The sequence below is a fragment of the Paracoccus sp. J56 genome (assembly GCF_019633685.1).
In the GTDB taxonomy this organism is placed as follows: Bacteria; Pseudomonadota; Alphaproteobacteria; order Rhodobacterales; family Rhodobacteraceae; genus Paracoccus; species Paracoccus kondratievae.
On record NZ_JAFL01000008.1, the window covers coordinates 1 to 55,991 of the forward strand.

56 protein-coding genes and 1 pseudogene (1 of these 57 running past the window's edge) are annotated in these 55,991 nt (G+C 62.7%); 33 read left to right on the top strand and 24 right to left on the bottom strand.

What is annotated here, in order from left to right:
* The 8 genes and pseudogenes from M511_RS07380 to urtA all read right to left on the bottom strand — a co-directional run.
* A pseudogene (locus tag M511_RS07380) lies at positions 1–290 on the bottom strand (IS701 family transposase); the annotation flags it as partial.
* Positions 291–372: 82 nt separating this feature from the next.
* Entirely contained in the window at positions 373–1,209 is an 837-nt protein-coding gene (gene pdxY / locus M511_RS07385; protein WP_010394456.1) for a pyridoxal kinase, read from the bottom strand.
* A complete protein-coding gene (locus M511_RS07390; RefSeq protein ID WP_085501812.1) occupies positions 1,206–1,958 on the bottom strand; it encodes an MOSC domain-containing protein in 753 nt (250 codons plus the stop codon). Before M511_RS07390 ends, pdxY begins: the two co-directional genes overlap by 4 nt.
* A 59-nt stretch (positions 1,959–2,017) precedes the next feature.
* On the bottom strand, positions 2,018–2,734 hold the full coding sequence (gene urtE / locus M511_RS07395; protein ID WP_010394458.1) for an urea ABC transporter ATP-binding subunit UrtE: 717 nt from the start codon (positions 2,732–2,734) through the stop codon (positions 2,018–2,020).
* Complete coding sequence (gene urtD, locus M511_RS07400) at positions 2,715–3,446, bottom strand: urea ABC transporter ATP-binding protein UrtD (protein WP_085501813.1); 732 nt, start codon at positions 3,444–3,446, stop codon at positions 2,715–2,717. The genes urtE and urtD overlap by 20 nt, the downstream gene beginning before the upstream one ends.
* A complete protein-coding gene (urtC, locus tag M511_RS07405; protein ID WP_085501814.1) occupies positions 3,443–4,519 on the bottom strand; it encodes an urea ABC transporter permease subunit UrtC in 1,077 nt (358 codons plus the stop codon). The genes urtD and urtC overlap by 4 nt, the downstream gene beginning before the upstream one ends.
* A gap of 1 nt (position 4,520) precedes the next feature.
* Positions 4,521–6,101 (bottom strand): urea ABC transporter permease subunit UrtB, encoded by a 1,581-nt coding sequence (urtB, locus tag M511_RS07410; RefSeq protein ID WP_085501815.1) that lies wholly within the window; start codon positions 6,099–6,101, stop codon positions 4,521–4,523.
* 69 nt (positions 6,102–6,170) lie between these two features.
* Positions 6,171–7,463, bottom strand: a complete 1,293-nt coding sequence (gene urtA, locus M511_RS07415) for an urea ABC transporter substrate-binding protein (protein ID WP_085501816.1) — start codon at positions 7,461–7,463, stop codon at positions 6,171–6,173.
* Between the two features lie 327 nt (positions 7,464–7,790).
* Between urtA and M511_RS07420 the strand changes: the two genes are divergently transcribed.
* From M511_RS07420 to M511_RS07450, 7 genes are all read left to right on the top strand, one after another.
* Complete coding sequence (locus M511_RS07420) at positions 7,791–8,381, top strand: ANTAR domain-containing response regulator (RefSeq protein WP_085501817.1); 591 nt, start codon at positions 7,791–7,793, stop codon at positions 8,379–8,381.
* Complete coding sequence (locus tag M511_RS07425) at positions 8,372–9,544, top strand: CmpA/NrtA family ABC transporter substrate-binding protein (protein WP_085501818.1); 1,173 nt, start codon at positions 8,372–8,374, stop codon at positions 9,542–9,544. Before M511_RS07420 ends, M511_RS07425 begins: the two co-directional genes overlap by 10 nt.
* A gap of 286 nt (positions 9,545–9,830) precedes the next feature.
* Positions 9,831–11,051, top strand: coding sequence for an MFS transporter (locus M511_RS07430; RefSeq protein ID WP_085501819.1), 1,221 nt, complete (start codon positions 9,831–9,833; stop codon positions 11,049–11,051).
* 18 nt (positions 11,052–11,069) lie between these two features.
* Complete coding sequence (gene nirB, locus M511_RS07435; RefSeq protein ID WP_010394468.1) at positions 11,070–13,502, top strand: nitrite reductase large subunit NirB; 2,433 nt, start codon at positions 11,070–11,072, stop codon at positions 13,500–13,502.
* Complete coding sequence (gene nirD / locus M511_RS07440; RefSeq protein WP_010394469.1) at positions 13,499–13,834, top strand: nitrite reductase small subunit NirD; 336 nt, start codon at positions 13,499–13,501, stop codon at positions 13,832–13,834. The genes nirB and nirD overlap by 4 nt, the downstream gene beginning before the upstream one ends.
* A 12-nt stretch (positions 13,835–13,846) precedes the next feature.
* Positions 13,847–14,689, top strand: a complete 843-nt coding sequence (locus M511_RS07445) for a formate/nitrite transporter family protein (RefSeq protein ID WP_085501820.1) — start codon at positions 13,847–13,849, stop codon at positions 14,687–14,689.
* 8 nt (positions 14,690–14,697) lie between these two features.
* Positions 14,698–17,301, top strand: coding sequence for a nitrate reductase (locus M511_RS07450; RefSeq protein WP_085501821.1), 2,604 nt, complete (start codon positions 14,698–14,700; stop codon positions 17,299–17,301).
* Between the two features lie 3 nt (positions 17,302–17,304).
* On the opposite strand, the gene M511_RS07455 is transcribed toward M511_RS07450, so the two are convergent.
* A complete protein-coding gene (locus M511_RS07455) occupies positions 17,305–18,420 on the bottom strand; it encodes an ABC transporter ATP-binding protein (RefSeq protein WP_085501822.1) in 1,116 nt (371 codons plus the stop codon).
* 92 nt (positions 18,421–18,512) lie between these two features.
* Between M511_RS07455 and M511_RS07460 the strand changes: the two genes are divergently transcribed.
* The 6 genes from M511_RS07460 to M511_RS07485 all read left to right on the top strand — a co-directional run bounded on the left by M511_RS07460 (position 18,513) and on the right by M511_RS07485 (position 24,466).
* Complete coding sequence (locus M511_RS07460; RefSeq protein WP_010394479.1) at positions 18,513–19,526, top strand: Fe(3+) ABC transporter substrate-binding protein; 1,014 nt, start codon at positions 18,513–18,515, stop codon at positions 19,524–19,526.
* A 21-nt stretch (positions 19,527–19,547) separates the two neighbouring features.
* Entirely contained in the window at positions 19,548–21,200 is a 1,653-nt protein-coding gene (locus M511_RS07465; RefSeq protein WP_085501823.1) for an ABC transporter permease, read from the top strand.
* 53 nt (positions 21,201–21,253) lie between these two features.
* Positions 21,254–21,661 carry a DUF2946 family protein gene (locus tag M511_RS07470; RefSeq protein WP_085501824.1) on the top strand — a complete coding sequence of 136 codons (408 nt, stop codon included), beginning with the start codon at positions 21,254–21,256 and terminating at the stop codon, positions 21,659–21,661.
* Between the two features lie 69 nt (positions 21,662–21,730).
* Complete coding sequence (locus M511_RS07475) at positions 21,731–22,702, top strand: DUF1775 domain-containing protein (RefSeq protein WP_010394485.1); 972 nt, start codon at positions 21,731–21,733, stop codon at positions 22,700–22,702.
* Positions 22,692–23,315, top strand: a complete 624-nt coding sequence (locus tag M511_RS07480; RefSeq protein ID WP_085501825.1) for an SCO family protein — start codon at positions 22,692–22,694, stop codon at positions 23,313–23,315. The genes M511_RS07475 and M511_RS07480 overlap by 11 nt, the downstream gene beginning before the upstream one ends.
* A 581-nt stretch (positions 23,316–23,896) precedes the next feature.
* Positions 23,897–24,466 carry a Gfo/Idh/MocA family protein gene (locus M511_RS07485; protein ID WP_085501827.1) on the top strand — a complete coding sequence of 190 codons (570 nt, stop codon included), beginning with the start codon at positions 23,897–23,899 and terminating at the stop codon, positions 24,464–24,466.
* Between the two features lie 277 nt (positions 24,467–24,743).
* Here the strand turns inward: M511_RS07485 and M511_RS07490 are convergent, their stop codons facing one another.
* A complete protein-coding gene (locus M511_RS07490; protein WP_139824553.1) occupies positions 24,744–25,175 on the bottom strand; it encodes a hypothetical protein in 432 nt (143 codons plus the stop codon).
* 752 nt (positions 25,176–25,927) lie between these two features.
* Here M511_RS07490 and M511_RS07495 point away from each other — a divergent pair.
* The 6 genes from M511_RS07495 to M511_RS07520 all read left to right on the top strand — a co-directional run bounded on the left by M511_RS07495 (position 25,928) and on the right by M511_RS07520 (position 33,114).
* Entirely contained in the window at positions 25,928–27,055 is a 1,128-nt protein-coding gene (locus tag M511_RS07495) for an aminodeoxychorismate synthase component I (protein WP_085501897.1), read from the top strand.
* On the top strand, positions 27,013–27,648 hold the full coding sequence (locus tag M511_RS07500; protein WP_085501829.1) for an aminotransferase class IV family protein: 636 nt from the start codon (positions 27,013–27,015) through the stop codon (positions 27,646–27,648). The genes M511_RS07495 and M511_RS07500 overlap by 43 nt, the downstream gene beginning before the upstream one ends.
* 187 nt (positions 27,649–27,835) lie before the next feature.
* Entirely contained in the window at positions 27,836–28,888 is a 1,053-nt protein-coding gene (nadA, locus tag M511_RS07505; protein ID WP_085501830.1) for a quinolinate synthase NadA, read from the top strand.
* A gap of 3 nt (positions 28,889–28,891) precedes the next feature.
* The gene (locus M511_RS07510; protein ID WP_010395921.1) at positions 28,892–30,457 is read left to right on the top strand and encodes an L-aspartate oxidase; all 1,566 of its coding nucleotides are present in this window, start codon (positions 28,892–28,894) and stop codon (positions 30,455–30,457) included.
* Positions 30,454–31,305, top strand: coding sequence for a carboxylating nicotinate-nucleotide diphosphorylase (nadC, locus tag M511_RS07515; RefSeq protein ID WP_010395923.1), 852 nt, complete (start codon positions 30,454–30,456; stop codon positions 31,303–31,305). The genes M511_RS07510 and nadC overlap by 4 nt, the downstream gene beginning before the upstream one ends.
* A 177-nt stretch (positions 31,306–31,482) precedes the next feature.
* Positions 31,483–33,114, top strand: a complete 1,632-nt coding sequence (locus tag M511_RS07520) for an alpha-D-glucose phosphate-specific phosphoglucomutase (RefSeq protein ID WP_010395925.1) — start codon at positions 31,483–31,485, stop codon at positions 33,112–33,114.
* 49 nt (positions 33,115–33,163) lie between these two features.
* On the opposite strand, the gene M511_RS07525 is transcribed toward M511_RS07520, so the two are convergent.
* From M511_RS07525 to M511_RS07540, 4 genes are all read right to left on the bottom strand, one after another.
* Positions 33,164–34,306 carry an alpha-D-ribose 1-methylphosphonate 5-triphosphate diphosphatase gene (locus M511_RS07525; protein ID WP_085501831.1) on the bottom strand — a complete coding sequence of 381 codons (1,143 nt, stop codon included), beginning with the start codon at positions 34,304–34,306 and terminating at the stop codon, positions 33,164–33,166.
* A 160-nt stretch (positions 34,307–34,466) separates the two neighbouring features.
* On the bottom strand, positions 34,467–35,147 hold the full coding sequence (locus tag M511_RS07530; protein ID WP_085501832.1) for an NAD-dependent deacylase: 681 nt from the start codon (positions 35,145–35,147) through the stop codon (positions 34,467–34,469).
* A gap of 7 nt (positions 35,148–35,154) precedes the next feature.
* Entirely contained in the window at positions 35,155–35,460 is a 306-nt protein-coding gene (locus M511_RS07535; protein WP_085501833.1) for a hypothetical protein, read from the bottom strand.
* Between the two features lie 167 nt (positions 35,461–35,627).
* Complete coding sequence (locus M511_RS07540) at positions 35,628–35,813, bottom strand: heavy-metal-associated domain-containing protein (protein WP_010395932.1); 186 nt, start codon at positions 35,811–35,813, stop codon at positions 35,628–35,630.
* Positions 35,814–35,917: 104 nt separating this feature from the next.
* On the opposite strand from M511_RS07540, the gene M511_RS07545 reads away from it, so the two are divergent.
* The 4 genes from M511_RS07545 to M511_RS07560 all read left to right on the top strand — a co-directional run bounded on the left by M511_RS07545 (position 35,918) and on the right by M511_RS07560 (position 39,624).
* A complete protein-coding gene (locus tag M511_RS07545; RefSeq protein ID WP_010395934.1) occupies positions 35,918–36,820 on the top strand; it encodes a DMT family transporter in 903 nt (300 codons plus the stop codon).
* Positions 36,821–36,861: 41 nt separating this feature from the next.
* Complete coding sequence (gene lepA / locus M511_RS07550) at positions 36,862–38,661, top strand: translation elongation factor 4 (RefSeq protein ID WP_010395937.1); 1,800 nt, start codon at positions 36,862–36,864, stop codon at positions 38,659–38,661.
* Positions 38,662–38,930: 269 nt separating this feature from the next.
* The gene (locus M511_RS07555; RefSeq protein WP_050804183.1) at positions 38,931–39,242 is read left to right on the top strand and encodes a TraR/DksA C4-type zinc finger protein; all 312 of its coding nucleotides are present in this window, start codon (positions 38,931–38,933) and stop codon (positions 39,240–39,242) included.
* A 79-nt stretch (positions 39,243–39,321) separates the two neighbouring features.
* The gene (locus M511_RS07560; RefSeq protein WP_085501834.1) at positions 39,322–39,624 is read left to right on the top strand and encodes a hypothetical protein; all 303 of its coding nucleotides are present in this window, start codon (positions 39,322–39,324) and stop codon (positions 39,622–39,624) included.
* Between the two features lie 32 nt (positions 39,625–39,656).
* Here the strand turns inward: M511_RS07560 and M511_RS07565 are convergent, their stop codons facing one another.
* On the bottom strand, positions 39,657–40,430 hold the full coding sequence (locus M511_RS07565; RefSeq protein WP_139824555.1) for an alpha/beta fold hydrolase: 774 nt from the start codon (positions 40,428–40,430) through the stop codon (positions 39,657–39,659).
* Positions 40,431–40,513: 83 nt separating this feature from the next.
* Here M511_RS07565 and M511_RS07570 point away from each other — a divergent pair, with 83 nt between their 5' ends.
* On the top strand, positions 40,514–40,897 hold the full coding sequence (locus tag M511_RS07570) for a hypothetical protein (RefSeq protein WP_176224524.1): 384 nt from the start codon (positions 40,514–40,516) through the stop codon (positions 40,895–40,897).
* A gap of 181 nt (positions 40,898–41,078) precedes the next feature.
* On the opposite strand, the gene glyA is transcribed toward M511_RS07570, so the two are convergent.
* Positions 41,079–42,362, bottom strand: a complete 1,284-nt coding sequence (gene glyA / locus M511_RS07575) for a serine hydroxymethyltransferase (RefSeq protein ID WP_010395948.1) — start codon at positions 42,360–42,362, stop codon at positions 41,079–41,081.
* A gap of 143 nt (positions 42,363–42,505) precedes the next feature.
* Between glyA and M511_RS07580 the strand changes: the two genes are divergently transcribed.
* Complete coding sequence (locus M511_RS07580; protein ID WP_010395950.1) at positions 42,506–43,255, top strand: NAD kinase; 750 nt, start codon at positions 42,506–42,508, stop codon at positions 43,253–43,255.
* A gap of 49 nt (positions 43,256–43,304) precedes the next feature.
* A complete protein-coding gene (locus tag M511_RS07585; RefSeq protein ID WP_010395952.1) occupies positions 43,305–44,900 on the top strand; it encodes a peptide chain release factor 3 in 1,596 nt (531 codons plus the stop codon).
* Between the two features lie 41 nt (positions 44,901–44,941).
* Here M511_RS07585 and M511_RS07590 read toward each other — a convergent pair whose 3' ends face one another.
* Together M511_RS07590 and M511_RS07595 are read right to left on the bottom strand one after the other, a co-directional pair.
* Positions 44,942–46,249: an MFS transporter gene (locus tag M511_RS07590; protein ID WP_085501836.1), complete on the bottom strand. Its 1,308-nt coding sequence runs from the start codon at positions 46,247–46,249 to the stop codon at positions 44,942–44,944.
* Positions 46,250–46,504: 255 nt separating this feature from the next.
* A complete protein-coding gene (locus M511_RS07595) occupies positions 46,505–46,927 on the bottom strand; it encodes an OsmC family protein (protein WP_085501837.1) in 423 nt (140 codons plus the stop codon).
* 105 nt (positions 46,928–47,032) lie between these two features.
* On the opposite strand from M511_RS07595, the gene M511_RS07600 reads away from it, so the two are divergent.
* Both M511_RS07600 and copM read left to right on the top strand, forming a co-directional pair.
* Complete coding sequence (locus M511_RS07600; RefSeq protein ID WP_010395960.1) at positions 47,033–47,926, top strand: DMT family transporter; 894 nt, start codon at positions 47,033–47,035, stop codon at positions 47,924–47,926.
* A 68-nt stretch (positions 47,927–47,994) separates the two neighbouring features.
* Positions 47,995–48,354 carry a CopM family metallochaperone gene (gene copM / locus M511_RS07605; RefSeq protein ID WP_085501838.1) on the top strand — a complete coding sequence of 120 codons (360 nt, stop codon included), beginning with the start codon at positions 47,995–47,997 and terminating at the stop codon, positions 48,352–48,354.
* A 90-nt stretch (positions 48,355–48,444) separates the two neighbouring features.
* Here the strand turns inward: copM and M511_RS07610 are convergent, their stop codons facing one another.
* On the bottom strand, positions 48,445–49,581 hold the full coding sequence (locus M511_RS07610) for a deoxyguanosinetriphosphate triphosphohydrolase (protein WP_085501839.1): 1,137 nt from the start codon (positions 49,579–49,581) through the stop codon (positions 48,445–48,447).
* Between the two features lie 75 nt (positions 49,582–49,656).
* Between M511_RS07610 and M511_RS07615 the strand changes: the two genes are divergently transcribed.
* Together M511_RS07615 and xth are read left to right on the top strand one after the other, a co-directional pair.
* Entirely contained in the window at positions 49,657–49,992 is a 336-nt protein-coding gene (locus M511_RS07615) for a HesB/IscA family protein (protein ID WP_010395967.1), read from the top strand.
* A 38-nt stretch (positions 49,993–50,030) separates the two neighbouring features.
* Positions 50,031–50,816: an exodeoxyribonuclease III gene (gene xth / locus M511_RS07620; protein WP_085501840.1), complete on the top strand. Its 786-nt coding sequence runs from the start codon at positions 50,031–50,033 to the stop codon at positions 50,814–50,816.
* An 80-nt stretch (positions 50,817–50,896) separates the two neighbouring features.
* On the opposite strand, the gene M511_RS07625 is transcribed toward xth, so the two are convergent.
* From M511_RS07625 to M511_RS07635, 3 genes are read right to left on the bottom strand one after another with little or no spacing between them, the layout of a single operon-like run.
* Positions 50,897–51,235, bottom strand: coding sequence for a hypothetical protein (locus tag M511_RS07625; RefSeq protein ID WP_010395971.1), 339 nt, complete (start codon positions 51,233–51,235; stop codon positions 50,897–50,899).
* Positions 51,235–51,372, bottom strand: a complete 138-nt coding sequence (locus M511_RS07630) for a hypothetical protein (protein WP_010395973.1) — start codon at positions 51,370–51,372, stop codon at positions 51,235–51,237. Before M511_RS07630 ends, M511_RS07625 begins: the two co-directional genes overlap by 1 nt.
* Complete coding sequence (locus M511_RS07635) at positions 51,373–53,226, bottom strand: extracellular solute-binding protein (RefSeq protein WP_010395975.1); 1,854 nt, start codon at positions 53,224–53,226, stop codon at positions 51,373–51,375.
* Between M511_RS07635 and M511_RS07640 the strand changes: the two genes are divergently transcribed.
* Positions 53,126–53,386, top strand: a complete 261-nt coding sequence (locus M511_RS07640) for a hypothetical protein (RefSeq protein WP_176224523.1) — start codon at positions 53,126–53,128, stop codon at positions 53,384–53,386. The two genes, M511_RS07635 and M511_RS07640, sit on opposite strands and share 101 nt — an antisense overlap.
* Before the next feature lie 125 nt (positions 53,387–53,511).
* On the top strand, positions 53,512–54,294 hold the full coding sequence (locus M511_RS07645; RefSeq protein WP_029371988.1) for a 3-hydroxybutyrate dehydrogenase: 783 nt from the start codon (positions 53,512–53,514) through the stop codon (positions 54,292–54,294).
* 47 nt (positions 54,295–54,341) lie between these two features.
* On the opposite strand, the gene thyX is transcribed toward M511_RS07645, so the two are convergent.
* Positions 54,342–55,247 carry an FAD-dependent thymidylate synthase gene (thyX, locus tag M511_RS07650; protein WP_085501841.1) on the bottom strand — a complete coding sequence of 302 codons (906 nt, stop codon included), beginning with the start codon at positions 55,245–55,247 and terminating at the stop codon, positions 54,342–54,344.
* Between the two features lie 189 nt (positions 55,248–55,436).
* Between thyX and M511_RS07655 the strand changes: the two genes are divergently transcribed.
* Positions 55,437–55,865 (top strand): VOC family protein, encoded by a 429-nt coding sequence (locus tag M511_RS07655; protein WP_010395985.1) that lies wholly within the window; start codon positions 55,437–55,439, stop codon positions 55,863–55,865.
* Positions 55,866–55,937: 72 nt separating this feature from the next.
* Here M511_RS07655 and M511_RS07660 read toward each other — a convergent pair whose 3' ends face one another.
* Positions 55,938–55,991 carry the 3' portion of a MarR family winged helix-turn-helix transcriptional regulator gene (locus tag M511_RS07660; RefSeq protein ID WP_240547564.1) on the bottom strand. Its footprint extends 459 nt past the window's final position, so only the last 54 of its 513 coding nucleotides appear in the window; its start codon lies beyond the right edge, outside the window; it ends in the stop codon at positions 55,938–55,940.

Sequence of the window (55,991 nt, forward strand, 5' to 3'; positions counted from 1 at the left end):
GGATCGGCCAGCGTTTCCAGCGCATAGTCGCGCACGATGTTGCGCAAGGCATCGGCATCCCAGTGCACCCGACCGAGGATCGCCTGCTGCCGCCAGGGACCCTTGTCGCCAGCGGCGTCTGCCCGCATCCATCCGGTCTTGCGCCGTTCGTCTCCCAGCAGGCCATCGAGAAACTGCCCTGCCGATACCGCAACCCGTTCCTGCGTGAACAGCACCCGCATCCGCAACTTCACGTCCCGAAGCGACGAAGCCCACAGCTCAAGCGTTTCCTCGACAGCTAATCCCGACATCCATGACCCCATTCAAATCATGGTAGCCCAGTGATTCAGAAATGAGATGAAAACGCAACTGTAATGATAGGCGGAGCGCGGGTCAGGCCCTCAGCAGGGCGGCGCGGAACTCTGGGTCCGACAGCACGACCTCTTTGGTGCCCAGTTCGGCTGCCCGTGCCAGTGCGCGCGAAGTCTGGACCTGCGCAAACTCGACCGCTTGGGCAAGACTGCGGCCTTGCCCAAGCGCGGCAGTGATCAGCCCGGCGAACAGATCTCCGGTCCCGGCCATGGCCACGGGCAGGTGGGGCGTCGGATGGCGTGTCAGCCCGTCAGGGCCGCGAATGACGCTTTCCAGCATACCGGGCGCGGTCTCGCGCAGCTTGCAGCCGGTGACGATCAGCTGTGCCTCAGGCGCCATGTGCAGCGCCTCTGCTGCGTGATGGACATCCGCCAGCTCTGCGATAGGCTGCCCGGTCAGCCATGCAATCTCGAACGGATTGGGCGAGGCGATATCGGCCATAGGCAACAGCCGGTCGCGAAAGATGTCCGCGATCTCTTTGGGCACATACAGCCCCGGCTGCTCATCGCCCAGAACCGGATCGCAGTAATAGCGCAGGCGCGGGTTGACCGCTTTGGCTTTGGCGACGAAATCAGCGATCAGCCGCGCCACCTCGATTGAGCCGATATAGCCGGTCAGCACGAAATCCGCCCGTTCGGGCAAACCGCGATCCCAGGCCCCCTGCAACAGCTCGGCAAAGAAATCGCCGGGCAGTGGTCTGCCGCGCAGACTTGGGTAGTCGGGGGTATTCGAAAAGATCACTGTCGGGATCGGCGTCACCTCCAGTCCGGCGGCAAGCATCGGAAACACTGCTGCCGAATTGCCGACATGGCCCAGAACCACCTGGCTCTGAATTGAGATCACAAGCGGGCGGATCATGGGCTTCCCTCCAGTCGCTTCGTCCAGTCCTCGACCCGGCCGCTTTCCAGCCGGCGCATGGCATAGCGCCGCCAGCCTTCGGCCAGAACCTCCAGCGCGGCAATGCCCTGCAACTCGGTCATGTTCAGCCGGTCCACATAAAGCGCATGCCAAAGCCGGCGCAGGGTCCAATCGGGCGCGACGCGGTCAATCAGCTCCAGCCGGTCGCCCGGCGCGACGGTGCCTGGTTGCAGGACACGGTAATACCAGCCGGTGCGCCCGCTTTGCTGGACGCGGCGGGCCATGTCCCCGACCCCGAACCGGTGGTTCAGCTTCCAGCAGGGCTGCCGTCCCTGACTGACCTGAACAAGGGCCGACCCCAGACGAAAGATGTCACCGACCGCCACCTTTCCCTCATCCAGCCCAAGGGTCGAGATATTCTCGCCAAAGGCCCCCGCGGTCTCCAGCAACCTAAAAGCTTCTTTCGTGTCCAAATATCCCGCGGGGGTCCGGGGGTGCGAAACCCCCGGCTGCCCCGAGGGCGCCAGAGAGGCCAGTTCATCCCGCCAGGCCGCATAGTGATCGAACGGATAATGATGCACAGCCTTTTCCGGCCCGCCATGCACGCGCCGGTCGGCCTGTTCATCGCCCGCAAAGCCCTCCGGTCCCAGCGCCAGCGGGTGGTCAACCGGGTGCTTGTCGATACCGCTCGACTGATCGCTGCCCGGCAGCGGCGCGGCCTTGCCGGTCAGCAGGATGATCTCGGCCATGGCGTCCTCTGTTCACTGCCGTGGCCAGATTAGCCAAAGCCGGGGCAGGCTCAAGATGGCTAGACCGCAATCGCACGGCGCAGGGCGTCATGGTCCATGGCAGCGGCTTCGCCCTGCATCACTACCGTGCCACGATCCAGGACGATGATGCGGTCCGCAAGTTCCAGCGCGAAGTCGACATATTGCTCGACCAGTACGATAGCCATGCGGCCCTGATCGCGCAGATAGCGGATGGCGCGGCCGATGTCCTTGATGACCGAAGGCTGGATGCCTTCGGTCGGCTCGTCGAGGACCAATAGTTTTGGCCGTGTCACCAGCGCCCGGCCGATGGCAAGCTGTTGCTGTTGTCCGCCTGACAGGTCGCCGCCGCGCCGCTGCGCCATCTCACCCAGTATCGGAAACAGTTCATCGACCTCGGGCGGGACGTGACGCTCGGCGCGGGGCAGGCCTGCAAAGCCGGTCTCAAGATTCTCGCGCACGGTCAGCAAGGGAAATATCTCGCGCCCCTGCGGACATGAGGCAACACCCGCCCGCGCCCGCGCGTGGGGCGGCAGATGGGTCAGGTCGCGGCCGGCAAGCGATATCCGTCCGGCCGAGACCTTTTCGCGTCCGGTGATGGCCCGCATCAGGCTGGTCTTGCCAACGCCGTTGCGGCCCATGACCGCCGTGACCTGCCCGACCGGTGCCTGTAGCGAGACCCCGCGCAGCGCCTGCGCCGCGCCGTAATGCAGGCTGACATTTTCGACGACCAGCGCGTCAGCGGCCAAGATAGACATCGATTACCTCGGGATTGCGGGAAACATGGTCAAGCGGCCCCTCGGCCAGCACATGACCCTGATGCAGGACCGTGACGCGGCAATCGAGCGCGCGGACGAAATCCATGTCATGTTCGACCACCACGATCGAATGCTCGCCCGCAAGGCTGCGCAACAGCTCTGCGGTGCGCATCGTCTCGGCGTCGGTCATGCCGGCGGCGGGCTCATCCACCAGCAAAAGGCGCGGTTTTTGCGCAAGCAACATCGCGATTTCCAGCCATTGTTTCTGGCCGTGGCTCAGCGCACCGGCAAGCAGGTCAGGGTCAGGCAGGCGCACCAGATCAAGCAGCCGGGCACGCTCTTTCGCCGCTGACTTGCCATGTGGGCCACGCAGGGCCGACCAGACGTCGCGGGGTCCAGCCAGGGCCAGGTCGATATTTTCGGCCACGGTCAGGCTTTCGATGACCGTTGGCTTTTGGAACTTGCGGCCGATGCCCAGCCGGGCGGTGCCTGCTTCGTCCAGTCGCGTCAGATCATGGGTGGTGTCAAAGAACAGCGTGCCGCGGTCAGGCCGGATACGACCGGTAATCAGGTCCATCATCGTGGTCTTGCCTGCGCCGTTCGGGCCAATGATGGCGCGCAGCTCTCCCTTGTCGATGGCAAGGTTCAGATCGTTGATTGCCCTGAAACCGTCAAAGCTTTTCGATACGCTGTCGATGTTGAGAATGGTCATGCCGGAACCTCCTTTGACTGCTTGCGGGCAGGGCGCAGATCCCCAAGCGCGCCGACGATCCCCTTGGGCAGATATAGCGTGACGAGGATGAACAGTGCCCCCAGCGCATACAGCCACGCGTCGGGCAGCCAGCCGGTCAGCAATGTGCGCGTCAGCGCAACCATGATTGCGCCAAGTGCGGCTCCGGCCAGCGTGCCCCGGCCGCCAAGCGCCACCCAGATCACCACTTCAATCGAGTTTGCGGGTGCGAATTCCCCCGGGTTCACGATCCCGACCTGAGGAACGTAAAGCGCGCCCGCCACCCCCGCCATCATGGCCGAGACGGTCCAGACGAACAGTTTGTAATGCTCGACCCGGTAGCCAAGAAAGCGGGTTCGGCTCTCGGCATCGCGGATTGCGACCAGCACCCGGCCAAGGTGACTTGCCGTGATCGCCCGGGCAAGCAGCAGCCCGCCCGCCAGCGCCAGCGCCGAAGCGATAAATAGCACAAGTCGCATTTCCGGCGAGGACAGCGATACTCCCAGCAGGTCCTTGAAGTCGGTCAGGCCGTTATTGCCGCCAAAACCCATCTCGTTGCGGAAAAACGCCAGCATCAGCGCATAGGTCATCGCCTGCGTGATGATCGACAGATAAACTCCGCTGACCCGTGCCCGAAAGGCGAACCAGCCAAAGACAAAGGCCAGGCAGCCCGGCACGAGCAGGATCAGCGCCAGCGTTGCAGCAAAACTGCCCGAGGCGAGCCAGTACCATGGCAGGCTGTCCCAGTTCAGAAAGACCATGAAATCGGGCAGTTCGGGATTGGCATAGACGCCGCGCGCGCCGATCTCGCGCATCAGATGCATGCCCATGACATAGGCGCCAAGCGCGAAGAATGCACCATGTCCCAGCGACAGGATGCCAGCATAGCCCCAGACCAGGTCCAGCGCCACGGCAAGCAGCGCGTAGCAAAGGTATTTCCCCGCAAGCTGAATAGCATAGCCGGGCAGGATATTGCCCTGCATCAGCGGGATCGCCACGGTAAGGATGAAAAGCCCGCCTAGAAAGACGGTCATGTTGCGGTCGATCAGGCGCATGTCAGCCCTCCACCGCCCGGCCACGGGTCGGGAACAGACCACGCGGGCGTTTCTGGATGAACAGGATGATAAAGATCAGGATCATCACCTTGGCGAGCATCGCCCCGGCCAAAGGCTCAGCCAGCTTGTTCACGATGCCCAGCGTGAACGCCCCGGCCAGCGTGCCCCAAAGTGAGCCTGCCCCACCAAAGACCACAACCATGAAGCTGTCGACGATATAACCCTGACCTAGGTTCGGTGAGACGTTGTCGATCTGGCTAAGCGCCACCCCCGCCAGCCCGGCGATCCCGGCACCAAGACCAAAGGTCAGCGCATCGACGCGGCCGGTGCGGATGCCCATTTCCGCCGCCATGGCGCGGTTCTGGGTGACGGCACGCATCTGCAACCCCAGTGCGGTGCGGCGCAGCACCAGCATCAGAAAGCCAAAGACGGCCAGCGCGAACAACATGATCCAGATGCGATTCCAGGTCAGCGACAGGCCCAGCACCTCGACACTGCCCGACATCCAGGAGGGGTTGCCGACCTGCCGGTTGTTTGGCCCAAAGATCGAGCGGACCGCCTGTTGCAGGATCAGGCTGACGCCCCATGTGGCAAGCAGAGTTTCAAGCGGCCGGCCGTAAAGCCTGCGTACGATGCCACGCTCAACCGCGATGCCGATGGCGGCAGTGACAAGAAAGGCAAGCGGCAGGGCAATCGCCAGCGACCAGTCAAAAAGCCCCGGCGCGTGGGTGCGGATGACCTCTTGGACCATGAAGGTCGTATAGGCGCCAAGCATCACCAGTTCGCCATGCGCCATATTGATGACGCCGCAGACGCCAAAGGTGATCGACAGGCCGATGGCCGCAAGCAGCAGAACCGAGCCGAGCGACAACCCCTGCCAAAGCGTCAACCCCCATCCACGCAGTGCCTCGGCGCGTTCGATATCTGCAAGCGCCGTCCGGGCTGCATCCTTTAGCGCCGGATCAGAGAGCAGCGGGCGGATCCGACCTTGCGCCGCCGCGCCACGCCGCTCGGCGATCAGGGCAAGGGCCTCGGCCCGTTCGTCGGGTGTGGCATCGGGCGCGACAAGCAGCACTGATGCCCGCGCAATTTCCAGCGCGTCGCGGGCTTTTGTGTCGGTTTCCCGCGATAGTGCAGCCTCCAATGCGGATAGCTGCGCGGGATCGGGCGCGGCCTCGACCTGCGCGGCGGCGCGGGTGCGGGCGGCGGGGCTTTCGGCGACAAGACCCAGCGTTCCCAAGGCGGCACGAACATGGCCACGCAGGTTGTTGTTCACCCGCACCGGGGTCACATCCCGGCGGGTGACCGAGCCTGCGGGATCGCCGCTCAGCGCATCTGTGGCGCTGCCATCGGTGACGATTACCAACCGGCCGTCGGATTTCAGCACTGCCAGATCGCCGCCGACCAGTGCGGTCAACAGCGCCTCGGCCCGGGGATCGCCGCTGCTGGCCAGTGCCGAGACACGGTCCGCGCGGTCGTCATAGCTGCCCTCGGGCAGGGCTCTGGCGATTTCCTCAAAGCTTTGCGCCAGCGCTGCGGCGGGCATGATAAGGCAAAGCAGGATCAGCCGGATCAGTCGCATATGGTCCCTCGCCTGGCCCGCGCGCGGCACTACAAGGGTGCGGCGCGCGGTCTTTCTTCATGGATGGGATCAGTTCGATGCGGTGGTTTCGGCGCCGCCGCAGGTCTTGGTCGTGGTGTTGTAATTGCCGCAGCGGATCGGATCGGTCCAATCGGCGATCAGATCCTTTGAGCCGGGCAGGTAATCGGACCAGGCGTCGCCGGGAACCTCGCCTTCGCTTTCCCAGACGATGTCGAACTGGCCCTCGGCATTGATCTCGCCCACCATGACCGGCTTGGTGATGTGGTGATCCTTGCCCATGATGGCCTTGCCACCCGTAAGGTTCGGAACCTCGATGCCGACCATGGCGTCGATGACCTTGTCGGGGTCGGTGGTGCCGGCTTTTTCGACCGCCTTCACCCACATGTTAAAGCCGATGTAATGGGCCTCCATCGGGTCGTTGGTCACGCGTTTGTCGCTGCCGGTGAACTTGTGCCAGGCGTCGATGAATTCGTAATTCGCAGGGTCGTCCACGCTTTGGAAATAGTTCCATGCGGCCATGTGACCGACCAGCGGCGCGGTGTCGATGCCCGCCAGCTCTTCCTCGCCGACGGAAAAGGCGACGACGGGGATCTGTTCGGCGGTGATGCCCTGATTGGCAAGTTCCTTATAGAAAGGCACGTTCGCATCGCCGTTGATGGTCGAGACGACTGCCGTTTTCTTGCCAGTGCTGCCAAAGGCCTTGATGTCCGAAACGATCGTCTGCCAGTCGGACTGACCAAAGGGCGTGTAGTTGATCAGGATATCCTCATCCGCGACGCCCCTGTCCTTAAGAAATTGCTCAAGGATCTTGTTCGTGGTCCGTGGATAGACATAGTCGGTGCCGGCCAGCACCCAACGTTCGACCCCCTGATCCATCAGATATTCGACTGCGGGGATCGCCTGCTGGTTTGGTGCCGCGCCAGTGTAAAAGACGTTACGCTCGGATTCCTCGCCCTCGTATTGGACGGGATAGAACAGGATGCTGTCGAGTTCGCGAAACACCGGCAGCACCGATTTGCGTGACACGCTGGTCCAGCAGCCAAAGACAGCGGCCACCTGATCACCCGCGATCAGCTCGCGCGCCTTTTCAGCAAAAAGCGGCCAGTCCGAGGCCGGGTCGACCACCACTGGTTCCAGCTTGCGGCCAAGGACGCCGCCCCTGGCATTTTGCTGCTCGATCAGCATCAGCATGGCGTCTTTAAGCGTGGTCTCGGAAATCGCCATCGTGCCCGACAGCGAATGCAGGATGCCGACCTTGATCGGCTCGGATGTGTCCTCGGCCAGCGCAGCCGTGCCGATCAAAGCGGAAAGCAGCGATGCGGTAAGGGATGGGAGTTTCATGCGGACGTTCTCCGGATAAGGACGAAGGGAACTGCGCCAAGCTAACGGCCTCGCGGCGGCGCAGAACCAGCGCGAACCGTGCCGGGGGCGGCAGAAAACCGGGCGCGCCCTGATGGCAGGCAACCCCGTGTCGCACTTGCCCGGTCAGGCGGCATTGCAATGTTCGCGCCCCGGCGGAACCCGTGTTCTGCCCGGGATGCGGGCGGCGGGCGGAATATCTGCCCGGTCCTTGCGCAGATGACGGATGGCGCGCGCGGCAAGGGCGCGATGCGTTGCGGGTGCGCCGCCAAGCTGGCACCTGCTGGGACGAAAGAGAGCAGGAACCAGATGGACAAGCGTCTTTCGATCGTGGTCATCGAGCCCGACCCGGAACGTGCCGCCCCGATCGTGGACGGGCTGCGCGAGATCGGAGACCACGACATTCGCATCATCTCGGAGGAAACCGGCCTTGCCCGCCACATCGCCGAGTTTCGGCCAGATATCGTGCTCATTGATCTTGCCAACCCTTCACGCGACGTGCTCGAAGAGCTGGCGCTGGCGTCGGGTCCGACCGAACGGCCGGTGGCCATGTTCGTCGACCGCTCGGACGAGCATCTGACCCGAGCTGCGGTCGAGGCTGGGATTTCCGCCTATGTCGTGGACGGGCTGCGCCCCGACCGGATCAAGCCGATCCTTGATGCGGCCATTGCGCGGTTTCACATGTTTCAGCGTATGCGCGCGGAACTGGCCGCGACCCGCGCCGCGCTGGAAGAGCGCAAGGTCATCGACCGCGCCAAGGCCGTACTGATGAAGGCGCGCGGCATCGACGAAGAGGCCGCCTATGCCCTGCTGCGCAAGACGGCGATGGATCAGGGCAAACGCGTGGCCGAGATCGCCCAGCAGCTTGTCCTTGCCGCGGGGTTGCTTTCATGCGGCTGACATCTGTGCGCCTTGGCTATGTGCCGCTGATCGACGCTGCGCCGCTGATCGTCGCGGCCGAATTGGGCTTTGCTGCTGAAGAGGGGCTTGAGTTCAGCCTTTTGCGCCTTGGCGCATGGGCGCAGGCCCGGGACATGCTGGGCGCGGGGCTGATCGAGGCCGCGCATATGCTGGCGCCCATGCCGGTAGCGCAGGCGATGGGGCTGGGTCCGGCCCTGCCGGATCTGGATCTGGTGATGTTTCTGTCCCAGGGCGGGCAGGCGGTGGCGGTCAGTGCTGCCTTGGCTGCGCGGATGCGTGATCTGGGCCATGACTTCGACTTTCGTGACGCGCGCAAGGCCGGCGAGGCACTGCGCCGCGCGGCGCCCGAGCGGCTGCGCGTGGGGGTGCCGTTTCATTTCTCGACCCAGCTGGAGCTGATGCAGCACTGGCTTGGCATCTGCGGTTTCGATGCGGCGCCTGAGGTCGTGACCGTGCCGCCCCCGCTGATGGCGGAATCCATGGCGGCGGGCGAGGTCGATGCATTTTGCGTTGGTGAGCCATGGGCCTCCAGCGCGGTGGATCGGGGTGTCGCGGCGCTGCTTTTGCCCGGCACGGCTGTCTGGGCCTCTCCGCCTGAAAAGGGGCTGGTGCTGCGACGGGACTTTATCGCGGCCGAGCCCGAGATGACGGGGGCGCTGATGCGCGCGATCTGGCGTGCCGGGCGCTGGCTGGATGAGCGTGAGAACCGCGATACCGCTGCCGAGATTCTGTCGCGGCGCGAATATCTGGACCTGCCCGCCGAACTGGCTGAACGCGGTCTGACCGGGCGCTTGCAGGTGACCCCTTCGGGCGAAATCCGCCACGTGCCGGGCTTTGTCGCCTTTCACGCCGGTGCCGCGACCTTTCCGTGGAAAAGCCTTGCCGCGCTTTTTGCGCAGCGCATTGCGCGGCGCTATGGGTTACAGCCCGATGCCGCAATGCGGCGGGCGATGGCGCATTTCCGTACCGATCTTTACCGTCAGCACCTGCGCGCGGCCGGGGCCGCCCTGCCCGGAGCCTCGGCCCGGCTTGAAGGTGCCCTGACCGAGGATCGCGAGGTCGGTGCCGAAAAAGGCCAGATGATTCTGCGTGCCGATGCGTTCTTTGATGGCACGGTGTTTGAGCCGCCTTTCGCGGATTGAGCGTTTTGCAGGCAGACTACTCGTTTGCCTGCCCGGCTTTCGGGCGAAGCGGTCAGGTAATGCTGCGATGCCGCATCAATCCTTGATCCAACGTTTTCCCTGATCCAGTCTGAACTCATGGCCCGACGCAACGGCGCGCCATGGGCCCGCTCGCAATGATGCGGCACGGATTCCGCAAGGGCGCGGAGATCCATCCCCCCTGAAAGCGCATGTTCCGCCGCGGCCCTTTGCCGCCCGGCCCACGCTTTCCGACAGCCTTCGCCATCAGAAACGCATCGGAGCCATCATGCCCGCCCTTACCTCTCAGACATCCCCCGCATCACCTGCCGAGGCCTGCCGCGCGTTGGGCTTCTCGACCTTTGCCTTCACCATCTGCTTTGCCGTCTGGACCATTTTTTCGATCATCGGGTTACAGATCCGCGAAGAGCTGTTGCTCGGCGAAACTCAGTTTGGCCTGCTTATCGGGCTGCCGATCCTGACCGGCTCGCTGGTGCGGATTGCATTGGGCGTACTGACCGACCGGCTGGGCGGGCGGCGCGTCTATACGCTGACCATGCTCGCAGCCGCGGTTGCGACCTTTCTTTTGTCCTGGGCATCGACCTGGCCGCAGATGCTTATTGCCGCGCTTGGCGTCGGGTTGGCCGGCGGGTCATTCGCGGTCGGCGTCGCCTATGTTTCACGCTTTTATGCAAAGGGGCGTCAGGGCACGGCGCTGGGCATCTTTGGCACCGGCAATGTCGGCGCTGCACTGACCAAATTCGTGGCGCCTTTTGTCATGCTGGCCTTTGGCTGGCAGGCGACAGCGCAGATCTGGGCTGCTGCGCTGGCGCTGACTGCGGTACTGTTCTGGATCTTTAGCAAAGAGGATCCGGTCACCGCCACCGGGGCAGGGCGCAGAACCTCGCTGCGGGCCGAGTTCGCACCGCTTGCCCAGATGCGGGTCTGGCGCTTTTCGGCCTATTACTTCTTCAGCTTTGGCGGTTTCGTGGCGCTGGCCCTGTGGCTGCCGCATTACCTGACGCAGGTTTACGGGTTCGACATCAGGACTGCCGGGATGATCGGCGCGGCCTATTCGATCCCCGGTTCGATCTTTCGCGCCTATGGAGGCGTGCTGTCGGACCGGATCGGGGCGCGGTCGGTGATGTATGCGACCTTTATCGTCTCACTTGCCGCGACCGCGATCCTGTCGCTGCCCGGGGCTGTGCCGGTTTCGGTGTTCCTGATCGTGATCTTTGTCCTTGGCTTTTTCATGAGCCTCGGCAAGGCGGCCGTCTATAAGCACATTCCCAGCTATTATCCCGCTCATGTCGGCGCGGTCGGCGGCCTTGTCGGCATGATCGGCGGGTTGGGCGGTTTCGTCCTGCCGCTGCTCTTTGGCTGGCTGCGCGATCAGACCGGGCTGTGGTCCAGCTGTTTCATCGCGCTTTTCGCGCTCGTCGCAGCCTGCACGCTGTGGATGCACGCCTCGATCCGCCAGATGGGCCGCGCGCCCCTGCAAGCCGCCTGAAAGATAAGGAGTCCTGCGATGAAGAAACTTGTCGTCATCGGAGCTGGCATGGCCTCGGGCCGTTTGCTGGAGCATCTGTTTGAGGCCGCGCCGGGCGAATGGCAGGTCACATTGTTCAACGCCGAACCGCGCGGCAATTACAACCGGCTGATGCTGTCCCCGGTCCTGTCGGGCGAAAAGACCTATGAGCAGATCGTCACCCATGACGCGGATTGGTACGCCGCACATGGTGTCGATTGCCGCTTTGGCGAGCCTGTGGTGCGCATCGACCGCGCAAACCGCAGGGTCCACTCCAATGCCAGCAGCGCCGCGTATGACGCGCTGGTGATCGCCACAGGTTCGGCGCCATTCATTATCCCGGTGTCGGGTTATGATCTGCCTGGCGTCGTGACCTATCGCGATCTGGAAGACACCAACGCGATGATCGAGGCCGGGGTTGCTGGCAAGGACGCAGTGGTGATCGGGGGCGGGCTGCTGGGGCTTGAGGCCGCAGCGGGCATGGCCGCGCGGGGGGCGAGTGTTACCGTCATTCATCTGATGGGGCACCTGATGGAGCGCCAGCTTGACCCCGCGGCCGGCTATCTGTTGCAGCGCGATCTGGAGCGGCGCGGCATCAGGGTCCACTGCAAGGGCGCGACCAAGGCGATCCTTGGCCATGGCCGGGCCGAGGCGGTGCTGCTTGAGGATGGTACCGTCTATCCTGCTGATCTGGTCTGCATGGCCGTCGGCATCCGGCCCGAGGTGCGCCTGGCCAATGATGCCCATCTTGAGGTCGAACGGGGTATCGTCGTTGATGACGCTCTGCGCACCAGCGATCCTCATATCTTTGCCTTGGGCGAATGTGTCGAGCATCGCGGCCAGCTTTTTGGCCTTGTCGCGCCGCTGTACGATCAGGCCAAGGTTCTGGCCCGGACCCTTATGGGCAAAGAGGCCCTGTTTCAGCCGGTCCAGACCGCGACCAAGCTGAAGGTGACGGGCTGCGATCTGTTCAGCGCCGGCGATTTCGCCGAGGGCGAGGGGCGCGAGGACATCGTTTTCCGCGACCCCGGACGAGGCATCTACAAGCGGCTGGTCCTGCGGGAAAACCGCATCATCGGCGTGGTGATGTATGGCGATACCGCCGACGGGAACTGGTTTTACGGGCTGATGAAGGACGCCACCGACGTCGGAGAGATGCGCGATACGCTGATTTTTGGCCCGGCCTTTCAGGGAGGGTCCAGGCTGGACCCTATGGCGGCCGTTGCAGCCTTGCCGCCTGAGGCGGAGATTTGCGGCTGTAACGGCGTTTGCAAAGGCACGATCACCGAGGCGGTGCTGAACGGTGCCACCTCCCTTGATGCGGTGCGGGCCTGCACCAAGGCCTCGGGTTCCTGCGGAACCTGTTCGGGATTGGTCGAGCAGGTGATGAAGCTGGTTCTTGGTGACGGGTTCGCCGCTTCCGCACCGGCAGGCATGTGCAAATGCACCGACCACAGCCATGAGGACGTGCGGCGGCTGATCCGCTCGATGGAGCTAAAGTCCATCCCAGCGGTCATGCAGGAACTGGGCTGGAAAACCGTGGGCGGTTGCCACTCTTGCCGGCCTGCGCTGAATTATTACCTGCTGGCCGAATGGCCGCTGGAATATCAGGACGACCGCCAGTCGCGTTTCGTCAATGAAAGAAACCACGCCAATATCCAAAAGGACGGCACCTATTCGGTGGTGCCGCGTATGTGGGGCGGCGTCACTACCCCGGCCGAGCTGCGCGCCATCGCCGATGCGGCCGAGAAATTCGCCGTGCCCATGGTCAAGGTCACCGGCGGCCAGCGCATCGATCTGCTGGGTGTCCGCAAAGAGGACCTGCCCCATATCTGGGCCGATCTGAACGCGGCGGGGCTGGTGTCGGGTCATGCCTATTCCAAGGGGCTGCGCACGGTCAAAACCTGCGTTGGCAGCGAGTTCTGCCGCTTTGGCACCCAGGATTCGACCGGGTTGGGTATCCGGCTGGAAAAGCTGCTTTGGGGGTCATGGACGCCGCATAAGGTAAAGCTGGGCGTCTCTGGCTGCCCGCGCAACTGTGCCGAGGCGACGTGCAAGGATGTGGGCGTGGTCTGCGTGGACAGTGGCTATCAGATCAGCGTCGCAGGCGCGGCCGGGATGGAGGTGAAAGAGACCGAGCATCTGGCCTCGACCCCGTCCGAAGATGAGGCGGTCGAGATCATCACCGCCTTTATTCAGCTATACCGCGAGAATGCGCGTTATCTGGACCGGCCCTACAAATGGGTGGCGAAGGCCGGGCTCGACTGGGTGAAAGCCCAGATCGAGGATCTGCCCACACGCCATGCCCTCGTGCAGCGTTTCGAGATCAGCCAGTCGGTCTATCGCAAGGACCCCTGGGCCGAACATTCAACCGCAACCGAGACGCCACGCTGGGCGCCTCTTGCCGATCTGACCCTGGAGGCCGCGGAATGACCGTCTTTGTCGATATCGGAGCTCTTGACGACATTCCCCGTCAGGGCGCGCGGGTGATCCGCACCGCTCATGGCTGTGTGGCGGTATTTCGTACCATGGACGACCGCGTTTTTGCGCTGGATGATCGCTGCCCACACAAAGGCGGCCCCCTGTCCGAAGGGATCGTCCATGGCGACCGGGTGACCTGTCCGCTGCACAACTGGGTTTTCGACATGAACTCGGGTCAGGCGCAGGGGGCCGACGAAGGTGCGGTCCGCACCTGGCCCGTGCGCGTCGAACAGGGGCGCATTCTGATCAGCGCCGAACTTGTCTTTCGCTCCAACGCTGCCTGAAGGAGGTCTGTCATGTCCTATGTAAATCCTGCCGATTTTGCCAAAAAGATGATCGACGCGGGCGAGGCCAAGGTTTTTATGTCCACCCGGGATACGCTGATCCGCGCCTATATGGCCGGTGCGATCCTTGCGCTGGCGGCGGCCTTTGCGGTCACCGTGACCGTGAACACCGGCGAGCCGCTGCTGGGGGCGCTGCTGTTTCCGGTCGGGTTTTGCATGTTGTATCTGTTGGGCTTTGACTTGTTGACCGGGGTGTTCACACTTGTGCCCCTGGCGCTGATCGACCGCCGGGCGGGCGTCACGCCGGGCGGCATGATGCGCAACTGGGGCCTGGTCTTTTGCGGCAATTTCGCCGGGGCCTTTACGGTTGCGGTTTTCATGGCGATCATCGTCACATTCGGCTTTTCCGAGGCCCCGAATGCGGTCGGCGAAAAGCTCGGCCATATCGGCGAAGGGCGTACGCTGGGCTATGCGGCCCATGGCGCGGCGGGGATGCTGACGCTGTTTATCCGCGCGGTGATGTGCAACTGGATGGTCTCGACCGGAGTGGTCGCGGCGATGATGTCCACCAGCGTTTCGGGCAAGGTGATCGCGATGTGGATGCCGATCCTTGTGTTTTTCTACATGGGGTTTGAACATTCCATCGTGAACATGTTCCTGTTCCCGGCAGGTCTGTTGCTTGGCGGCCAGTTCACCATCGGCGACTACCTGATCTGGAACGAGATACCGACGGTTCTGGGCAATCTGGTCGGCGGGCTGACCTTTGTCGGTGCCATGATCTACGCCACCCATCACCGGACCGCGCCCGCCCGGGGGGCCGAGGGGGACGACCCGCTGCCGGTGGCTGCTGAATGAGCCGCGCGATGCAGACCATCCGCACCACCTGTCCTTATTGTGGCGTCGGTTGCGGCGTGCTTGCGACGCCTGATGGCGGTGGCGGGCTTGCGGTGGCGGGCGATCCCGCGCATCCGGCGAACCGCGGTCGGCTTTGCGTCAAGGGCGCGGCCCTGGGCGAGACGGCCGGCCATCGCGGCCGGCTGCGTGCCCCGCGCATTCATGGCCGCGAGGCGGGCTGGGATGAGGCGCTGGACCTCATTGCCCGCCGCTTTTGCGAAACTATCGCTGCGCATGGCCCGGATTCGGTCGCCTTCTACGTCTCGGGTCAGCTTCTGACCGAGGATTACTATGTCGCCAACAAGCTGATGAAAGGCTATATCGGCTCGGCCAATATCGACACCAATTCGCGCCTTTGCATGGCTTCTGCGGTTGCGGGGCATCGCCGCGCCTTTGGTTCTGACACGGTGCCCGGGCTTTACGAGGATCTTGAGCTGGCCGATACGGTGGTGCTTGTCGGCTCAAACCTCGCCTGGTGCCATCCTGTCCTTTACCAGCGGCTGGTGGCCGCGCGCGAAGCACGGGGGACGCGGGTCATCGTTATCGACCCGCGCCGCACCGCGACCTGTGATGTCGCCGATCTGCATCTGCAAATCGCACCGGGTTCTGATGCCGCACTTTTCAACCTGTTACTTGCGGAAATCAGCCGCAGATCAGAGGTTTGTCCCGACGATCTTGAAAATATCCAAGAGGCGCTGACGGCTGCGCGAGCCACTTCCCCTGCTGTGACGGGGCTGGCGCATAGCCAGTTGCGGCAGTTCTTTGATCTGTGGATGCACAGCGACAAGGTGGTGACAGTCTGGTCGCAGGGCGTGAATCAATCCGACAGCGGCACCGACAAGGTGAATGCGATCCTGAACTGTCATCTGGCCAGCGGGCGGATCGGCCGGCCGGGAATGGGACCCTTCAGCGTCACAGGTCAGCCCAATGCCATGGGCGGGCGCGAGGTCGGCGGGCTGGCCAATATGCTGGCCTGTCACCTTGAGATCGGGAACCCCGACCATCGAGAGGCGGTGCGTGCCTTCTGGAACGCCCCGCGCATGGCGCAGCGCCCTGGGCTGAAGGCCGTGGATATGTTCCGCGCCGTCGAAGAGGGGCGCATCAAGGCGCTGTGGGTCATCTGCACGAACCCCGCCGTAACCCTGCCCGAGGCTGACCGCGTCGCCCGTGCCATCGCGGGCTGCGATTTTGTTGTTGTTTCGGACATCATGGCACAGACTGACACCATGCGGTTTGCGCATGTCGCCCTGCCTGCGACCGGCTGGGGTGAAAAGGACGGCACGGTCACAAATTCCGAACGCCGCATCAGTCGCCAGCGCCGCGTTCTTACCCCGCCCGGACAGGCGCGGGACGACTGGCGCATCCTTGCCGAGGTCGGGCGGCGTATGGGCTGGGGCGCATCCTTTGGCTGGCAGCACCCGGCGCAGGTCTTTGCCGAATACGCGGCCTTGTCGGGCGTGGCGGCGGGTCTCGGTAGCGATTTTGATATCTCGGCTCATGCCGAGATCAGCGTGGCGCAATATGATGCGCTTGAGCCGTTCCTTTGGCCACAATCGGCCACAAAGCAAGGCGGGCGGTTCTTTGGCGACGGGCGCTTTCACACGCCCTCGGGGCGCGGGCGGATGGTCGCGGTTACGCCGCGCCCCCCGCAGCCGGTCAGTGAGGCCTATCCGTTCCGGCTGAACACCGGTAGGGTGCGCGATCATTGGCACACGATGACCCGCACCGGCCTGTCACCACGCCTGTCCCGGCATCTGGCCGAACCTTATCTTGAGCTGCATCCGACCGACGCTGCCCAACTGGGCCTGCAACCTGCAGCCCTTGCCGAGGTGACCAATGCACATGGAAGCGCGGTGTTGCGCGTGCTGGTCAGCGACCGCGTCGCGCCGGGGCATCCTTTTGCGCCGATGCATTGGACGGGCGAGACCGCGCCCACGGGCCGGGTTGATGCGCTGGTGCCGGGCGCGACGGATCCGGTCTCGGGCCAGCCGGCGCTGAAATCGGCGGCGGTGGCGATCAGGCCGTTCGCGGCGCGCTGGTTCGGTTTTGCCGTTTCTGCCGGTGAGATACGACCCGACTGCGACTATTGGGCGCGGGCGATCCTGCCCAATGGCGTGCAGGCCGAACTGGCTGGGCGAAAGCCGCCTGCGGACTGGACCGACCATGCCCGGGCCCTGTTTGGCCTGGAGGATGAGCCGCTGGTCGTGCACGACCGCGCACGCGGCCAGGTGCGGCTGGCCTTTCTGCGCGATGGCCGCTTGCAGGCGGCGTTATTCGTTGCGGCCGGGCCGGTGGCCCTGTCGCGAAGCCATATCACGGCACTGCTTTGCGAGGGTGGAGCCGAGGTGCTGGCTGGCCGCCCCGGAGCCGGCCGCCCGGATGAGGGGGCGCTTGTCTGTGCCTGTTTCGGTATCGGCGTCAACAGTATAGTCAAAGCTATCGCCAGTCGCCGCCTGACTTCGGTCGAGGCGGTCGGGCAGGCGTTGCGCGCGGGTACCAATTGCGGTTCATGCCGGCCCGAGATCCGGGCGCTGCTTGATGCCGGTGTGGCCTGCCGTGAGGCAGCGCAATAAGGCTCAGCTGTCCTTGCTGGCAAAGACCATTGCCGCGCCGTGCTGGACGGCAAGGTGGATCAGGCTGCCTTGGGCGGGCAGGACCAGACCGGGGACGCGCGATTTCATCAGCGCGCCTCCGGGCTCAAGCCGCGTTTCGATCAGGCTTTCGCGGCCCAGATAGCGGGCACGCTCGACCCGCGCCGGTGCTCCGTCCATATGCGAGGGGATCAGGTGTTGCGGGCGAATGACAACCTCGGCCCGGCTGCCTTCGATAAGACCGGGGGCAGGGAATGCCCCCAGTGCGGTTTCAACCCGGCCGCCTGACACACGTCCTGCAAGTGTGTTAAGATCGGAAAAGAAGGCAGCAACGCCGCGATCCGCCGGGCGGTCGTAAAGATCCTGCGGCGGGCCCTCCTGGACAAGCCGTCCTTTGCGCATGACGGCAATGCGATGGCCCATCAACATCGCCTCTTCGGGGTCGTGGGTGACCATCAGTACGGTCGTCCCGGTTTCGCGAAGAAGGTCCAGCGCCGCATCGCGCACGCCGTCGCGCAGCCGGTTGTCGAGGCTGCAAAAGGGCTCATCCATCAGCATCAGGCAAGGGCGCGGCGCCAGCGCGCGGATCAGCGCGACGCGCTGCTGTTCACCCCCCGAAAGCTCATGAGGGTACTTCGTCGCATAGCCCGACAGACCCACGCGCTCCAGCAGTTCACCCACGCGGTTGCGTCTGTCTGCCGCCGGGCCTTGCAGGCCAAAGCCGACATTGGCGGCGACGTCGAGATGCGGAAACAGCGCGAAATCCTGAAACATCAGGCCAACCGGGCGCCGCTCGGGCGGGAGAACGGTGCCCGTGTCGCACATGGGGCGGCCGTCGATGCGGATGCGCCCGGAATCGGGCTGCTCGATCCCCGCGATCATACGCAGCGTCGTCGACTTGCCACAGCCCGAAGGGCCAAGCAGACAGGTCACCTGACCACGCACGACGCGAAAGCCGACATCCTGAACGGCAGGGGTGTCACCAAAGCGGCGGCAAAGCGCCTCGACCTCCAGCATGGGATCTTGCGGGGCGGCCTGCGCGGCCAGCCCCCGAACATCCACCTGGCTCGCCCATTCAGGAGGGCTGGCGAACTGGTTCATCGGGCCCCCTTCGTGACCGTAACCGGATGAGAATAGTTTACTTTAGTAATAAGTTTAGTAAACGTGTCGAGAAATCGCAAGGAGGACTGGTGATGCGTGTTGGACTATCCGGGCTGATCGGGGCACTGCTGGCAGCGCAGGCGATGGCTGCAAGTGCTGAAGAACTGAACCTTTACACCACGCGCGAGCCGAATCTGATCGAGCCGCTGCTGGCGTCCTTCACCGAATCGACCGGGGTCAAGGTCAATACGATCTTCCTTAAGGACGGGATGGCCGAGCGGGTCGAGCAAGAGGGTGCGGCCTCGCCCGCCGATGTGCTGATGACCGTCGATATCGGCAATCTGGTCGATCTGGCTGATCGCGGCCTGACCCAGCCGGTGCAATCCGAGGCCCTGAGCGCCGCGATCCCCGAAAATCTGCGCGACAAGGATGGCAACTGGTTTGCATTGTCGCAGCGGGCGCGGGTACTTTACGCCAACAAGGATCTGGATCTGACCAGCTTTACCTATGAGGATCTGGCCAAGCCCGAATGGAAGGGCAAGGTCTGCATCCGTTCCGGCCAGCATCCCTATAACGTCGCGCTGACCGCCTCTTACATCGTCCATCACGGCGAAGAGGCCGCTAAAACCTGGCTTGAAGGCGTCAAGGCTAACCTTGCCCGCAAGGCTGGCGGTGGCGACCGCGATGTGGCGCGCGACATCATGGGCGGCATTTGCGAAATCGGCATTGCGAACTCGTATTACGTTGGCCTGATGCGCAGTGGCGCCGGTGGTCCCGAACAAGAGGAATGGGTCAAGGCGATCAAGGTCATCCTGCCCACCTTTGAAAACGGCGGCACTCAGGTGAACGTCTCGGGTGCGGCTGTGGCCAAACATGCGCCGAACCGTGATCAGGCGGTCAAGCTGCTGGAATATCTGGTCTCGGACGATGCGCAGAAACTGTATGCCGAAGCGAACTTTGAATATCCGGTCAAAGCCGGTGTCGCGGTCAGCCCGGTGATCGAGGATCTGGCCGGTCTGAAAGCCGATGGCACCGATCTGACCGAGATCGCCCGTCAGCGCAAAGCTGCGAGCGAACTGGCCGAGGCGGTGGGCTTCGACAACTAAGACCCTGCAGGCACCGACCGGATGAACCCTGAACTGGTGCAAAGCCCCCGTGATCGCGCGGGGGCAGGCTGGCAGGCGGCAGCTATAGCTGTCGCCGCGCTGGTTTTATTGCCTGTGCTTGCGCTGGGGCTTTTTGCACTGCAGGGCAGTCCGGGACTGTGGACGCATCTGATCAGCAATGTGCTGCCGGTGGCGGTGCAACAGACGGTGATCCTGCTGCTGGGGGTCGGCATCATCGTCGCTACCCTTGGCACAGTAACGGCATGGCTGGTTGCCTCGTGCGATTTCCCGGGGCGGCGGTTTTTCGGCTGGGCGCTGCTTTTGCCGCTGGCTGTGCCGACCTACATCGTCGCCTATGCTTATCTGGACCTTCTGCACCCGGTTGGGCCGGTGCAGGGGGCGATCCGCCATTTGCTTGGCTATTCCAGCCCGAGGGAGTTCCGCCTGCCCGATATCCGCTCGATGCCGGGCTGCATCTTTCTGCTGGGGATGGTGCTATACCCCTATGTCTATTTGCCGGTGCGGGCGCTGTTTGCCATGCAGGCCGGCAACCTGCTGGACGCAGGTCGGACGCTGGGCGCCGGGCCGGTTGCGACCTTTCTGCGCGTTACCTTGCCCTTGGCGCGGCCAGCAGTGGCCATCGGCACCGCGCTGGCGCTGATGGAGGCGATGAACGATATTGGCGCGGCCGAGTTTCTGGGCGTGCGCACGCTGACCGTCTCGGTCTATTCGACGTGGATCAACCGCTCGGATCTGCCGGGGGCGGCGCAGATCGCACTGGCGATGCTGGCGATCATCATGGCGCTGGTGCTGCTTGAACGCCGGGGCCGCAAGCGTCAGCACTATGCAGCCGGAGCGCAGCGCAGCCAGCCCCTGCGCCGTACGCGCCTGCGAGGCTGGCGGACCTTGGGGGCGATGCTGGTCTGCGCGCTGCCGATCATGCTGGGGTTCGTTGCCCCTGCCTGCTATCTGGTGGCCGCAGCGTGGAGCCGCTACCGTTTTGCCGGCCTGTCGCCGCGCATTCTGGAAGAGGCTGCAAACACCGCCTTTTTCGCCGTTGTGGCGACGCTGGTTGCGCTGCTGCTGGGGCTGGTTGTGACGGGGGCGGCGCGGCTGCGGCCCGGCCCCTTGACCCAAAGCATGGCGCGGCTTTCGACACTGGGTTACGCAGTGCCGGGGACCATTCTGGCAATCGGCCTTTTACCGGTGATTGCGCTGGTCGACCGTCAGATCTCGGCGGTGTCGCAGACGCTGTTCGGTGCGGCACCCGGGTTGCTGCTGCTGGGCTCTGGCGCGGCGCTGATCTATGCCTATGCCGCGCGCTTTCTGGCCATCGCTACCGGAGGGATCGAGGCGGGGCTTAGCCGGGTGCCGCGTTCGCTTGACCATGTGGCACGCACGCTGGGGCGCAATCCGGTGCAGGTGTTCCGACAGGTTCATGTGCCGATCTCACGCCCGGCGCTTGCAGCCTCGGGGCTGCTGATCTTTGTCGATTGCGTCAAAGAGCTGCCCGCGACCTTGTTGCTGAGGCCGCTGAATTTCGAGACGCTTTCGACCCATCTTTACGGCGAGGCAGCGCGCGGCACTTATGAGGATGCTGCTATCGCGGCGCTGATCATCGTGGTGATCGGCATCTTGCCGGTCATGGTTCTGGCACGGACGATCAGACGGTGACTGCGGCAGATTGCCCCTTTTCCGGAACGCAGATTTCTGACAGGGCTGCCCCTATGCAGGTCGGGGACGCATATCGGTCAAGAAAGGACGCGCTGCGGCGGCTGTGCTGCTGGCTGGCGGTTCTGCCGTTCCTGCTGTTCTCGCTGATTCTGCCGGGCACCATGCTAAGCCGCGATGCGCAGGGCGGAATTACCGTCGTGCTATGTTCGGGCGTCGGGCTGGTCGAGATGGCTGTCGCCCCCGACGGCAGTCTGATCCCCAAAGAACAGGCGCCGCACGGCGATCATCACACATGCGACTGGAGCCCGCATGGCCAGCCTTTGCTTGGTTCGGGTTCGGCCCCCATGGCCCTGCCGCAGGCGGCCGAGGCGCGGCTTGCGCTTTGGCCTGCGCCTGCAGCCCTGCCGCATGGCGGGATGCTGCTTTTACCCTCGGCGCGGGGGCCGCCTGCGATCATCTGACGGAGATATTTGCTGCAAAACCCTGTGACCATGAGGTTCGGGGGCAATTCCCATCAGATGAGATATGTCATGAAAAACCATGTTTTCCGTGCGCTTTGCGCCACGCTGCTTGGCCTTGCTGCCACTCCCGCTCTTTCCCACGCCACGCTTGAGCAAAAAGAGGCTGCGGCAGGCTCGACTTATCGTGCGGTGATCCGCGTCGGTCACGGTTGTGAGGGTCAGGCAACCAATACCCTGCGCGTCGAACTGCCCGAGGGGTTCTATAATGCCAAGCCGATGCCCAAGGCGGGCTGGACGCTGGAAACCGTCAAGGGCCCCTATGCCAAACCCTTTGACAATCATGGCAAAGAGATGACCGAAGGCACACGCGAGGTGATCTGGTCGGGTGGCGATCTGCAGGATGACTGGTACGATGAATTCGTCATCCGCGGCACGGTCGGGGCTGATATCGCGCCCGAGACGGTGCTGTATTTCAAAACGGTGCAGGAATGCGCGAATGGCCGCGAGGACTGGACCGATGTCTCGGGCAGCAAAGAGGTGCCGAATCCTGCGCCAGGTGTTACCGTCACCGCTGGCAAGGGCGATCACGGGCACGGCGGCCATAATGCTGCGGCGGATGATGGCGCGATCAAGCTGGGTGATCTGACGCTGAGCAACGGCTTCAGCCGCGCCACACCTCCTGGCGCGCCGGTCGCTGGCGGGTTCGTGACCATAGCCAATGCCGGAGCCGGGGATCGGCTGATATCGGCCAGCGTCGATTTTGCCGGCCGCGCCGAGATCCATGAGATGGCGATGGAGGGCGAGGTCATGCGGATGCGCCAGCTGCCCGAGGGCCTGACTATTCCCGCCGGTGAAACGGTTGAACTTAAGCCCGGCGGTTATCACCTGATGTTCATGGAGCTGAAACAGCCGCTGGTCGAGGGCGAGACGGTCAATGTCACGCTGAAATTCGAGAAAGCGGGCGAAGTCACTCTGCCGCTGCGGGTTGGTCCCCGCAATGCCGGCACCGAAGACAAGGGGAACGCACATCATGGCCACTGAACACAAATCCGGGCTGAAACCCCTGCGCTATGTTCTTTGGGCGCTGGTGGCTCTGGCCGTGCTGGGGGTAGGCTGGTTCCAGCTTGTCTCGCCCCGGTCGGGGACTGGCTCGATCGCTGATACCGGGGCGGCCGCGCTGGGGCGCGGCGAATACAGCCTGACCACGACCGAGGGGACGGAGTTCACCCAGGCGTCGTTGAAGGGCCAGCCCTCGGCGGTGTTCTTTGGCTTTACCCATTGCCCCGATGTCTGCCCGACGACCCTGGGCGATGTGGCCAGCTGGCAGGAAGAGTTGGGCGAGGACGGCAAGGCGCTGCGGGTCTTTTTCGTCACCGTCGATCCCGAGCGTGACTCGGTCGAGACGCTGCGCGAATACGTCTCGTGGGTGCCGGGCGTGATCGGTGTCTCGGGGGCTCCGGAAGAGGTGGCCAAGGCGATCAAGGCTTTCCGCATCTATGCCCGCAAATCCCCGATGGAGAGCGGCGATTACACGATGGACCATTCCTCGACCATGCTGCTTTTCGATGCCAATGGCGATTACGCCGGGCTGATCGGCTATCAGGAAGAACGTGAGCGCGCCCTCGCAAGCCTGCGCAAGCTGCTCAACAGCTGATCTGCAAAAGCTTTTCCGGCGCCGCTATGGGATGCGGCGCCGTCTTTCTTGCACATAGACTTTGGCCGATCCTGTCTGGGTCGGCCTTTCTGTTTCCGAAATGTTTTGGCAGGCCCTCACGCTGCTGTTCCCACAGGGGTGATTGCTGGATGTTAGCGTATGATTTTCCGCTGTAGGATAGTTTGCATTCCTCCTTGCAGGAAACTGTGCGGATTCTGTCGGAGAATGCAGAGGTTTTTGCGCGTCTCATGCTGGGTGGGGTGGCCGTATGAATGACGATGTCAGAACTACTGACCGAATACGCCAGATGGTTTCGGAAATTCCCGAAAGGTTTCGGACTGGGGGTTGCGCGGGCCAGGGCCACCGAAAAATCAGGGCCATCTGCGGCTCGCGCAGAGAGATCCTGGAGAAGGGGAGGGAAATAATGGAAAAAGCACGTCGGAGCGATTTGCGTCACGTTGTGCTGGCTGCCCTGATGGGCAGTATCGCAATGCCTGCCGTTGCTGACGGGCTGTTCTATGTCGCGGGTGGGGTCGACAAACAGGCCCGGCATTTCAAGGAGCTCGTGAAACTCTGGAAGAGTGTACCAGTTTGCCGCCGCGGTCCGTGCCGGTAAAAATGGCGAAATCCGCCATTCCGGGGCAATCTGTCTGCAAAGCTGGCTGACCCAGCCTGTATGGGGCCATTGGAGGACGGATCTGAAATGGCTGTGGCGGGATTCGACCGCCCATGGCTTCAAGGGCGGTCCGGGCGGTGTCGGTATCCATATCCTTGATTTTGCGACCTGCATTTCCGGTCAGGACGCGGCGCAGGTATCCTGCCTGCTCAAGGTCTTTGACAAGGTGCCGGGTAGGCGGATCGGGGACTATGTGCTTGACGCCAATGGCAGCGCGACCATGCGGATCATGCTGCGCAACGGCGCGCTGGGGACGATGGCGGCGACGCGGTTTGCAAGCGGGCATCACAACGACCTGCGCCTGCGCCTCTGTCGTGATCGGGACGGGCTTGAAGTCAGTTTCAAGATCTGCGTGAGCGCGGTTGCGCGCCTGTCTGTTCCCTTGAGGCTGCGGCCTGGCATGAGGTCGGACGTCCGCCCGCCCCGATGGTTTATGAGCGTTTTACCGCCGCGATCCGCGGCGAGGGGTGGCTGATCCCGATTTTGCCTGCGGCGCGGCAACGTCTGCCGGACCGGGCTGAGCAGTTCTTGGCCGAGGCTGGGCTCAGCCGCCCCGTTCAGGGCCATACCGATCCGGGGGCGGCTTCCTTTTTTCCCGGCCGCCGCCGGAGCCTTCGTCAGGGAAAGTGTGATGACGCAGACCGTTCCCGCCGTCGCCGTGCGCCCCTCCCGCATCCGTCTTGGCAGATCAGTGGCGGGCGGGGTGCCCATGCCTTCAACCTCGCTGGTATCGAAGGGCGCAAGGACCCCAATTATATTGATGGGTTGGTCTTATTGTTCAGAAATCTTATGCCTGAAATCCAGCCAAAGATTAGCGCCACTCCTGCCCCCAGACATGCGCCAGCAAGGGCGCCAAATAATATGCTGCTGAGTATCCCCTCTGTCCCTGCTACCCCCATTGCCAGAGCGAATAAGGATAGAAAAGCAACATAGACGACGCTTCCTGCGACGGCACCATATGCTGTCAAGCTGATGACAGAGAGAGCTTTGCTTTTTTGCAGAAAGTAGAGGCCCGGGAAACCAAGGATACCCAAGCCAGAATAACTAAAAACAGCGGAAAATAATAATGCAAAGCCCAATCCGCTTTTGTGAACGCTTGTTGCCGATGCCGAGATGATAATCAGAAGAGGTGGCAGCAAGGGCGCCACCGCCGACGCAATCAAGAATCGAATATTCATTTGCATGAGCAATTCCTGAATGTTTTTTCGGATCGCTGATACCAGATGTTATCAATACGATTCTATAGTTTGGTCTGTCTTGCCGCAATGGCGCAAACTGGCTGGCCATCAGCTCTCGTGTTTTCTGCGTCACACTGATGCGATTGGCTCTTTGCGATTTCAGTTTTTCTGTTCCATTCCGGAATATAATTTCTCGGAGACGGCTATCGGGAAACTGTGCTTCTGTCGATCTCGTAACGCCTGTCGAATCGCCGCGACGACCTCGGTCCTCGCCCAAAGAGCCCTCTCGATATAGTCCTTGGATTTCTCTCTGTCCGGAAATATTCCGTGCATTCCAGCACCGTATGGTTTCGTCAGTTTGCGACTGGAATCCAGTGGGTCACACAGTTGGATCAGCCGCGCCATCGCCTGTCGCGCGGATCAGATGCCGCGCATCAGATCCGCATCTCCATCGGCCACTCGGGGGCTGTCAGGAGGGGTTTGCCAATATCCATGGCTAGGCGACGCGCGCCATTCCCCACCCGCCGATCGGGTGGTCGGCCCAATCCGGCGGTGATCTTTCCCGCTATTCGTGAGGGGCTTGAGGGCGTCATCTTCGTCGATGTCTGCCTGCGCTCAGGCCGGCGCAATCGGGCCTGGGTGTCGCTCGCGCTATAATCGCCCCGGCGTCCACTGTTGTTGTCGCGTCGGTTCCTTTGCCGGCCATTGTTCCTGTCGCCGCGCCTGTGCTACCTCGCGGCGCAGGAATGGAGGCATGTGTGATCCTTTGCGAATTCGGTCCTGAGAGCGGGCCGGTCCTGTTTCAGGACCCGCAGGAAGTCGTGGTAGTGACCCGCGCCGAGGACGCCGCCCCCGCGCTTTCCCGGCTTGAGGATCTGCGTCGGCGGGGGGCGTGGATCGCGGGCTGGCTGTCCTATGAGCTGGGCTATGCGCTGGAGCCGGTGCTGACCGCTGATATGCCCGCCGCCCGCCGTGCGCCGTTGATGGTCTTTGCCGCCTTTGCCGCGCCCGTGCCCGCGCCCGCGCTGCCATCCGGCGATGGCGCACGGCTTGCGCCCTTGCAGCCGATGATCTCGCAAGGGGAATATGCCGCGGCCTTTGCCCGTACGCTCGACTATATCGGGGCGGGGGATTGCTATCAGATCAACCTGACCTTTCCGATCCGCTCGTGCCTGGTGGCAGGCACCCCGCCTGAACTTTACGCGGCGCTGGCCGCGCGGCAGCCGGTGGGGTTTGGTGCCTATGTCGACCTTGGGGTGGGGCCGGTGGTGGTTTCACGCTCGCCCGAGCTGTTCTTTCGCCTCGATGCGCAAGGCAGGATCGAGGCGCGGCCGATGAAGGGCACGGCCCCGCGAGATCCCGATCCGCTGCGGGACGCGGCGCTGGCGGCGGGGCTTGCCGCCTCGGAAAAGAACCGGGCCGAGAACCTGATGATCGTCGATCTTTTGCGCAACGATATTGCCCGCATTTCGCATGTCGGCTCGGTGCGGGTGCCCGAGCTTTTCGCCGTGGACAGCTTTGCCACTGTCCATCAGATGAGCTCGCGCGTGACTGGTCAGCTTGCGCGTCCGGCCGAGCTGGGCGAGCTGATGCGGGCGCTGTTTCCCTGCGGATCGATCACCGGTGCGCCCAAAATACGGGCCATGCAGATCATCCGCGAGGTCGAACCGTACCCTCGCGACGTCTATTGCGGTTCGATCGGCTGGATGGCGCCGGATGGGAGGGCGTGTTTCTCGGTCGCGATCCGGACCCTGTCGATCTGGCCCGATGGAGAGGTCATCCTGAATGTCGGCGGCGGCGTCGTCCAGGATTCGACCGCCGAGGGCGAATGGGAGGAGGCATTATGGAAAGCGGGCTACGCGCAGCATCTGGCGACCCCGACCTGAGGCTGATCGAGACGGTGCTGTGGGACGGCATCCAATGCCCCCGGATCGAAGGGCATCTGGCCCGTCTTGCCTCGGGTGCGCGCGCGCTTGGCTGGCCATGCGATCTGCGGGCGGCGCGCGCGGCACTGGTCGCCCCGTGGGGCCAGCCTGCGCGGCTGCGCCTGACCCTCGACCACGCCGGGCGGATTGAGGTGACGCAGGCGGCGCTGCCCCGATCGCGGCCCGAGTGGCGGCTGGCCCTGGCCGGGACCCGGCTGTCTTCGGACGATCCGTGGCTGCGGCTCAAGACCACGCGGCGGGCGCATTACGATGCTGCCCGCGCCGCTTTGCCCAAAGGGATCGACGAGGTGATTTTTCTTAACGAGCGGGGTGAGGTTTGCGATGGCACAATCACCACGCTGTTCTTTGATCGCGGACAGGGTATGCGCACGCCGCCGCTTGCCTCAGGCCTGTTGCCGGGTGTCCTGCGCGGCCAGATGCTTGCCAGCGGGGAATGCCGTGAAGAGTTGCTGCTGGCAGCGGATATGCCCCATCTCAGGCTATGGGTCGGCAATGCGCTGCGCGGCCTGATCCCGGCGGTCTGGGTGGGATAGGGCGCGACGGGGGGGCTTTCGTCCGGGGATCAGCGGCTTGGGCCTTGTTACCTAACTGTCGCATTTGCATTGCCCGAGTGACCTCCATCCGTTAGGAAACCCGACTCACGGGCGGGGGCGGCTTTGGCATCAGGCTGACCGCATCGCATCGGAGGGACCGCGCCGCGGGCAGAGCAGGGGGGACCAAATGCTCGATCTGACGACCATCCGCAGCGAGCTTGGCTCGCATTACGATCTTGAGCCCTCGCTCGAACTGGCCGAGCGTATGGCCGATATCCATGCGCGCATGGGCCGTGTCATGCCATGGCCGGACTGGGCAATTCATGCCCCCTATGTCGCCGCGATCAACAAGCTCAAGAAAGAGCGGAATGCCGTCGTGCTGGCGCATAACTATATGACGCCCCAGATCTATCACGGTATTTCGGATGTCGTGGGCGACAGCCTTGCGCTTGCCATCGCAGCGACCAGGGTCGAGGCCGAGGTGATCGTCCAATGCGGCGTGCATTTCATGGCCGAGACCTCAAAGATCCTGAACCCGCAAAAGACCGTGCTGATGCCTGATATGGAGGCCGGCTGCTCGCTTGCCGAAAGCATCACCCCAGAGGGGATCGCTGAAATGCGCGCCCGTTTCCCGGATGCACCGGTGGTCAGCTATGTCAACACCACGGCCGAGGTAAAGGCTGCCTCGGACATTTGCTGTACCTCTGCCAATGCGGCGCAGATCGTTGCGGCGCTGGACTGCGATACGATCATCATGACGCCTGACAAGTGGCTGGCACAGAATGTCGCCCGGCAGGTCCCGCAAAAGCGGATCGTCTGGTGGGACGGGGCTTGCGTTGTGCATGAACGCTTTACTGCGCAGGATCTGCGGGATTTTCGCTCGTGGAACCCGGGGCTGAAGATTATCGCCCACCCTGAATGCCCGCCCGAGGTGGTGGCCGAGGCCGATTATGCCGGCTCGACCGCCAGTATTCAGGACTGGGTCGAACGTGAGCAGCCCCGGCAGGTGATGTTGGTCACCGAATGTTCGATGGCCTCGAACATCTCGGACGCTAACCCGGACGTCGAGTTCCTGGGCCCCTGCAACATGTGCCCCTATATGCAAAAGATCACGCTGGAAAAGGTGCTCTGGTCGCTGCACACCATGACCGGAGTGGTCGAGGTGGACCCCGAAATCGCCGCACGCGCGCGCCTTTCGGTCCAGCGTATGATCGACCTGTCGCAACGCCTGGCGGCCTGACGCATGCGCGAGGTCTCGACCGGCCGCGTCGTCATCGTCGGCGCCGGGTTGGGCGCGCTTTATGCGGCGCTGAAACTGGCGCCGCGCCCTGTGCTGATGATCTCGCCCGAGGTGCTGGGGCAGGGGGCCAGTTCGGCTTGGGCGCAGGGCGGGGTGGCTGCGGCCATGGACCCCGCCGACAGCCCTGCCGCCCATGCCCGCGACACGCTGATTGCGGGTGCGGGCACCGTCGATCCCGAGGTTGCCCACCGCGTCACCCAAGAGGCCCGCGCCCATATCCTTGACCTGACCACGCTTGGCACGCCGTTCGACCGCAGGCCGGACGGCGGCTATGTCATGTCGCGTGAGGCGGCGCACAGCTTTGCCCGCGTCGTGCGCGTGCGCGGGGATCAGGCGGGAGCGGAAATCATGCGCGTCCTCGTCGCCTGCGTGCGCGAGACGCCCTCGGTGCAGGTGCTTGAGGGTGTGATTGCAACTGGCCTGTCGGTCGAAAACGGCGCCGTGACGGGGGTCGATGTGGCGCTTTCCGGTCCGCAAGGTTCGGCCCCTTTGCGCATCCGCGCCCCGGCGGTGCTGCTGGCGGGCGGCGGCTCGGGCGGGCTTTACGCGCTGACGACCAACCCTTCGCGCATTCGCGGACAGGTGATCGGCATGGCGGCGCGGGCCGGGGCGGAAATCGCCGATGCCGAATTTGTCCAGTTTCATCCGACTGCGATTGATTGCGGCGAAGATCCCGCGCCCCTGGCGACCGAGGCGCTGCGGGGTGAGGGGGCGCATCTGATCAACCGTCTGGGTGAGCGGTTCATGCCGGCGATCCACCCCGATGCCGAGCTTGCGCCACGCGATGTGGTGGCCCGCGCCATTTATGCCCAGACTCAGGCAGGGCTGCGGCCGATGCTTGACACCCGGGCCTGCCTTGGGCCGCGCCTCCTCACCGATTTTCCCGCTGTGGCCGAGGCCTGTGCCAGGGCGGGCATCGACCCCACGCGCGAGCCGATCCCGGTCGCCGCTGCCGCGCATTACCATATGGGCGGCATCGCGGTGGATGATGATGGCAGGGCCAGCCTAGACCGGCTTTGGGTCTGTGGCGAGGCCAGCTCGACCGGGCTGCATGGTGCAAACCGGCTGGCCTCGAACGGGCTGCTTGAGGCGCTGGTCTTTGCCCGCCGCTGCGCGCTTTCGATTGAGGCGCAACCAGTTCCTGTGCAGGATGAACCACAGGTCCTGTTGCCCGATTTGCCTCCGGGCACGGTGCCCGATCCTGCGCTGGTCGCCCGGCTGCGCCGTGCCATGACCGAGGGCGCGGGCGTCTTGCGCGACGCCGATGGCCTTGCCCGCTGCCTGCGCGAGATTGCTGCCATCGAGGCTGCCCAACCCGATTGCCCCGCGCTTTTGAACATGACCGCAACCGCGACCCTGATCGCTGCGGCGGCGCTGATGCGGCAGGAAAGCCGGGGGGCGCATTGCCGCACCGATTTCCCGCAGACCATGGCCGAAGGCCGCCGCTCGCGCCTGACGCTGGCGCAGGCGCTGGCCTTGCGCGCCTCGCTTGAACCGGAGACGACATGACCGACATGCCCCCGCTGCCCGAGATGATCCTTGAGCCCCTGGTACGGGCCGCACTGACCGAGGATCTGGGCACCTATGGCGATATCACCACCCGCACGGTGATCCCGGCCGGGACCCACTATCGGGCACGGATCGTGGCACGCGAGGCGGGCGTTGCCTCGGGCATGCAGCTGGCCGCCATCGCCTTTCGGCTGATCGACCCGAGCCTTGTCTGGCGGCTGCATCATTCTGACGGCAGCCCCTTTCAGCCGGGCGATACCTTGGCCGAGATCGAGGGCGAGGCCGCCTCGATCCTTTCGGCCGAGCGGGTGGCGCTGAACTTTGCCGGCCGCCTTTCCGGTATTGCGACCCAGACGGCGGCTTTCGTGGCCGAGACGGCGGGCACCCGGGCGCGCATTACCTGCACGCGCAAGACCACTCCGGGTCTGCGGTTGGTCGAGAAACAGGCGGTGCTGCATGGCGGCGGTTTCAACCACCGTTTCAGTCTGTCGGATGCGATCCTGATCAAGGACAATCATATCGCCGCGGCGGGCGGCATTCGGCCGGTGTTGCAGGCGGTCAAGGCGCGCGCCTCGCATATGATGCGGGTCGAGATCGAGGTTGACCGCCTTGACCAGCTTGCCGAGGTACTGGACGAAGGCGGTGCCGATGTCGTTCTGCTTGACAATATGCGGACCGAGGATCTGCGCGAGGCGGTAGTGATGGCACAGGGCCGCGTGGTGCTGGAGGCGTCGGGCAATATGAGACTTGCCCGTATCGCCGAGGTGGCGACGACGGGTGTTGACTATATCTCGGTCGGGGCGCTGACCCATTCGGCACGCACGCTGGATCTGGGCCTGGATTTCTGAGACGCAGAGCCATGTTGCCGCCCTGCGCGGGATCCTGCCCATGCACCTGTTGCCTGCCCGGCGCATAGCCACACAGGCTGTTGCGCCGGGCCTTGATAGCTGGTGATTTCCAACCATTGCCCTTAGTCGTGCTGGCTGCCAGCATCCCGCCCGACCAAGAACGTTAAGGAGAGGTCCATGACCGTTCATACCGTCCCGACCCGGCCCATTGAGGGCCAAAAGCCCGGCACGTCCGGCCTGCGCAAGAAGACCCCGGTCTTTATGCAGCCGCATTATCTGGAAAATTTCGTGCAGGCGATCTGGAACGGTACCGGGGGCGCGTCGGGTAAGACCTATGTTCTGGGTGGGGACGGGCGCTATTTCAGCGACCGCGCCGCGCAGGTGATCCTGCGCATGGCTGCGGCGAGCGGCGCGAAAAAGGTGATCGTCGGGCAGAATGCACTGCTGTCGACCCCCGCCGCCTCGCATCTGATCAGGCTGCGCAAGGCAGATGGCGGCATTATCATGTCGGCCAGCCACAACCCCGGCGGCCCGAATGAGGATTTCGGCGTCAAATACAACACCGCCAATGGCGGCCCCGCGCCCGAGCCGGTGACCGAGGCGATTTTTGCCGCCAGCAAGACACTTGGTGAATATCACATCCTGGATGCACAGGACGTCGATCTTTCCACCCCCGGTACAACGACCCTTGGCGGGATGGAGGTCGAGGTCGTCGATCCGGTCGCCGATTATGCCGAGCTGATGCGCTCGATCTTTGATTTTGACAAGATCCGGGCGCTGTTTGGCGATGGTTTCCGCATCCGCTTTGACGCCATGCATGCCGTCACCGGGCCCTATGCCAAGGCGATACTTGAGGGCGCGTTGGGGGCGCCTGCGGGTTCGGTGGTCAATGCCGTGCCTAGCCCCGATTTCGGCGGCGGTCATCCCGATCCCAACCCGATCTGGGCCAAGGATCTGATGGATGTAATGTTTGGCGCCGATGCGCCGGATTTCGGCGCTGCCTCGGACGGGGATGGCGACCGCAACATGATCGTCGGCCGGAATTGCTATGTGACGCCCTCGGACAGCCTTGCGGTACTTGCCGCCAACGCGACGCTGGTGCCTGCCTATGCCAAGGGGCTGAAGGGGGTTGCCCGTTCGATGCCGACCTCGCGTGCGCTGGACCGCGTGGCCGAAAGCCTGGGCCTTGCCTGCTGCGAAACCCCGACCGGATGGAAGTTCTTTGGCAATCTGCTTGACGCCGACCGCGCCACGCTTTGCGGCGAGGAAAGCGCCGGAACCGGTTCGGATCATGTGCGGGAAAAGGACGGCTTGTGGGCGGTGCTGTTCTGGCTGAACGTGCTTGCCGAGCGCCGTCAGTCGGTTGCCGAGGTCATGGCTGATCACTGGGCGAAATTCGGCCGCAACTATTATTCGCGCCACGATTACGAGGCGGTTGATGCCGGCGCGGCCTCGGAGCTGATGGAGGCATTGCGCGCCCGTCTGTCCGAACTGCCGGGCCAGACCATTGCCGGCCTGCGTATCGAGGCGGCGGATGAGTTTGCCTATGATGACCCGGTGGATGGTTCGCGGACCGAACGTCAGGGCCTGCGGATCATGACCCAAGGTGGTGGGCGCATCGTAATGCGCCTGTCGGGTACCGGGACCGAAGGCGCGACCCTGCGCGTCTATCTTGAGCGGGTCGAGACCGATCCGGCCCGGATGAAGGACGATCCGCAAGCGGCACTGGCCCCGATCATCACAGCCGCCGAGGAAATCGCCGGTATCCGCGCCCGTACCGGCCGGCCTCGGCCCGATGTGATTACCTGAGACCTTGCGGCGGCGGGGTGTCCCCGCCGCCCTTGTCCACTGCCGGTGTTCAGACCCTTTGGCCGCGCACCCATGTTCCGCGCATGACCGGGGTTTCGCCCATCATTGAGAATCGGATCAGATCGGCCCGCAGCCCCGGCGCGATACGGCCGCGATCTGTAAGGCCCGCAGCCTTGGCCGGGTTTCGGGTTACAGTTGCGATGGCACGGGGCAGGTCATCCCAGATCCGCGCAAGGATCAGCGCCCCGGCCAGCAAAGCCGAGGGCACATAATCCGAGGACAGAATGTCCAGATGCCCGGCCCGTGCCAGTTCGGCTGCCGAGACATTGCCGGAATGCGATCCGCCACGCATCAGGTTCGGCGCCCCCATCATCACCATGATGCCATGAGCGTGGCATGCGGCCGCCGCCTCGGGCGTGGTCGGGAACTCTGCCAGCCGCACCCCATGACCTGCCGAAGTCACGACATGTTCGGCGGTAGTGTCGTCATGGCTGGCGAGTACCGCGCCCAGACGATGCGCGATCTCGACCGCCGCTGCCTCGTGCTGGTCGCCGAAACGGGCACGCAAATCCCGCAGTCTTGCGACATGCCGGGCGAATTCCTCGTCCGACAGTTTGTACTTGCCCTGCACATACTGGGCGAGCTTGCTGATATCGCGGAACTGACGCTGACCGGGGGTATGGTCCATCAGGCTGATGATACCGACGCGGTCCTCGGGGCCGAATTCGTCCAGTTCGGCCAGCAGGGTCTCTGAGCAGACCTCGGCACGCAGATGCAGCAGATGACTGATCCGCAGCACATCTTTTTCACGCAGCGCGGCCAGTTCATGGGCAAGCGCGCGGGCATATTTCTCGTAATCCTTGTCCGGTCCATTATTCGGGATCGAGCCCACGCGCATCGCATCAAAGACCGTGGTGATGCCACAGCCTGCCAGCTCGGCATCATGGGCGAGGATGGCATTGGCATGGGGCCAATCCACGCCAGGGCGCGGGCGCAGGTGACGTTCAAGGTTGTCGGTATGCAGCTCGACCATGCCGGGGGCGAGGAAATCGCCTTGCAGATCCTCGGCCCCCGTCGGGACAATCTCGCCGGGCTCGATCGCTGTGATGACACCATTCTCGATGATAAGTGCGCCGGTCGTCACGGTATCAGGCAGGATCAGGCGGGCATTGGCGAGGATGGTGCGGGTCATGGTGGGCCTTGAGGTTGCGGGCAGGCGAAAGGTGCAGGCAAGGGGTGGCGGATCGGCTTGCAATGGTCAAGCCTTGCCCCCTGCTCTGCTGCGGGCTGCTGTTGCGCCGGCGGCGCGGATCAATGGATATTTAGACACGAAAGAAGTCTGGAGGCGCTGCTCAGGAGCAGAGCATATCGACCCATTCGGGCACGACCGTCGTGGCGGGGCCGATGCGGCGTTGGGTGAAGTCGCGACTGACGGCCGAGTCGACGAGATTCAGCTCGATGGTTTCGGCACCATTGCGGCGCGCGTGTTGGGCGAGACCGGCGGCGGGATAGACGAGGCCCGAGGTGCCGATGGCGGCAAAGATCCCGGCGTTTTCGACAGCAGCCCAGATTGCCTCCATATGATAGGGGATTTCGCCGAACCAGACGATATCGGGCCGGGTTTCCGGTGCCCCGCAGGAGGGGCAGAGATCTTGTGCCCGCATCACCAGCGGTGCTGGCCATCGACAGCCGCAGGCGGCGCAGAGGGCGCCGAGCAGGCTGCCGTGCATATGGATCACCTCGGTCGAGCCGCCGCGTTCGTGCAGATCGTCGACATTCTGCGTGATCAGTGTCAGGTCGTGATGCCGGGCCAGCCGGGCCAGCGCCCGATGCGCGGCGTTGGGCTGGGCGCGGACCGCAGTGGCGCGGCGCTGGTTATAAAAGCGATGAACCAAAGCTGGATCGCGCCGAAAGCCCTCGGGCGTTGCGACGTCCTCGATCCTATGATTTTCCCACAGCCCGTCACTGGCGCGAAAGGTCCGGATCCCGCTTTCGGCCGAGATGCCGGCCCCGGTCAGCACGGTGATGCGCATATCAGGCTCAGCGTGCGCAATAGGCCTCGGCCGCGGCGGCAAAGCGTTTGTAGCGTGCCCAGAAGGCGTTGTCGGCGTCGCTTTTCGACATGCGGACCTTTTGCGCCTCGTCCGCGTCACGGAAAAAGCGGGCAGCGCGGCGCTGGTCAGAGCGCGATAGCGTCTGGTCGGCGACCTGCTGGATGCAGCCACAGACCTGGCTGTTGCGGGCGCCGCGTTCTGAGCGCACGCATGCAGAATCAATCGGCCCTGCCACGGCCCATGGCGCAGTAAGCACCACCGCCGCGGCGGCGGTCATCAGTCGGTTGAACATTCCTGTCTCCTCGGCTCGTGTCGCGGCATGGGGCTGGGCACCCTCTGTCTGCTGCGATCTTTCTGCCATCAAGGTTAGCAGAAGCTGCCTTTGGTCTCAATTATGGCGGGCAGCGAACGACGGGCCAAGGATGGCGGCTGAGCCGCGACGAGGCCCAAGATATGCCCTCAGGCCGGTTCGGGGGTATAGCCGGCGTCGCGAATCACCTGGGCGGCGCGGTCGCGCTCCAGCCCCTCGACAGTGACGCTATGCGTGGGCAGATCGCAGCTGGCATGGCCGCCTGCCTCGGCCACCGCCTTTTCGATCGCGGCGGTGCAATGGTTGCAGCTCATGTCCTCAACGCGGAACTTCATCAGGGCATCCTTTCGCCTGGCCGGACCTTTCGCTTGTCCGGGAACCGACCTATGATCGCGCCACGGCGCCACGGGCGCAACTCCCCCTCATGAGGCTGCGACCGATGGTCACCGAAAATTTCCGTGGTGCGATCCTGATGGTGATCTCGATGGTGCTGTTCGCCTTCGAGGACATGTTCATCAAGCTGCTTTCGGCCGAGCTGCCTTACGCCCAAGTGCTGGCGCTGATCGGGCTTTTGGGGCTTTGCGTCTTTGGCACCATGCTGAAGCTGAAAGGTGGGCGGCTTTTTACCCGTGACCTTGTACGGCCAGTCGTGTTGTTCCGCGGGTTGATGGAGGCAGTCGGCTCGATCGGGATCGTCGTGGCGCTGGCACTGACCGAGCTGTCTTCAACTTCGGCGATCATGCAGGCCTTGCCGCTTGCCATCGTGGTTGGCGCGGCGCTGATGGGCGAGCCGGTCGGCTGGAGACGCTGGGTCGCGATCATTGTCGGCTTTCTTGGCGTATTGTTGGTGATCCGGCCGGGGCTGGACGGGTTCCAGCCGATCTCGCTGATGGCGCTTCTGGCGGTGGTGGGGCTTGCAGGCCGTGATCTGTGCACCCGGCATGTACCGGCGCGTATCCATTCCGATCAGCTTGCCGCCTCGGCTTTCTTTGCCATTTTGATTGCTGCCCTGCAGATGGGGTGGGTGCTGGGGCAGGAGTTCGTCATGCCCGACCTGCGTCAATGGCTGCTGGTAGTGGGCTGTATCGCTGTGGGTGTGGGTGGGTATGGATTGCTGGTTGCCGCAACCCGCGTCGGTGAGGCCTCGGCCCTGGCTCCATATCGTTATGCCCGTCTGGTGTTTGCCCTGATTCTTGCCTTTGTGGTCTTTGGTGAGCGGCCGGATGTTCTGACCATGCTGGGTGCTGCGATCATCGTTGCCTCGGGTTGCTACACGATGTGGCGCGAGGCGGTGCTGCGTCGGCGCCAGCTGCGCGCAGCCGGCTTTGCCCCGATCTCTTGAATCCTCTTCCCGCAACGCAAAAGCCCTTGTATAGCCCGGCCATGACCGACCTTGATCTCATCCGCAATTTTTCGATCGTGGCACATATCGACCACGGTAAATCCACCTTGGCCGACCGGCTGATCCAGATGACGGGCACGGTCGCCGAACGCGACATGAAAGCCCAGCTGCTGGACAGCATGGATATCGAACGCGAGCGCGGTATCACCATCAAGGCCAACACCGTGCGCATCGAATACCCGGCCAGGGACGGGCGCACCTATGTGCTGAACCTGATCGACACCCCCGGCCACGTCGACTTTGCCTATGAAGTCAGCCGCAGCATGCGCGCCGTCGAAGGCTCGCTGTTGGTTGTGGACGCCACGCAAGGGGTCGAGGCACAGACGCTCGCCAACGTCTATCAGGCCATCGATGCCGGGCATGAGATCGTGCCGGTTCTGAACAAGATCGACCTGCCTGCCGCCGAGCCTGGTCGCGTCAAGGAGCAGATCGAGGACGTGATCGGCATCGACGCCCATGACGCGATCGAGATCTCGGCCAAGACCGGTCTTGGCATCCCTGATGTGCTTGAGGCCATCGTTACCCGCCTGCCAGCACCCAAGGGCGACCGGGACGCACCGCTTAAGGCGATGCTCGTCGATTCGTGGTATGATCCCTATCTGGGCGTTGTCGTGATGATCCGTGTCATGGATGGGGTGATCCGCAGGGGCGACCGCATCCGTATGATGCAGACTAATGCCGTCTACGGCATCGACAAGCTTGCGGTCCTGCGTCCCCAGATGCAGGATATTGCCGAGCTGGGGCCGGGTGAAATTGGCGTGCTGACTGCGTCGATCAAGCAGGTGCGTGACACCCGCGTCGGCGATACCATCACCCATGAGCGTAAGGGCTGTGAGCAGCCGCTGCCGGGCTTCAAACCCGCGCAGCCGGTCGTATTCTGCGGGCTCTTCCCGGTCGATGCCAACGATTTTGAGGCGTTGCGCGATGCTATCGAAAAGCTCGCACTGAACGACGCCAGTTTTAGCTATGAGATGGAGACCTCGGCCGCGTTGGGTTTCGGTTTCCGCTGCGGATTCCTGGGCCTTTTGCATCTTGAGGTGATCCGGGACCGGCTGGAGCGCGAATACGATCTGGATCTCATTACTACTGCACCTTCGGTGGTGTTCAAACTTTACATGAAGGATGGCGAGGTGCGGGACCTTCACAACCCCGCTGATATGCCTGACCTGACCCATGTTGATCACATCGAAGAGCCGCGGATCAAAGCCACCATTATGGTGCCTGACGAATATCTGGGTGATGTGCTGAAGCTTTGTCAGGACCGGCGTGGTATCCAGCTTGACCTGACCTATGCCGGCAATCGGGCCATGGTGGTTTATGACCTGCCGTTGGCCGAGGTGGTTTTCGACTTCTATGACCGGCTCAAGTCGGTGACCAAGGGCTATGCCAGCTTTGATTACCAGATCTCGGAATATCGCGAGGATTATCTGGTCAAGATGTCGATTCTTGTGAACGATGAACCGGTCGATGCGCTGGCGATCATGGTTCACCGCGACCGGGCCGAATCGCGTGGCCGTGCCATGGTCGAAAAGCTTAAGGACCTGATCCCGCGGCACATGTTCAAAATTCCGATTCAGGCAGCGATCGGTGGTCGGGTGATTGCGCGTGAAACGCTTAGCGCCCTGCGTAAGGACGTGACGGCAAAATGTTATGGCGGTGACGCAACGCGTAAGAAAAAATTGCTGGAAAAACAAAAGGCTGGCAAGAAAAAGATGCGCCAGTTCGGCAAGGTCGAAATTCCGCAGACCGCCTTTATTCAGGCGCTGAAGATGGATAGCTGATAGTTGCACTACCCTGAACCGGGTGCGCGCAAGCAGCCCCGGTTCAGGGCAGATATGTGCAAAAGAAGGCAGGCGAGTGCTGGTCGTCATAGACCCATCCTGGCGCCCACAGGTTAAATTCGGGTTACCATCAAAGAGGCTGGGGGTCCCTGCGGCAGATAAATCCCTCCCACTGCATGTCTGGTTGGGAAGGTCGCAACAAATTGACGCAGATCAAAGTCGCCGAGGCGCATTTTGTGTATGGCCCTGTCCGCGAACAGGAGCGCCTTATGAAGCTGACCACCCGCAAAACCATTTTGACCGCGCGTCGAGATGCTATTCATGCTGATCTGGCGATGATTCGTCATGAGCTTGAGGCCTCTCAGCCCCAATCTATTTCAGGGGAACACGGGGCCGTTATTCACGCCCTTGGTCAAGCTGGTCAGGCTGAACTGGAGCAGATCGAATCGGCGCTGCAGCGGATCGCTGGCGGTGACTATGGAGTTTGCACCTGCTGCGGTGCTGTGATCCCGGCAGAGCGGTTGGATTCGTTGCCGGATATCCTCACCTGCACGGGCTGCCAATCGCGCGGGTTAAGCTGAGGCGACAGTCCGGCCGCCTGATTAATTGCCTAGTCGTAAGGGTTTGTTAACCCCTGGTGGCTAAACAGGGGTCATGCGTATGATCCTGTCCCTGGTCCTGATTCTTTCCGCCTGCGCTTCGCCATCGCCGCAATTCTTTGGCGCCACCCGGTATGACACGACGCTGGATGGTATCCGGTTTGTCGTTTTTCACGACGGTGCGCGGGCACAGGTGATCCGCCTTGGTTATCTTGACCGTCAGACCCGCGCCAGGATTCCTGAACTGATGGTGGTGGCCGCCGAACAGACAACCGGATGCCGGGTCATTCCCAACAGCCTTCGCAGTCGCATTCCCGGCGACACAGGCGAGGCGCAGCTGTCTCTGCGGTGCCCTGACGGATGATCCGTGATAAATGCCGCTGTCTGGGTCAGGACTTAGTCCAGAAAGGCCGCGACTGTCCCGGCCACTTCGGCGGGACGATCCGCATGCAGCCAATGTCCGGCACCGGCGATGGTGCGAATGTCAGCCTGCGGGAAATGCGCCCTGATCGCTTCGGATTGCTGCGGGGCGCGACAATAGTCCGATTCCGAGCCGATCAGAAATAACGCAGGGCCGGTAAAGCTGCCTTTTGGGGCGTTCTCGGGCCAGCCCACCAGAAACGGCATCTGATCCCGCAAAGCTGCAAGGTTGAATTTCCACTGCGGCGGATCGGCTTTCAGGTCCAGCGATTGCAGCAGAAAGGCACGCACACCCGGATCTGAAATATGTTCGGCCAGACGTGCGTCTGCCTCGGACCGCCGCTCGATACCGGCCAGATCGGTTGCCTCCATTGCGTCGATATGGCTGGCTTGACTATGCGCATAGGCAAAGGGGGCGATATCCATGATGATCAGCCGACGAACAAGGCCCGGCTGGGTCAGCGCCAGCATCATTGCCGCCTTGCCTCCCATCGAATGGCCCAGAATATCGGCCTGCCCCCCTTCGGCAGCGACGATCTGGGCCAGATCATGGGCGAGGGCGGGGTAGCTGTGATCGGGATCGTGAAAGCTGTCGCCATGATTGCGCATATCGACCGCGATCACTCGCCGTGTCTCACCCAGGCGACGGGCCAGACCGCCCAGATTGCGCCCCGATCCGAACAGCCCGTGCGCCAGCAGAACTGGCGGCTGATCCGAATCTCTACCCGTAATTGTCATGTTCAGCATCATGGATCTAACCTAGCGACACTGGCGAGCTTGCGCCAGAGAGGGTAGGTTGGCGAAAACCTGCAATGGGCGTGACGGGGGACGTCATGGGTATCGAGAAGATCCGGCCGATGGCCGATGAGGTGGCGGGCCTTATGGCGGCGCGGTTTGGTGGTGTCCGTCGCGGGCAGCAAGCCGATCTGGGGAGCATGCTGCGCAAGCGCGGCGGTGCCTTGCCGCGGCGGCTGAGGCGCGAGGCCCGGGTACTGGCCGATGCCGATCTGAAGGCTGGACAGCCCAAATTGGCGCGGCAGGTCGATTTTGAACAGCTTGAGCGCGCGCATAAGGCGCTGGTTTCTTACCTGCGTCCGCTTGGGCAGGGGGGGCGGATGCAAGGAGGCGTGGTCGGCGTTGCGGCAAGCGTGATGTTCGGCCTGCTGATTCTGGCGGCCGTCGCCATTTGGATTATGAAGGTGCGCGGGTTGATCTGAGCCGCAGGGGGGGGGGAGGGTCGAGCCTGAAGAGCACAATAGAAAAAGCCGGCGCATATTGGCCGGCTTTTTCTTTGTATCAGATGCTCAAAGAAGGTGTGGGTCAGGAATGCTGTAAGAATACCTATTCCGCCCGGTCTTGTGAGCTGCGCAGGGCTGTCTGTCCCGCGCAGCGTTGCGATCACAGGCCTTCGTAAAGGGGGAAGCGGGCGCAGAGCTCGGTCACCTCGGCCTTGACGCGGGCCTCGACCTCGGCGTTGCCCTCTTCGCCATTTGCGGCCAGGCCATCGACCACTTCGACGATCCAGCGGGCGATCTGGCGGAACTCTTCTTCCTTGAAGCCGCGCGTGGTGCCAGCCGGTGCGCCCAGCCGGATGCCCGATGTCACGAAGGGTTTTTCGGGATCAAAGGGCACGCCGTTCTTGTTGCAGGTGATATGCGCGCGACCCAATGCCGCCTCGGTCGCCTTGCCGGTCACGCCTTTGGGGCGCAGGTCTGCAAGGCACAGGTGGTTGTCGGTACCGCCCGAGACGATGTCGATGCCGCCCTTCATCAGTTCGTCCGCCATGGCGCGGGCGTTGGCCACGACCTGAGCGGCATAGCCCTTGAACTCGGGGCGCAACGCCTCGCCGAAGGCGACGGCCTTGGCGGCGATGACATGCATCAGTGGGCCGCCCTGCAGGCCGGGGAAGACGGCCGAGTTGATCTTTTTGGCGATCTCGGCGTCATTGGTCAGGATCATGCCGCCACGCGGGCCGCGCAGGGATTTGTGGGTGGTCGTGGTCACGACATGTGCGTGGGGCAGCGGCGAGGGATGCTGGCCGCCCGCCACCAGACCGGCGATATGGGCCATGTCCACCATCAGATATGCGCCCACTTCGTCGGCGATCTTGCGGAATTCAGCCCAGTCCCAGATGCGGCTGTAGGCGGTGCCACCGGCAAGGATCAGCTTGGGCTTATGCTCATGGGCATGTTTGCGGATCTCTTCCATGTCAAGCAGCTGGTCCTGCTGGCGCACGCCGTACGAGACAACGTTGAACCATTTGCCCGACATGTTGACCGGCGACCCGTGGGTCAGGTGGCCGCCCGAGTTCAGGTCAAGCCCCATGAAAGTGTCGCCCGGCTGCAAGAGAGCCAGGAACACTGCCTGGTTCATCTGGCTGCCCGAGTTCGGCTGAACGTTGGCAAATTCGCAGCCAAACAGCTCTTTGGCGCGCTCGATGGCCAGATTCTCGACGATATCGACATATTGGCAGCCGCCATAGTAGCGCTTGCCCGGATAGCCTTCGGCGTATTTGTTGGTCAGAACCGAGCCCTGCGCTTCAAGCACCGCTTTGGAGACGATGTTTTCGGAGGCGATCAGCTCGATCTCGTCGCGCTGCCGGCCCAGTTCCTTGCGGATGGCGTCGAAAATCGAAGAGTCGCGGCTGGCGAGCGTCTCGGTGAAGAATCCGGTGTCGGTCATCTGGTCCTCATGCAAAAAGCAGGCTCGCTGGCCTTCTAACGCGTTTCATTCTGGCCCGCTAGGATGGATGCGACGCAGGGGCGGTAGATTATCCCATATGCCAAAGGGCTTGCACCCGGCACGCTGCACGCCATGATGGCCGCATGAAAATGCACTTTATCGCCTCTGGTACCGAAACCGCCGTGACCGCCGCCGAGGCGTTGTCCGAACGTTATGGTCATGTGCCGATCCGCGAGGCAGAGGTGATCGTCGCGCTTGGTGGCGACGGGCTGATGTTGTCGGTGATGCATCAGAACCGCGGGCTGCCGGTCTATGGCATGAACCGGGGCACGGTCGGCTTTCTGATGAACACCTATTCAGAAGAGGATCTGCCCGGCCGCATCAGGGCAGCCGAAGAGACGCTGATCAACCCGCTGGCCATGACCGCCGGAACCACCGACGGGCATGAGCACTGCGCACTGGCGATAAATGAGGTCAGCATGCTGCGCGCCGGACCGCAGGCGGCACGGCTGCGCATCAGCGTGAACGGCCGGGTGCGGCTGGAAGAGCTGATCTGCGATGGTGTTCTGCTATCCACGCCTGCAGGCTCGACGGCCTATAATTATTCGGCAAACGGGCCAATCCTGCCCTTGGGTTCAGGTGTGCTGGCGCTGACGGCCATCGCCGCCTTTCGCCCGCGGCGCTGGCGTGGGGCGATCCTGCCGAAAAGCGCGACAGTGCGCTTTGACGTGCTTGAACCCGACAAGCGCCCCGTGATGGCCGATGCCGATTCGCGTGGCGTCGATTCGGTCCTGTGGGTCGAGATCCGGTCCGAGAAAACGATCCGTCATCGCCTGCTGTTTGATCCCGGACACGGGCTTGAGGAACGGGTGATCCGCGAACAGTTCGTCTGACGCCCGATTCCATTTGAGACTGCGCGCGCTGCGCGGTAAAGGGCCGGACATGATGAATCGTCCTGATCTTCCCGCCGAAATCGCTCGCCGCCGCACTTTTGCGATCATTTCGCATCCCGACGCCGGCAAGACCACCCTGACCGAAAAGTTCCTGCTGTTTGGCGGGGCGATTCAGATGGCTGGTCAGGTCCGGGCCAAAGGCGAGGCGCGGCGCACGCGCTCGGACTTCATGAAAATGGAGCAGGAGCGGGGGATTTCGGTCTCGGCCTCGGCCATGTCCTTTGACTTTGACAACTGGCGCTTCAACCTGGTCGATACCCCCGGCCACAGCGATTTCTCTGAGGACACATATCGCACCCTGACTGCGGTGGACGCGGCGATCATGGTCATCGACGGCGCCAAGGGCGTCGAAAGCCAGACGCGTAAACTGTTCGAGGTTTGCCGGTTGCGCGATCTGCCCATCCTGACCTTCTGTAACAAGATGGACCGCGAAAGCCGCGACACGTTCGAGATCATCGACGAGATTCAGGAAAATCTGGCCATCGACGTCGCCCCGGCTTCATGGCCGATTGGCATGGGCCGCGACTTTATCGGCGCCTATGACCTTTTGAACGACCGGCTGGAGATCATGGACCGCGCAGACCGCAACAAGGTGGCCGAGTCGATTCAGATCAGCGGGCTCGACGATCCGAAACTGGCCGAACATGTCCCCGCCGGTCAGCTGGAAAAGCTGCGCGAAGAGCTTGAGATGGCACGTGAGCTTTTGCCCGCCTTCAATCGCCAGTCCTTCCTTGAGGGGCATATGACCCCGATCTGGTTCGGTTCTGCCATCAACAGCTTTGGTGTGCGCGAGCTGATGCGCGGCATCGGCGAATTCGGCCCTGAGCCGCAGCCGCAAGGCGCGGCTGAGCGTCAGATCGCGCCCGAGGAAAAGCCGGTGACGGGCTTTGTTTTCAAGGTTCAGGCCAATATGGACCCCAAGCACCGTGACCGGGTGGCCTTTGTCCGTCTTGCCTCGGGCCATTTCGAACGTGGGATGAAGCTTTTGCACGTCCGTTCGAAAAAGCAGATGGCGGTGTCGAACCCGGTGCTGTTTCTTGCCGCCGATCGCGAACTGGCCGAAGAGGCCTGGGCGGGCGATATCATCGGCATTCCGAACCACGGCCAGCTGCGCATCGGCGATGCGCTGACCGAGGGCGAGGCGCTGCGCTTTACCGGCATCCCCTCATTCGCGCCCGAGCTTTTGCAGGCCGTGCGCGCGGGCGACCCGATGAAGGCCAAGCATCTGGAAAAGGCGCTGATGCAATTCGCCGAAGAAGGCGCGGCCAAGGTCTTTAAACCGATGATCGGCTCGGGCTTTATCGTGGGCGTCGTCGGGGCGCTGCAATTCGAGGTGCTCGCCAGCCGGATCGAACTTGAATATGGCCTGCCGGTTCGGTTCGAGGCGACGCAGTTCACCTCGGCCCGCTGGCTTTCGGGTCCGAAAGACAAGGTCGAGGCCTTTTCGCAGACGAACAAGGGCCATATGGCGCAGGATCATGACGGCGATCTGGTCTATCTGACCCGGCTGCAATGGGACATCGACCGGGTTACCCGTGACCACCCCGAGCTTAAGCTGACCGCCACCAAGGAAATGATGGTGTAAGCGAAATCCGTGGCGACGTGGATCGCCGCCACGGTGATCTTTCAGCGCAGTTGCTTGCGCTTGGTCTCTGGCGCCCACATGATCGAAAAGATCAGCCCGATAAGCGGGAACATCGCCATGATGATCATGGTTTTGGATGCGCCCAGGACCTCAAGCGAGGTTGGCAGCAGATAAACCGCCGTAGCTGCTGATATCCGCGAGAAGGCGGCCGAGAAACCGACGCCGGTCGAACGCAGCCGGGTTTCAAAGATCTCGGCCGGATAGACGTATTCGATGTTGTTTGCCGCCGGGGCGACGAACATGTAGATCGCAAACAGCGCGACCACCACCCAGACCGGCGCCTGCGGGAACAGGCCAATCGCCAGCAGGACCGCGAACATGACCGCGAAGGTCGAGATCACGAAATGCCGCCGCGTCAGCCAGTGCAGCAGAAACAGACCAAAGATCGCGCCGAGAATTTGCACCGTATTCAGCCAGACATCGACCACTGTCGCATCATGGATCTGAAGCATCTCAAAGACCGGGCCGACAAAGGTGAAGATGGCAAAGAACGGCCCGACCTGACAGAACCAGAACAGCCCGGAATAGATGTGCTGGCGCCAATGAGGCGAGGTCAGCAGCTCGACCGGCGAGGCGTGCGATTTCTCCAGCACCACATCAGGGATGTCGTATTCGGCCCCGAAATGTTTGGTGACCACTGCGCGGGCTTCGGTGTCACGCCCCCGCGCCTTGAGCCACATCGGGGTTTCGGGCAGGCGCAGCCGCAACAAAAAGGTGATCAGCGCCGGTACCGCGCTGGTCGCCAAAAGAAAGCGCCAGTCATCGCCCTTGTAAAGATTGCCGATGATAAAGGCGGCGGTAAAACCGACCTGCCACCCGACCGAGAAACAGCCCAGCAGCACGCCACGCCCTTTGCGGCGCGAGAACTCGGCCAGAACCGAGGTTCCGACGGCGTATTCCACCCCGATCGCCAGTCCCAGGGCCAGCCGCAGCGCCACCAGCTGCCAGACCTCGACCACCATGAGCTGCAAAAGCGACAGCACCACAAAGGCCAGCAGGTTATAGGCGAACACTGGCCGGCGGCCATATTTGTCTGCAAGGTTGCCAAAGAACATCCCACCGACGAAAACGCCTATCAGCGCGCTTGCCGCGATCAGGCCCTGGCTTAGCGCAGAAAGCGCCAGTTCTTGCTTGGCGAGCGTCAGCGAGGGGCCGACGATACCCAGAACATAGCCATCCAGGGCCGCGCCCCCCAGCGAGGCGGCAACGGCGATGATGTGAATGGGCTTCAGCGGCGCCTCGTCCAGACTGCGCAGCCGGGGGCCTCCGTTCTCGGCGAATTGTTTCATGCAGTTCCTCCTGCTCCTCTTACCCCGCCCGAGACCGGCAGCTCGCAGCCGGGATAGATCGGGAAGGGTGCCTCCGCGGCAGAGGATGCATTGCGCCAAGGCAGCAGCAAGGGGGGAAGCGGGCAATATCAGCCTTAGGATACCGTGGGTTGCGACACCTGCCCGGATGAATTGCGACAAGGGGCCTTTTGCATGGAATATGCCGCCGCCCGTAAAGCACAGGCGGTGGCGTAACGCGATTCTGTACGGTCGTTCTCAGACCACAGTGACGTCCATCGTCACCTCGGCATTCAATACCTTGCTGACGGGGCAGCCTTTTTCGGCCCTGCGGGCGCATTCCTCGATCACTGCCTTGTCGCCGTCGCCGCGGATTCTGGTGTTCAGATGCGCAGTCTTGATCGAAAAGCCGTCGCCATCCTTGGCCAAGCCGATTTCCGAGGTGGTCTCGATCTTCACATTGGTGATGCCCGCTTCTTGCAGGATCAGGGACAGCGCCATGCTGAAACAGGCGGCATGAGCCGCGCCGATCAGTTCTTCGGGGTTGGTGCCGGGCAGCCCCTCAAAGCGGGTGTTAAAGCCATAGGGCTGGCTGCTCAGCGCACCGGATTTGGTCGATACTGCGCCCTTGCCGTCCTTGAGCGCGCCCTCCCATACTGCTGAACCGGAATTGACAATCATCGCCGTTCTCCTTTCTGCCGTGACCTGCCGACAGAATGCGCAATCCCTTGCGCGGGTTCAATCGCCAGCCTATCCCGCCACAAGGAATGGGAGAGGAAAAACCGCATGCCGGTGCATGAACTTGCCGCTTTGGGCGCTGCGGCCTGCTGGGCGATTACCGGCATCCTGTCGCAATCGGCGGCCCAGGCGCTGGGACCGTTCGGCTTTAACCGCCTGCGTCAGGGCATGGTCGCGATCATGCTGGCGGTTATTGTCATTGCTACCGGGCGGCTGGGCGGGATCGCTTTCGGGGATCTGTGGCGGCTTTCCTTGTCGGGCGTGGTCGGCATTTTTCTGGGCGATACACTGCTTTACGTGACGCTGATCCGGCTTGGTCCAAGGCGCTCGGGGGCGCTGTTTGCACTGAACGCGCCTATGGCGGCACTGATGGGCTGGCTTGCTCTTGGCGAGTCTCTCTCTCCCTTGGCGATGCTTGGCGTCGTGCTCTCGACGGCTGGTGTTGCCATGGCGGTGCTGGGCCGGCCTGGGCGATCGGGCGCGCACCGGTTCGAGACGATCGAGGGTTCGGTCTGGATCGCTACCGGTTACGGGCTGCTGGCGGCGGCGGGGCAGGCGCTTGGCTCGCTGATCGCGCGGCCGGTCATGGCATCGGGCTTTGACCCCTATGTGGCCTCTCTGGTGCGGGTTTCGATCGCGGTCGCCTGCCTTATTCTGCTCATGGCGCTGCCGATCGCCGAATTAAAGCCCCGCAATAAGCCGACACCACGCGTGCTGCTGCTGACTGCGCTCTCAGGGCTGATCGCTATGGTCATTGGCATGACGCTGCTGATGTTTGCGCTGCAGGGGGGCAAGGTCGGCATCGTCTCAACGCTTTCCGCGCTGTCGCCAGTCCTGATCCTGCCGGTACTTTGGGCGATGACAGGGGCGCGACCCTCGCCGACCTCATGGGCGGGGGCTGTGATGGCGGTCATGGGTATGGCGCTGATCTTTCTTTCCTGACGGGGATGTCATTAGCTGGTGGATGCGGTGCCCGGCTTCCATCAGCGCCGCCTTACGGAGAAAGCACCATGCGTTTTGTTACCTTTATTGCAACCACTCTGATCGCCCTGCCTGCCATCGCACAAGAGGCCGCGACCATGGACCATTCCGGCCATGGTGCCGTCACGAGTTCCTCGACCGTCGACTATGAACAGGCGATGGAGCGGATGCACGTCGATATGATGATTGAATATACGGGTGACGCTGATGTCGATTTCATGCGCGGTATGATCCCGCATCATCAGGGTGCCGTAGACATGGCGAAGGTCGTACTGGAGCAAGGCAAGGACCCCGAGGTCCGCAAACTTGCCGAAGAGGTCATCCGCACCCAAGAGGCTGAAATCGAGCAGATGCAGAAATGGCTGCAAGAGCACGACAAGGCTGAATAAACCTGATTCTTTTGTGTCCAAATATCCTGGGGGAACTGATCTGGCCCCCGTCGAGGGGGCCGGATCAGCGGGGGCAAAGCCCCCATCCCCTTAGCCCAACAGACGCTGCGCCTCGTGAATGGCGAAACGGTCGGTCATGCCAGCGACATAGTCCAGGACCACCCGGGCACGGCCGGTCTCGTCCCTTGCACCATCGGCTGCCTCGCTCCAGGTCTGCGGCATCTTTGACGGATCGTTCAGGAACAGCGGGAACAGCCCGTTCAGCATCTCTGTAACCCGCTTGCGTTCGGTCACCACCGATGGCGCGCGGTACATGCGCTGGAACAGGAACAGCTTGATCGCCTTGAGGTTCTGGTACAGCGGCTTTGAAAAGCGGATGATCGGCCCCTCCATATCACGGATTTCCTGCACATTTCCTGGCTGCAGGCTGGCAAGACGGTTCTGGGCGACCGCGATTACATCCTCGACCATGACGCCAAAGACGCGGCGCAAGGCCTCGTGCCGGCGCCGCATGGTCTCAAGCCCCGGGTGCAGACGGTCTACTTCGGCAAAGGCTTCGCCGATAACCGGCAGTGCTGCCAGGTCCTCTTCGGTAAACAGCCCTGCACGCAGCCCGTCATGCAGGTCATGATGGTTATAGGCGACATCATCGGCGACGGCTGCGACCTGTGCCTCGGCGCTGGCATTGCTATGCAGCTCAAGATCCCATTCTTCGTTCACCTCGGCCAGCGCATAGGGCAGGGGACTGGAGACCGGGCCGTTGTGTTTGGCGATGCCTTCAAGGCTTTCCCAGGTCAGGTTCAGCCCATCGAAATCGGCGTAATGACGTTCAAGCCTGGTCACGATGCGCAGCGCCTGAGCATTATGGTCAAAGCCGCCATAAGGGGCCATCAGCGCCGCCAAAGCGTCCTCGCCCGTGTGGCCAAAAGGCGGGTGGCCCAGGTCATGGGCCAGCGCCACGGTCTCGGCCAGATCGGTATTCAGCCCCAGCGCCCCGGCAATCGTGCGGGCGACCTGGGCGACCTCGATCGTATGGGTCAGGCGGGTGCGGTAATAATCGCCCTCATGTTCCACAAAGACCTGAGTCTTGTGCTTAAGGCGGCGAAAGGCGCTAGAGTGGATGATACGGTCGCGGTCCCGCTGCCAGGGACTACGAAAGGTGGACATGCGCTCGGGCCAGCGGCGGCCACGGCTTTCTTCGGGCTGGCAAGCATAAGGTGCCGTCATCTGATCCTGCGTTTCTTGCGAGACTGCGGTCCAGACCCTATATTCCACAGCGAAAGACGGAAACGGGAACGCCCCATGAACAATGGCTTAAACCTGCCCCCTAAGGTTACCGAACGCGCCTTTGCCCGGCTGGCCGAAATCAATGGTGACGGCCCGGTGCGCCCCTTGCGGGTCGCCGTCGCGGGCGGCGGCTGTTCGGGGTTTCAGTATGACATCCGCCTGGACGACGTGGCCGAGGATGATCTGATCCTCAGCAACGGCGGCCAGGCCGTGGTTGTCGATCCGGTCTCGTTGCCCTTTCTTGCCGGGGCGACCATCGACTTTACGGATGAGCTGATCGGTGCGCGCTTTACCATCGACAACCCCAACGCCAGCTCGTCCTGTGGCTGCGGCACCTCTTTCTCGATCTGATCTGGCGCGCGGACGGGCAGGCGGCTAGTCTTGCCCGTATGAAAATCGCGACCTTCAACATCAATGGCGTCCGCGCCCGTATCGAGACCCTGACCGGTTGGCTGGCCGCAGCCCAGCCCGACGTCGTCGTCCTGCAGGAGATCAAGACCCAGGACGAAGGTTTTCCGCATGAGCCGATCGCCGATCTTGGCTACAACATCGAAACCCACGGGCAGAAGGGTTTCAACGGCGTCGCTATCCTCTCCAGGCTGCCGCTTGAGGATGTGAGCCGCGGCCTGCCCGGCGATGACGGTGATGAGCAGGCCCGCTATATTGAGGCGACGGTTGTCGGCCGTGATGCCCTGCGCATTGCGGGGCTCTACCTGCCGAACGGCAACCCTCAGCCGGGACCCAAGTTTGATTACAAGCTGGCGTGGATGCAGCGGCTGCACGACCGGGCAAGGGCGCTGCTGAAGTCCGAGATGCCGGTGGCGATGATGGGTGACTATAACGTCATCCCCGAGCCACGCGATGCGGCCTTCCCCGAAAAATGGGTCGACGACGCGCTGTTTCAGCCCGAAAGCCGGGCGGCCCTGCGCCGCATCATCCATGACGGCTGGATCGAAGCGGTACGGCTGCATCATCACGGCAGCCAGCGCGGCCCGTTCACTTTTTGGGATTATCAGGCCGGTGCCTGGCAAAAGGACAACGGCATCCGCATCGATCATGTGCTGTTGTCGCCCGAGGCCGCTGATCTGCTGATAGATGTCGGCATCGACCGCGATGAGCGGGCAAAGGAAAAGCCCAGCGACCACGTTCCGGTCTGGGTCGATCTGAACCTGTAAAGGCCACACCCGCAGGAAAGGGCGGGGATCACCTGCCCTGCATGCCCCCTTGGCACGGGTTCCCGTGGACGGCGATTGCTTTAGTCGCCGTCGTCAGGCACCTCGTCATCATCGCCAAAGCGGGCGTCGTCGTCAAATTCGTCTTCGCCCTCACCAACATATTTCGAGGACAATCTGATCGAATGATTGTCATGGATCGGGTCCATCACGATATCTGCCGGGATCTCTCCCGCCAGCCATTCGCGGATTTCGTCCTTGGTCTCGTCGACGTCCTGTTCCGTGACCCTGGCGATATAGGTTATGAAGGCACGCTGATCGCCGTCGATCTCTTCCAGGTCGCCTTCATCGGCCTCGGGCCATTTTTCAACGATGGCGTCGAAAAAGGCGGGCCAGTTATCGCGGACATGTGCCCATTTCATCAGTAGCCCCCTCCACCACCGAAGCTGCCCTGAACCAGACGCGACGCGCCGGTGATATCTTCGCCTATGCCGGCAACGGTATTGCACGCCGTCAGTCCAAGAAGGGTCAGGACAACAACGATTCGACTAAGTCTCATTTACTTTACCTCCTGCCACCAGGTTTCTGGCATAAAGCCGGGCCAGTCACCGTAAAGCGGCGTCTTTTCAGGATAATCCAGATCGGCGCGATGGGCCAAGCGGGAAATCCGTGAATAGCTGACCGGGATGACATAACGTCCGGCGGTTAAGACACGGTCAAGCGCCCTCACCGCGGCGAGATAATCCTCGCGCGAGCGGGCCTGACCCATTTCGGCGATCATCGCCTCGGCGGCGGGCGAATCCATGCCCATCCAGTTCTTGCTGCCTGTCGTCGTCACCCCGTCGCGGCCCCAATACAGCCGCTGCTCATTGCCCGGCGACAGTGACAGGCCGCGCTCATACCAGGTCATGTCGAACTGGTAATTGTTGGTCCGCTCGACATATTGCGCGGCATCGAGTTGGGTGACGCGTGGGTGAATACCCAGATTGCGCAGCGACTGGACAAAGATATCGACGATCTGACGGGTCTCGGCGGCGGTGCGCATGGCGCTGCCGGACTGGTTCAGCAAGATCTCAAAGCTGAACGGGCGGCCCTGCGCGTCACGCAGCTCGCCATCTTGCACGGTCCAGCCCGCCTCGGCCAAAAGCTCAAGCGCGGCGCGGATCCCCTTGCGGTCGATGGCCCGCTCACCCCCTTCGGGCAGGGCATAGCCTCCGATCGTGCCGGGGGGCAGGTCGTTGGCAAAGGGGGCCAGCAACTCGGCCTCGCGGCCAGAAGCGGGACCGGGTTCCATCGCCAATTCCGAGTTTGAGAAATAGCTGGTGATACGAGGGTCCTTGCCGCCGCTAAGCGTCATATTGATGAAGCGGTAGTTAAAGGCTTCGATCATCGCTTGCCGCACCCGCCAGTCGGCGAATAGCGGATTGCGGGTGTTCATCACCAGACCAATGATGCCCGAGGGCCGGCCATGGGTGATTTCGGATTTCACGATCCGGCCGTCGCGCATGGCAGGAAAATCAAAGTTCTTTTCCCAGCGTGCCGCGACCAGCTCGCGCCAGACGTCGATCTCGCCAGCCTTGAAAGCCTCGAACATGGCTGAGGCGTCGCCGAAATAGTCGTAACGGATGGTGTCGAAATTGTTCATGCCGCGGGTCACCGGCAGATCGCGTGCCCAGTAGTCGGGGTTGCGGCGCAGTGTGATCGCGCGACCCGGATCAACCTTGTCGATGATATAGGGGCCCGAGCCGATGGGGGCCATCAGGCTGGACTGACCAAAGTCGCGCCCCTCCCATTGCGCCTTTTTCAGTATCGGGCGCATGCCCATCAGCATTACAAGCTCACGATCCGGGGTATTGAAGGTAAAGCGGACCGAGCGCGGGCCAGTCTGCTCCATCTTTTCGACCTTTGACCAGACGACGGTGTAGCGCGGATGCCCTTTGGTCCCCAGCGTCTCATATGACCACATCACATCTTCGATAGTGACCGGAGAACCGTCCGAAAAACGCGCTTCGGGACGCAGAGTGAACTCAACCCAGCTGCGTTCATCATCGGTTTCGACTGTTTCAGCAAGCAGTCCGTAAAGCGTGAAGGGCTCGTCCAGCGAACGCATCATCAGCGGCTCGGCCACGATTCCCGGCTGGGTAAACAGGGGCCAGACCGGGTTGCCCATCAGGATCCACGGGTTCAGCGAATCGAAAGTGCCCGTCTCGGCCAGGCGAATCGTCCCGCCTTTTGGCGCCTCGGGGTTGACGTAAGGCAGATGAGGAAAGCCCGGTTCAAGCGCAGGTTCTCCATACATTGCAATGGCATGCATGGGTTCGGCAGCACTTGCCAGCGGCATGCATGCAACACCCAGACAAAGCGCGATTCGCCGCCAGATCGCGGATTCGTTAGCAAATTTGAAGAATCGCATGCTCGATTGCCCTGATTTCCGGGTCGGTGATCTTGTTAAGCCCGAGATTAACCGGCTGTTCACCGCGACGCAAACTTACGCCTTGGACTCAGAAGGCGAAAAGCGTATAGATAAGGCACTGCTCGATAGGTTTCTTGCCTGTATGAAACCTGCCTCATGACTTGCGCCCGCCTAGTGCGGGCGCTTTTTTTCCTGGGCCTTTCGACCGCTGCTCCTGCTCTTGTGTGGGGCAGGCTTTTTGCCCATGCTGCCGCCAGATTTTGGTTCATGTGGCAGGAGACGGCGATGTTCGAGAAATTCCTTGGCGGCAAGACGGCGGTGGTAACCGGCTCGAATTCGGGAATCGGCCTTGGCATCGCCCATGAACTGGCGCGGGCTGGTGCGGATGTCGTTCTGAACAGCTTTACCGATGCGCCCGAGGATCATGCGCTTGCCGAAAGCATGGCACGTGAACATGGTGTCAAGGTGCGCTATATTCAGGCTGACATGTCAAAGGGGGCCGATTGCCGCGCGCTGATCGAAAAGGCGGGGACCTGCGATATCCTGGTGAATAATGCGGGCATCCAGCATGTTGCGCCGATCCCAGATTTTCCGGCCGGGAAGTGGGATGCGATCATCGCCATCAACTTAAGCTCGGCCTTTCATACCACTGCGGCGGCGCTGCCGCTGATGCGCAAGGCCGGGTGGGGGCGGGTGATCAATATCGCCTCGGCCCACGGCCTGACCGCGAGCGAGTATAAATCGGCTTATGTTGCGGCCAAACATGGTGTCGTCGGTCTGACCAAGGTCACGGCGCTTGAGACGGCGAAAGAGCCGATCACCTGCAACGCGATTTGCCCGGGCTATGTTCTGACCCCGATCGTGGAAAAGCAGATCCCGGACCAGATGAAGACCCATAACATGAGCCGTGAGGATGTGATCGCCAAGGTCATGTTGCAGCGCCAGCCTTCGGGGCAATTCGCCACAGTCGAGCAAATGGGTGGTACCGCAGTGTTCCTGTGCTCGCCCGCAGCGGATCAGATCACCGGGACGACCATTTCGGTCGATGGTGGCTGGACGGCGCTGTAAGCTGGAATTATGGGGCGGCCCGACCGCCCCATAATTTGATCGGGGCCTTAGCCCCAAACCGCCTCAAACTCGCGCCACTCGCCCTTGCTCATGCCGCTGTTTTCCTGGGTCACCGTCTCGCCGGCGAGGCGGCGTTTCAAAACCTCGACGCCTTTCGCGGATAGCTGGACGGCACCCAGACGGTAATCCTCGAACGCGGCATAGGCATGGGGGACCCAGTCGCGGACGATGTTACAAATCACCTCGGCATAGGCGCGAATTTCATATTGTGCATGGGCGTCGGCGCGCAGACGCAGGAAGTGGAACAGGTTGTGCAGGTCCACCTTCCAATACCATTGCGTATAGACATTGGCGGGCAGATTCATGCGCGCCAGTTCACGGGCCAGACCCTGCTGACCTTCCTGGCTCAGCATCTGTTCGTAATGGTCATAGGCGCGCATCGCGTCCTCGCGCAGCAGGTCAAGCACGCGCGCAGCCTCATCCCCTTCCAGCACCTGACCCCGGCCCTGATTGTTCACTGTCGATTGCGCCGCCAGATGCTCGGGGGCGGGAATGTAGAACTCACGGTCAAGAATCGAATAGCGCGCCGAATATTCGTTTACGTTGGCAGTACGGTGGCGAATCCATTGACGGGCGACAAAGACCGGCAGCTTGACGTGAAACTTGACCTCGCACATCTCGAAGGGGGTCGAATGCCAGTGCCGCATCAGATAGCGGATCAGCCCTTCGTCATTCGACACCGATTTCGTGCCCCGGCCATAGCTGACCCGCGCCGCCTGGGTGATGGCGGAATCGTCGCCCATATAGTCGATGACACGCACAAGGCCGTGGTCCAGAACCTCATGGGCCTTGTAAAGATGCTGCTCCATCCCCTCGGAAACCGCACGCAGGGTGGGGCTGGGATTTGCACGCTGCTCGTCGATCTGGGCCTGTTGTTCGGGGGTGATGGGCATGGCGGAATCCTCGGCTGATTAAGCATATCTTGTGGCATTACCCGCCGCTACATTCAACAGTTTGTGTCGGCCGTTTGCCGGGGCAGGCTGCCGCAGGCGTTGCAGATACGGGCGTGAAATGTCACTCTGCCGGCGATGGGGCGCCATGACTTGCGCCCGCCAGGCACATCCTGACAGGAGGAAACTACGATGAAGATTCGATATCTGCACACTATGGTGCGGGTGCTGGACCTTGAAAAGAGCATGGCGTTTTTCAAGCTGCTGGGGCTTGAGGAAACCCGGCGCATCGAAAACGAAAACGGGCGTTTTACGCTGGTCTTCATGGCACCGCCCGGCCAGCCCGAATGTCCGGTCGAGCTGACTTGGAACTGGGACGGTGATGAGGGGCTACCGTCGGACAGCCGTCACTTTGGTCATCTCGCCTATCGCGTCGAGAATATCTATGAGATTTGCCAGAAACTGATGGATGCCGGCGTTGCCATCAACCGCCCGCCGCGCGACGGGCACATGGCCTTTGTCCGCAGCCCCGACAATGTCTCGATCGAGCTGTTGCAGGAGGGTGAGCATTTACCCCCGCAAGAACCTTGGGCCAGCATGGAAAATACCGGCCACTGGTAAGACGCGCAAAGACGCAGGGGGTACAAACCCGCCCGTCTGCCACGTGCGATCCCGGGTAGGGATCAGCAGGGATCAATAGATATAGCGGATCTGTTCGGTCCAGAAACGTTCGACCCGCCGCCATTG

Excerpts from the sequence above, each read along its gene's own strand:
- pdxY (WP_010394456.1), bottom strand. The coding sequence starts at position 1,209 with ATGATCCGCCCGCTTGTGATCTCAATTCAGAGCCAGGTGGTTCTGGGC.
- M511_RS07390 (WP_085501812.1), bottom strand. The coding sequence starts at position 1,958 with ATGGCCGAGATCATCCTGCTGACCGGCAAGGCCGCGCCGCTGCCGGGC.
- urtE (WP_010394458.1), bottom strand. The coding sequence starts at position 2,734 with ATGTCTATCTTGGCCGCTGACGCGCTGGTCGTCGAAAATGTCAGCCTG.
- urtD (WP_085501813.1), bottom strand. The coding sequence starts at position 3,446 with ATGACCATTCTCAACATCGACAGCGTATCGAAAAGCTTTGACGGTTTC.
- urtC (WP_085501814.1), bottom strand. The coding sequence starts at position 4,519 with ATGCGCCTGATCGACCGCAACATGACCGTCTTTCTAGGCGGGCTTTTC.
- urtB (WP_085501815.1), bottom strand. The coding sequence starts at position 6,101 with ATGCGACTGATCCGGCTGATCCTGCTTTGCCTTATCATGCCCGCCGCA.
- urtA (WP_085501816.1), bottom strand. The coding sequence starts at position 7,463 with ATGAAACTCCCATCCCTTACCGCATCGCTGCTTTCCGCTTTGATCGGC.
- M511_RS07420 (WP_085501817.1), top strand. The coding sequence starts at position 7,791 with ATGGACAAGCGTCTTTCGATCGTGGTCATCGAGCCCGACCCGGAACGT.
- M511_RS07425 (WP_085501818.1), top strand. The coding sequence starts at position 8,372 with ATGCGGCTGACATCTGTGCGCCTTGGCTATGTGCCGCTGATCGACGCT.
- M511_RS07430 (WP_085501819.1), top strand. The coding sequence starts at position 9,831 with ATGCCCGCCCTTACCTCTCAGACATCCCCCGCATCACCTGCCGAGGCC.
- nirB (WP_010394468.1), top strand. The coding sequence starts at position 11,070 with ATGAAGAAACTTGTCGTCATCGGAGCTGGCATGGCCTCGGGCCGTTTG.
- nirD (WP_010394469.1), top strand. The coding sequence starts at position 13,499 with ATGACCGTCTTTGTCGATATCGGAGCTCTTGACGACATTCCCCGTCAG.
- M511_RS07445 (WP_085501820.1), top strand. The coding sequence starts at position 13,847 with ATGTCCTATGTAAATCCTGCCGATTTTGCCAAAAAGATGATCGACGCG.
- M511_RS07450 (WP_085501821.1), top strand. The coding sequence starts at position 14,698 with ATGCAGACCATCCGCACCACCTGTCCTTATTGTGGCGTCGGTTGCGGC.
- M511_RS07455 (WP_085501822.1), bottom strand. The coding sequence starts at position 18,420 with ATGAACCAGTTCGCCAGCCCTCCTGAATGGGCGAGCCAGGTGGATGTT.
- M511_RS07460 (WP_010394479.1), top strand. The coding sequence starts at position 18,513 with ATGCGTGTTGGACTATCCGGGCTGATCGGGGCACTGCTGGCAGCGCAG.
- M511_RS07465 (WP_085501823.1), top strand. The coding sequence starts at position 19,548 with ATGAACCCTGAACTGGTGCAAAGCCCCCGTGATCGCGCGGGGGCAGGC.
- M511_RS07470 (WP_085501824.1), top strand. The coding sequence starts at position 21,254 with ATGCAGGTCGGGGACGCATATCGGTCAAGAAAGGACGCGCTGCGGCGG.
- M511_RS07475 (WP_010394485.1), top strand. The coding sequence starts at position 21,731 with ATGAAAAACCATGTTTTCCGTGCGCTTTGCGCCACGCTGCTTGGCCTT.
- M511_RS07480 (WP_085501825.1), top strand. The coding sequence starts at position 22,692 with ATGGCCACTGAACACAAATCCGGGCTGAAACCCCTGCGCTATGTTCTT.
- M511_RS07490 (WP_139824553.1), bottom strand. The coding sequence starts at position 25,175 with ATGCAAATGAATATTCGATTCTTGATTGCGTCGGCGGTGGCGCCCTTG.
- M511_RS07500 (WP_085501829.1), top strand. The coding sequence starts at position 27,013 with ATGGAAAGCGGGCTACGCGCAGCATCTGGCGACCCCGACCTGAGGCTG.
- nadA (WP_085501830.1), top strand. The coding sequence starts at position 27,836 with ATGCTCGATCTGACGACCATCCGCAGCGAGCTTGGCTCGCATTACGAT.
- M511_RS07510 (WP_010395921.1), top strand. The coding sequence starts at position 28,892 with ATGCGCGAGGTCTCGACCGGCCGCGTCGTCATCGTCGGCGCCGGGTTG.
- nadC (WP_010395923.1), top strand. The coding sequence starts at position 30,454 with ATGACCGACATGCCCCCGCTGCCCGAGATGATCCTTGAGCCCCTGGTA.
- M511_RS07520 (WP_010395925.1), top strand. The coding sequence starts at position 31,483 with ATGACCGTTCATACCGTCCCGACCCGGCCCATTGAGGGCCAAAAGCCC.
- M511_RS07525 (WP_085501831.1), bottom strand. The coding sequence starts at position 34,306 with ATGACCCGCACCATCCTCGCCAATGCCCGCCTGATCCTGCCTGATACC.
- M511_RS07530 (WP_085501832.1), bottom strand. The coding sequence starts at position 35,147 with ATGCGCATCACCGTGCTGACCGGGGCCGGCATCTCGGCCGAAAGCGGG.
- M511_RS07535 (WP_085501833.1), bottom strand. The coding sequence starts at position 35,460 with ATGTTCAACCGACTGATGACCGCCGCCGCGGCGGTGGTGCTTACTGCG.
- M511_RS07540 (WP_010395932.1), bottom strand. The coding sequence starts at position 35,813 with ATGAAGTTCCGCGTTGAGGACATGAGCTGCAACCATTGCACCGCCGCG.
- M511_RS07545 (WP_010395934.1), top strand. The coding sequence starts at position 35,918 with ATGGTCACCGAAAATTTCCGTGGTGCGATCCTGATGGTGATCTCGATG.
- lepA (WP_010395937.1), top strand. The coding sequence starts at position 36,862 with ATGACCGACCTTGATCTCATCCGCAATTTTTCGATCGTGGCACATATC.
- M511_RS07555 (WP_050804183.1), top strand. The coding sequence starts at position 38,931 with ATGAAGCTGACCACCCGCAAAACCATTTTGACCGCGCGTCGAGATGCT.
- M511_RS07560 (WP_085501834.1), top strand. The coding sequence starts at position 39,322 with ATGATCCTGTCCCTGGTCCTGATTCTTTCCGCCTGCGCTTCGCCATCG.
- M511_RS07565 (WP_139824555.1), bottom strand. The coding sequence starts at position 40,430 with ATGATGCTGAACATGACAATTACGGGTAGAGATTCGGATCAGCCGCCA.
- M511_RS07570 (WP_176224524.1), top strand. The coding sequence starts at position 40,514 with ATGGGTATCGAGAAGATCCGGCCGATGGCCGATGAGGTGGCGGGCCTT.
- glyA (WP_010395948.1), bottom strand. The coding sequence starts at position 42,362 with ATGACCGACACCGGATTCTTCACCGAGACGCTCGCCAGCCGCGACTCT.
- M511_RS07580 (WP_010395950.1), top strand. The coding sequence starts at position 42,506 with ATGAAAATGCACTTTATCGCCTCTGGTACCGAAACCGCCGTGACCGCC.
- M511_RS07585 (WP_010395952.1), top strand. The coding sequence starts at position 43,305 with ATGATGAATCGTCCTGATCTTCCCGCCGAAATCGCTCGCCGCCGCACT.
- M511_RS07590 (WP_085501836.1), bottom strand. The coding sequence starts at position 46,249 with ATGAAACAATTCGCCGAGAACGGAGGCCCCCGGCTGCGCAGTCTGGAC.
- M511_RS07595 (WP_085501837.1), bottom strand. The coding sequence starts at position 46,927 with ATGATTGTCAATTCCGGTTCAGCAGTATGGGAGGGCGCGCTCAAGGAC.
- M511_RS07600 (WP_010395960.1), top strand. The coding sequence starts at position 47,033 with ATGCCGGTGCATGAACTTGCCGCTTTGGGCGCTGCGGCCTGCTGGGCG.
- copM (WP_085501838.1), top strand. The coding sequence starts at position 47,995 with ATGCGTTTTGTTACCTTTATTGCAACCACTCTGATCGCCCTGCCTGCC.
- M511_RS07610 (WP_085501839.1), bottom strand. The coding sequence starts at position 49,581 with ATGACGGCACCTTATGCTTGCCAGCCCGAAGAAAGCCGTGGCCGCCGC.
- M511_RS07615 (WP_010395967.1), top strand. The coding sequence starts at position 49,657 with ATGAACAATGGCTTAAACCTGCCCCCTAAGGTTACCGAACGCGCCTTT.
- xth (WP_085501840.1), top strand. The coding sequence starts at position 50,031 with ATGAAAATCGCGACCTTCAACATCAATGGCGTCCGCGCCCGTATCGAG.
- M511_RS07625 (WP_010395971.1), bottom strand. The coding sequence starts at position 51,235 with ATGAAATGGGCACATGTCCGCGATAACTGGCCCGCCTTTTTCGACGCC.
- M511_RS07630 (WP_010395973.1), bottom strand. The coding sequence starts at position 51,372 with ATGAGACTTAGTCGAATCGTTGTTGTCCTGACCCTTCTTGGACTGACG.
- M511_RS07640 (WP_176224523.1), top strand. The coding sequence starts at position 53,126 with ATGGGTTCGGCAGCACTTGCCAGCGGCATGCATGCAACACCCAGACAA.
- M511_RS07635 (WP_010395975.1), bottom strand. The coding sequence starts at position 53,226 with ATGCGATTCTTCAAATTTGCTAACGAATCCGCGATCTGGCGGCGAATC.
- M511_RS07645 (WP_029371988.1), top strand. The coding sequence starts at position 53,512 with ATGTTCGAGAAATTCCTTGGCGGCAAGACGGCGGTGGTAACCGGCTCG.
- thyX (WP_085501841.1), bottom strand. The coding sequence starts at position 55,247 with ATGCCCATCACCCCCGAACAACAGGCCCAGATCGACGAGCAGCGTGCA.
- M511_RS07655 (WP_010395985.1), top strand. The coding sequence starts at position 55,437 with ATGAAGATTCGATATCTGCACACTATGGTGCGGGTGCTGGACCTTGAA.